The organism is Mesorhizobium sp. M0001, from assembly GCF_040324255.1.
Lineage (GTDB): Bacteria > Pseudomonadota > Alphaproteobacteria > Rhizobiales > Rhizobiaceae > Mesorhizobium.
The window spans coordinates 172574-229416 of the sequence record NZ_JAMYVS010000003.1 but is presented as its reverse complement, the minus strand read 5'-3'; the positions used below and the strand labels follow the sequence as shown (position 1 = coordinate 229416).

Annotated in this window: 53 protein-coding genes (1 of these 53 cut by a window edge); 24 read left to right on the top strand and 29 right to left on the bottom strand. The window is 63.3% G+C overall.

The window, feature by feature from the left end; translation table 11 throughout:
* A protein-coding gene (gene pnp, locus NKK50_RS10935; RefSeq protein ID WP_023745269.1) for a polyribonucleotide nucleotidyltransferase crosses the window boundary here: on the top strand, positions 1-1225 show its 3' portion. 923 nt of this gene lie to the left of the window's left edge; the window shows 1225 of its 2148 coding nt (coding positions 924-2148); its start codon lies beyond the left edge, outside the window; its stop codon occupies positions 1223-1225.
* Positions 1226-1310: 85 nt separating this feature from the next.
* Positions 1311-2324: a class I SAM-dependent methyltransferase gene (locus NKK50_RS10930; protein ID WP_352543370.1), complete on the top strand. Its 1014-nt coding sequence runs from the start codon at positions 1311-1313 to the stop codon at positions 2322-2324.
* A 16-nt stretch (positions 2325-2340) separates the two neighbouring features.
* Here the strand turns inward: NKK50_RS10930 and NKK50_RS10925 are convergent, their stop codons facing one another.
* The 4 genes from NKK50_RS10925 to fabA all read right to left on the bottom strand — a co-directional run bounded on the left by NKK50_RS10925 (position 2341) and on the right by fabA (position 6783).
* On the bottom strand, positions 2341-3894 hold the full coding sequence (locus tag NKK50_RS10925) for a putative bifunctional diguanylate cyclase/phosphodiesterase (RefSeq protein WP_352543369.1): 1554 nt from the start codon (positions 3892-3894) through the stop codon (positions 2341-2343).
* 184 nt (positions 3895-4078) lie between these two features.
* Complete coding sequence (fabI, locus tag NKK50_RS10920; protein WP_352543368.1) at positions 4079-4891, bottom strand: enoyl-ACP reductase FabI; 813 nt, start codon at positions 4889-4891, stop codon at positions 4079-4081.
* Positions 4892-4924: 33 nt separating this feature from the next.
* Positions 4925-6145, bottom strand: a complete 1221-nt coding sequence (gene fabB / locus NKK50_RS10915; RefSeq protein WP_023699465.1) for a beta-ketoacyl-ACP synthase I — start codon at positions 6143-6145, stop codon at positions 4925-4927.
* A 122-nt stretch (positions 6146-6267) separates the two neighbouring features.
* Entirely contained in the window at positions 6268-6783 is a 516-nt protein-coding gene (fabA, locus tag NKK50_RS10910; RefSeq protein ID WP_023703479.1) for a 3-hydroxyacyl-[acyl-carrier-protein] dehydratase FabA, read from the bottom strand.
* A gap of 344 nt (positions 6784-7127) precedes the next feature.
* Between fabA and irrA the strand changes: the two genes are divergently transcribed.
* Together irrA and NKK50_RS10900 are read left to right on the top strand one after the other, a co-directional pair.
* Complete coding sequence (gene irrA, locus NKK50_RS10905) at positions 7128-7559, top strand: iron response transcriptional regulator IrrA (protein ID WP_352543367.1); 432 nt, start codon at positions 7128-7130, stop codon at positions 7557-7559.
* Between the two features lie 10 nt (positions 7560-7569).
* Positions 7570-7929: a DUF4260 domain-containing protein gene (locus NKK50_RS10900; protein ID WP_023703478.1), complete on the top strand. Its 360-nt coding sequence runs from the start codon at positions 7570-7572 to the stop codon at positions 7927-7929.
* A gap of 13 nt (positions 7930-7942) precedes the next feature.
* Here NKK50_RS10900 and NKK50_RS10895 read toward each other — a convergent pair whose 3' ends face one another.
* Positions 7943-8500: an SH3 domain-containing protein gene (locus tag NKK50_RS10895; protein ID WP_023703477.1), complete on the bottom strand. Its 558-nt coding sequence runs from the start codon at positions 8498-8500 to the stop codon at positions 7943-7945.
* A gap of 157 nt (positions 8501-8657) precedes the next feature.
* On the opposite strand from NKK50_RS10895, the gene NKK50_RS10890 reads away from it, so the two are divergent.
* Complete coding sequence (locus NKK50_RS10890) at positions 8658-9659, top strand: 2-hydroxyacid dehydrogenase (protein WP_023703476.1); 1002 nt, start codon at positions 8658-8660, stop codon at positions 9657-9659.
* Positions 9660-9671: 12 nt separating this feature from the next.
* On the opposite strand, the gene NKK50_RS10885 is transcribed toward NKK50_RS10890, so the two are convergent.
* From NKK50_RS10885 to dnaN, 6 genes are read right to left on the bottom strand one after another with little or no spacing between them, the layout of a single operon-like run.
* The gene (locus NKK50_RS10885; RefSeq protein ID WP_352543366.1) at positions 9672-10085 is read right to left on the bottom strand and encodes an aconitase X swivel domain-containing protein; all 414 of its coding nucleotides are present in this window, start codon (positions 10083-10085) and stop codon (positions 9672-9674) included.
* Positions 10082-11335 carry an aconitase X gene (locus NKK50_RS10880; RefSeq protein ID WP_023669572.1) on the bottom strand — a complete coding sequence of 418 codons (1254 nt, stop codon included), beginning with the start codon at positions 11333-11335 and terminating at the stop codon, positions 10082-10084. The genes NKK50_RS10885 and NKK50_RS10880 overlap by 4 nt, the downstream gene beginning before the upstream one ends.
* Positions 11332-11820, bottom strand: a complete 489-nt coding sequence (locus NKK50_RS10875; RefSeq protein WP_023669573.1) for a GNAT family N-acetyltransferase — start codon at positions 11818-11820, stop codon at positions 11332-11334. The genes NKK50_RS10880 and NKK50_RS10875 overlap by 4 nt, the downstream gene beginning before the upstream one ends.
* A gap of 4 nt (positions 11821-11824) precedes the next feature.
* Positions 11825-12580: a molybdopterin-synthase adenylyltransferase MoeB gene (locus NKK50_RS10870; protein ID WP_023740762.1), complete on the bottom strand. Its 756-nt coding sequence runs from the start codon at positions 12578-12580 to the stop codon at positions 11825-11827.
* Positions 12581-12611: 31 nt separating this feature from the next.
* Entirely contained in the window at positions 12612-13757 is a 1146-nt protein-coding gene (recF, locus tag NKK50_RS10865) for a DNA replication/repair protein RecF (RefSeq protein ID WP_023669574.1), read from the bottom strand.
* A 58-nt stretch (positions 13758-13815) separates the two neighbouring features.
* A complete protein-coding gene (gene dnaN / locus NKK50_RS10860) occupies positions 13816-14934 on the bottom strand; it encodes a DNA polymerase III subunit beta (protein WP_023669575.1) in 1119 nt (372 codons plus the stop codon).
* Between dnaN and NKK50_RS10855 the strand changes: the two genes are divergently transcribed.
* The gene (locus NKK50_RS10855) at positions 14933-15208 is read left to right on the top strand and encodes a hypothetical protein (protein ID WP_155922476.1); all 276 of its coding nucleotides are present in this window, start codon (positions 14933-14935) and stop codon (positions 15206-15208) included. The two genes, dnaN and NKK50_RS10855, sit on opposite strands and share 2 nt — an antisense overlap.
* A 27-nt stretch (positions 15209-15235) precedes the next feature.
* Here NKK50_RS10855 and dnaA read toward each other — a convergent pair whose 3' ends face one another.
* From dnaA to NKK50_RS10830, 5 genes are all read right to left on the bottom strand, one after another.
* Positions 15236-16780: a chromosomal replication initiator protein DnaA gene (gene dnaA, locus NKK50_RS10850; RefSeq protein WP_031195619.1), complete on the bottom strand. Its 1545-nt coding sequence runs from the start codon at positions 16778-16780 to the stop codon at positions 15236-15238.
* A gap of 848 nt (positions 16781-17628) precedes the next feature.
* On the bottom strand, positions 17629-17895 hold the full coding sequence (rpsT, locus tag NKK50_RS10845) for a 30S ribosomal protein S20 (RefSeq protein WP_023681995.1): 267 nt from the start codon (positions 17893-17895) through the stop codon (positions 17629-17631).
* Between the two features lie 159 nt (positions 17896-18054).
* Positions 18055-18828: an enoyl-CoA hydratase gene (locus NKK50_RS10840; protein ID WP_352543365.1), complete on the bottom strand. Its 774-nt coding sequence runs from the start codon at positions 18826-18828 to the stop codon at positions 18055-18057.
* Between the two features lie 40 nt (positions 18829-18868).
* On the bottom strand, positions 18869-19759 hold the full coding sequence (mutM, locus tag NKK50_RS10835; RefSeq protein WP_352543364.1) for a bifunctional DNA-formamidopyrimidine glycosylase/DNA-(apurinic or apyrimidinic site) lyase: 891 nt from the start codon (positions 19757-19759) through the stop codon (positions 18869-18871).
* Positions 19752-20990: a phosphopentomutase gene (locus tag NKK50_RS10830; protein WP_023669580.1), complete on the bottom strand. Its 1239-nt coding sequence runs from the start codon at positions 20988-20990 to the stop codon at positions 19752-19754. The genes mutM and NKK50_RS10830 overlap by 8 nt, the downstream gene beginning before the upstream one ends.
* A gap of 175 nt (positions 20991-21165) precedes the next feature.
* Between NKK50_RS10830 and NKK50_RS10825 the strand changes: the two genes are divergently transcribed.
* On the top strand, positions 21166-22119 hold the full coding sequence (locus NKK50_RS10825) for a phosphate/phosphite/phosphonate ABC transporter substrate-binding protein (RefSeq protein WP_023818811.1): 954 nt from the start codon (positions 21166-21168) through the stop codon (positions 22117-22119).
* Between the two features lie 28 nt (positions 22120-22147).
* On the opposite strand, the gene NKK50_RS10820 is transcribed toward NKK50_RS10825, so the two are convergent.
* From NKK50_RS10820 to NKK50_RS10810, 3 genes are all read right to left on the bottom strand, one after another.
* Entirely contained in the window at positions 22148-22783 is a 636-nt protein-coding gene (locus NKK50_RS10820; RefSeq protein WP_023681990.1) for a TadE/TadG family type IV pilus assembly protein, read from the bottom strand.
* Between the two features lie 30 nt (positions 22784-22813).
* The gene (locus NKK50_RS10815; RefSeq protein WP_050587055.1) at positions 22814-23431 is read right to left on the bottom strand and encodes a TadE/TadG family type IV pilus assembly protein; all 618 of its coding nucleotides are present in this window, start codon (positions 23429-23431) and stop codon (positions 22814-22816) included.
* A 153-nt stretch (positions 23432-23584) separates the two neighbouring features.
* Complete coding sequence (locus tag NKK50_RS10810) at positions 23585-24007, bottom strand: pilus assembly protein N-terminal domain-containing protein (RefSeq protein ID WP_023681988.1); 423 nt, start codon at positions 24005-24007, stop codon at positions 23585-23587.
* Positions 24008-24354: 347 nt separating this feature from the next.
* On the opposite strand from NKK50_RS10810, the gene NKK50_RS10805 reads away from it, so the two are divergent.
* The 9 genes from NKK50_RS10805 (at position 24355) to NKK50_RS10765 (ending at position 33464) form a co-directional block, all read left to right on the top strand.
* On the top strand, positions 24355-24525 hold the full coding sequence (locus NKK50_RS10805) for a Flp family type IVb pilin (protein ID WP_023681987.1): 171 nt from the start codon (positions 24355-24357) through the stop codon (positions 24523-24525).
* Between the two features lie 149 nt (positions 24526-24674).
* The gene (locus tag NKK50_RS10800; protein WP_023703464.1) at positions 24675-25193 is read left to right on the top strand and encodes an A24 family peptidase; all 519 of its coding nucleotides are present in this window, start codon (positions 24675-24677) and stop codon (positions 25191-25193) included.
* Between the two features lie 205 nt (positions 25194-25398).
* Positions 25399-26211, top strand: a complete 813-nt coding sequence (gene cpaB / locus NKK50_RS10795) for a Flp pilus assembly protein CpaB (RefSeq protein WP_023681985.1) — start codon at positions 25399-25401, stop codon at positions 26209-26211.
* Positions 26208-27740, top strand: a complete 1533-nt coding sequence (locus NKK50_RS10790) for a type II and III secretion system protein family protein (protein ID WP_023681984.1) — start codon at positions 26208-26210, stop codon at positions 27738-27740. Before cpaB ends, NKK50_RS10790 begins: the two co-directional genes overlap by 4 nt.
* Positions 27741-27754: 14 nt before the next feature.
* Positions 27755-28492 (top strand): CpaD family pilus assembly protein, encoded by a 738-nt coding sequence (locus NKK50_RS10785; protein ID WP_023745283.1) that lies wholly within the window; start codon positions 27755-27757, stop codon positions 28490-28492.
* A gap of 54 nt (positions 28493-28546) precedes the next feature.
* On the top strand, positions 28547-29830 hold the full coding sequence (locus NKK50_RS10780; protein ID WP_023681982.1) for a CpaE/TadZ family protein: 1284 nt from the start codon (positions 28547-28549) through the stop codon (positions 29828-29830).
* A gap of 29 nt (positions 29831-29859) precedes the next feature.
* Positions 29860-31365 (top strand): TadA family conjugal transfer-associated ATPase, encoded by a 1506-nt coding sequence (locus tag NKK50_RS10775; RefSeq protein ID WP_023745284.1) that lies wholly within the window; start codon positions 29860-29862, stop codon positions 31363-31365.
* A gap of 29 nt (positions 31366-31394) precedes the next feature.
* Complete coding sequence (locus NKK50_RS10770) at positions 31395-32408, top strand: type II secretion system F family protein (protein ID WP_023703461.1); 1014 nt, start codon at positions 31395-31397, stop codon at positions 32406-32408.
* 39 nt (positions 32409-32447) lie between these two features.
* A complete protein-coding gene (locus tag NKK50_RS10765) occupies positions 32448-33464 on the top strand; it encodes a type II secretion system F family protein (protein WP_023703460.1) in 1017 nt (338 codons plus the stop codon).
* A gap of 113 nt (positions 33465-33577) precedes the next feature.
* Here the strand turns inward: NKK50_RS10765 and NKK50_RS10760 are convergent, their stop codons facing one another.
* The gene (locus tag NKK50_RS10760; RefSeq protein ID WP_023745285.1) at positions 33578-34399 is read right to left on the bottom strand and encodes a tetratricopeptide repeat protein; all 822 of its coding nucleotides are present in this window, start codon (positions 34397-34399) and stop codon (positions 33578-33580) included.
* A 237-nt stretch (positions 34400-34636) separates the two neighbouring features.
* Between NKK50_RS10760 and NKK50_RS10755 the strand changes: the two genes are divergently transcribed.
* The 3 genes from NKK50_RS10755 (at position 34637) to NKK50_RS10745 (ending at position 37299) form a co-directional block, all read left to right on the top strand.
* Positions 34637-35998, top strand: coding sequence for a leucyl aminopeptidase family protein (locus tag NKK50_RS10755; protein ID WP_023745286.1), 1362 nt, complete (start codon positions 34637-34639; stop codon positions 35996-35998).
* Positions 35999-36059: 61 nt separating this feature from the next.
* Positions 36060-36410: a MarR family winged helix-turn-helix transcriptional regulator gene (locus NKK50_RS10750; RefSeq protein WP_023699486.1), complete on the top strand. Its 351-nt coding sequence runs from the start codon at positions 36060-36062 to the stop codon at positions 36408-36410.
* A 28-nt stretch (positions 36411-36438) separates the two neighbouring features.
* Positions 36439-37299: a C40 family peptidase gene (locus NKK50_RS10745; protein ID WP_023745287.1), complete on the top strand. Its 861-nt coding sequence runs from the start codon at positions 36439-36441 to the stop codon at positions 37297-37299.
* A 141-nt stretch (positions 37300-37440) separates the two neighbouring features.
* On the opposite strand, the gene NKK50_RS10740 is transcribed toward NKK50_RS10745, so the two are convergent.
* Positions 37441-37635 carry a hypothetical protein gene (locus NKK50_RS10740; RefSeq protein ID WP_245260071.1) on the bottom strand — a complete coding sequence of 65 codons (195 nt, stop codon included), beginning with the start codon at positions 37633-37635 and terminating at the stop codon, positions 37441-37443.
* Here NKK50_RS10740 and NKK50_RS10735 point away from each other — a divergent pair.
* Together NKK50_RS10735 and pdeM are read left to right on the top strand one after the other, a co-directional pair.
* Positions 37543-40047 (top strand): ligase-associated DNA damage response DEXH box helicase, encoded by a 2505-nt coding sequence (locus NKK50_RS10735; RefSeq protein WP_245261101.1) that lies wholly within the window; start codon positions 37543-37545, stop codon positions 40045-40047. The genes NKK50_RS10740 and NKK50_RS10735 overlap by 93 nt on opposite strands.
* Positions 40044-40760, top strand: a complete 717-nt coding sequence (gene pdeM / locus NKK50_RS10730; RefSeq protein WP_023703455.1) for a ligase-associated DNA damage response endonuclease PdeM — start codon at positions 40044-40046, stop codon at positions 40758-40760. The genes NKK50_RS10735 and pdeM overlap by 4 nt, the downstream gene beginning before the upstream one ends.
* A 4-nt stretch (positions 40761-40764) precedes the next feature.
* On the opposite strand, the gene NKK50_RS10725 is transcribed toward pdeM, so the two are convergent.
* Complete coding sequence (locus tag NKK50_RS10725; RefSeq protein WP_352543363.1) at positions 40765-41736, bottom strand: quinone oxidoreductase family protein; 972 nt, start codon at positions 41734-41736, stop codon at positions 40765-40767.
* Between the two features lie 94 nt (positions 41737-41830).
* Between NKK50_RS10725 and NKK50_RS10720 the strand changes: the two genes are divergently transcribed.
* Complete coding sequence (locus NKK50_RS10720) at positions 41831-42709, top strand: LysR substrate-binding domain-containing protein (RefSeq protein WP_352543362.1); 879 nt, start codon at positions 41831-41833, stop codon at positions 42707-42709.
* A gap of 12 nt (positions 42710-42721) precedes the next feature.
* Here NKK50_RS10720 and NKK50_RS10715 read toward each other — a convergent pair whose 3' ends face one another.
* The 3 genes from NKK50_RS10715 to NKK50_RS10705 are packed head-to-tail and all read right to left on the bottom strand — an operon-like array spanning position 42722 to position 47321.
* A complete protein-coding gene (locus NKK50_RS10715) occupies positions 42722-43660 on the bottom strand; it encodes a dimethyl sulfoxide reductase anchor subunit family protein (protein WP_023745290.1) in 939 nt (312 codons plus the stop codon).
* Between the two features lie 5 nt (positions 43661-43665).
* Positions 43666-44394 (bottom strand): 4Fe-4S dicluster domain-containing protein, encoded by a 729-nt coding sequence (locus tag NKK50_RS10710; protein ID WP_023699493.1) that lies wholly within the window; start codon positions 44392-44394, stop codon positions 43666-43668.
* Entirely contained in the window at positions 44391-47321 is a 2931-nt protein-coding gene (locus NKK50_RS10705; RefSeq protein ID WP_352543361.1) for a molybdopterin oxidoreductase family protein, read from the bottom strand. The genes NKK50_RS10710 and NKK50_RS10705 overlap by 4 nt, the downstream gene beginning before the upstream one ends.
* Before the next feature lie 278 nt (positions 47322-47599).
* Here NKK50_RS10705 and NKK50_RS10700 point away from each other — a divergent pair, with 278 nt between their 5' ends.
* Positions 47600-48508: a LysR substrate-binding domain-containing protein gene (locus NKK50_RS10700; protein WP_023696707.1), complete on the top strand. Its 909-nt coding sequence runs from the start codon at positions 47600-47602 to the stop codon at positions 48506-48508.
* Here the strand turns inward: NKK50_RS10700 and NKK50_RS10695 are convergent.
* From NKK50_RS10695 to NKK50_RS10680, 4 genes are all read right to left on the bottom strand, one after another.
* Positions 48501-49757 carry an Hsp70 family protein gene (locus tag NKK50_RS10695; protein ID WP_023823733.1) on the bottom strand — a complete coding sequence of 419 codons (1257 nt, stop codon included), beginning with the start codon at positions 49755-49757 and terminating at the stop codon, positions 48501-48503. The two genes, NKK50_RS10700 and NKK50_RS10695, sit on opposite strands and share 8 nt — an antisense overlap.
* A gap of 176 nt (positions 49758-49933) precedes the next feature.
* Positions 49934-50725, bottom strand: a complete 792-nt coding sequence (locus NKK50_RS10690; protein ID WP_352510949.1) for a TIGR02186 family protein — start codon at positions 50723-50725, stop codon at positions 49934-49936.
* Complete coding sequence (locus NKK50_RS10685; protein ID WP_023669608.1) at positions 50725-51648, bottom strand: sulfite exporter TauE/SafE family protein; 924 nt, start codon at positions 51646-51648, stop codon at positions 50725-50727. Before NKK50_RS10685 ends, NKK50_RS10690 begins: the two co-directional genes overlap by 1 nt.
* Positions 51649-51841: 193 nt before the next feature.
* Positions 51842-55813, bottom strand: a complete 3972-nt coding sequence (locus NKK50_RS10680; RefSeq protein WP_352543360.1) for a peptidoglycan-binding protein — start codon at positions 55811-55813, stop codon at positions 51842-51844.
* Between the two features lie 479 nt (positions 55814-56292).
* Between NKK50_RS10680 and NKK50_RS10675 the strand changes: the two genes are divergently transcribed.
* Positions 56293-56751 carry a MerR family transcriptional regulator gene (locus NKK50_RS10675; protein WP_023823731.1) on the top strand — a complete coding sequence of 153 codons (459 nt, stop codon included), beginning with the start codon at positions 56293-56295 and terminating at the stop codon, positions 56749-56751.
* Positions 56752-56843 lie beyond the last annotated feature (92 nt).

The window sequence follows — 56843 nt, the reverse complement described above, 5'->3', positions numbered from 1 at the left end:
CTGGAACATCCTCGACACCGGTTCGCGCATCGATGGCCGTGACCTCAAGACGGTCCGCAAGATCGTCTCGGAAGTCGGCGTCTTGCCGCGCACGCACGGTTCGGCGCTGTTCACCCGCGGCGAGACCCAGGCGCTTGTGGTTGCCACATTGGGCACCGGCGAGGACGAGCAGTATGTCGATTCGCTGACCGGCATGTACAAGGAGAAGTTCCTCCTTCACTACAACTTCCCTCCCTACTCCGTCGGTGAGACCGGCCGCATGGGTTCGCCGGGCCGCCGCGAAATCGGCCACGGCAAGCTCGCCTGGCGCGCCATCCGTCCGATGCTGCCGAGCGCTGACCAGTTCCCCTACACGCTGCGCGTCGTCTCGGAGATCACCGAGTCCAACGGTTCGTCGTCGATGGCCACCGTCTGCGGCACATCGCTGGCACTGATGGATGCCGGCGTTCCGCTGGCCAAGCCGGTTGCTGGTATCGCGATGGGCCTGATCAAGGAAGGCGAGCGCTTCGCGGTTCTGTCCGACATCCTGGGTGACGAAGATCACCTCGGCGACATGGACTTCAAGGTTGCCGGTACCGAAGGCGGCATCACCTCGCTGCAGATGGACATCAAGATTGAGGGCATCACCGAGGAGATCATGAAGATCGCGCTGGACCAGGCCAAGGACGGCCGCCAGCATATCCTCAGCGAGATGGCGCATGCTCTGACCGGCGCCCGCCCCGAACTCGGTGAGTTCGCACCGCGCATCGAGGTCATGCACATCCCGACCGACAAGATCCGCGACGTGATCGGCTCCGGCGGCAAGGTTATCCGTGAGATCGTCGAGAAGACCGGCGCCAAGATCAACATCGAGGACGACGGCACGGTCAAGATCGCTTCGTCGAACGCCAAGGAGATCGAGGCGGCCAAGAAGTGGATCCATACCATCGTCGCCGAGCCGGAAGTCGGCGAAATCTACGAAGGCACGGTCGTCAAGACCGCCGACTTCGGCGCTTTCGTCAACTTCTTCGGTCCGCGTGACGGCCTCGTCCACATCTCGCAGCTTGCCAACGACCGGGTCGCCAAGACCTCGGACGTCGTCAAGGAAGGCGACAAGGTCTGGGTCAAGCTGATGGGCTTCGACGAGCGCGGCAAGGTCCGCCTGTCGATGAAGGTCGTCGACCAGGCCACCGGCAAGGAAATCGCCCGCGACAAGAAGGCCGAAGGCGAAGAAAACGCCGCCTGAGTGGTCTGACAATAGAGTTGAACGGGCGCGGCTTATGTCGCGCCCGTTTTCGTTTAATACCCGTCTACGACATGAGAATCGAAGAATGGCCGCTGAGCCGCTGAAGACACTGTTCCATCCCTTCGAGGCCGAGGGGCTCCCTCTGCCGCAAAAGGGCGAGCGTGTGTTGTTCCTGGGTGCGGAGCCCGGCTTCCGCTTGCCGGAAGGCTTCGAGGCAGAGCTCCATCTTGCACAGGGTTTCCGGCCGCATCTCCGAGCGCTGGAGCGTGCCGGTCACAAGGTAGCGCCGCGCGCGGAAGGCGACGCATTCGATGCAGCGCTCGTGCTTGCCGGCCGCCATCGTGGGCTAAACGAGATGCGTATTGCCGAGGCGATCGAACGCGTCACGCCTGGCGGTCTGATCGTCGTCGCCGGCGGCAAGGACGAAGGCATCGCCAGCCTGCGCAAGCGCATCGACGAGCTTGTTCCGATCGAAGGGCATCTGCCGAAATATCACGGCATCGCCTTCTGGCTTCGCCGTCCGGCCGATCTGGCGCCTGCGGAAAAACTGCGCGTCGCCAATCCCGCCTTGGTCGTAGAGGACCGCTTCCGTACCGCGCCTGGCATGTTCTCCTTCGACCGGATCGACGCCGGCTCGAAACTTCTGGTCGACAACCTGCCCAAAGACCTGCGCGGCAACATTGCTGATTTCTGCGCCGGCTGGGGTTATGTCGCCGCCGAGGTCGCGGCACGTTCATCCGGCATAACGGGGCTCGACCTTTACGAAGCGGATTTCGACGCGCTTGAGGCGGCCAGGGGCAATATCGGCCAGACAGGCTTCGAGCCCGGCTTCTTCTGGACCGATCTGCTGAGCGAGCCGGTCGAGCGGCGCTATGATGCCATCGTCATGAACCCGCCCTTCCATCGCAGCCGGGCGGCCGAGCCGGAAATCGGCGCCGGCATGATCCAGGCGGCGGGCAAGGCGCTGAAGCCGGGCGGGCGGCTGTTCATGGTGGCGAACCGTCAGCTGCCTTACGAACCGGTTCTGAAGGCCGTCTTCTCCAGCCATGCCGAGCTCGCCCGCGACGGCATGTTCAAGGTTTTCTCCGCGCGCCGATAGGACGGTGCCGGTCGCCTCAATGCATGCTGACGATGCGCGCCGGCTCGTGGACGGGAATGGTCGCTCTGATATCGCCGGGCTTGATCTTGAGCGGCGCCGGCCTGCCGAACAGATAGCCCTGCACCATCTCGCAACCAGCTGCTCGCAAAAGCGTCGCCTGGTTCTCGGTCTCGACGCCTTCGGCGATGATGCCGACGCCGAGCGCCCGCGACAGGCCGACGATGGTAGAGACGACGGCGCCCGAATTCGAATCGGTGCCGATGCGGCTGACGAAGGAGCGGTCGATCTTCAGCTTGCCGAAGGCGAAGTCGATCAGGTAGCTGAGATTGGAATAGCCGGTGCCGAAATCGTCGACGGCCACCGAAATGCCCATGTCGGCAAGCTGCTGCAGGATGATGGCGGCGCGGTCGCGGTCCTGCATCATCGCCGTCTCGGTCACTTCGAGCTCCAGCCGCGACGGCTTGATGCCGGTGCTGGCCATCGTATCGCGCACGATGCCGACGAAATCCTTGGTCATGAACTGGACCGGCGAGATGTTGACGGCAACGAAGCAGTCCTCGGGCAAATGACGGGCATCGCTGCAGGCCTTGTTCAGCACCCAATTGCCGATCGGGTGGATCATGCCGGTCTCTTCGGCGATCGGAATGAATTCCATCGGCGGGATCATGCCGCGTTCCGGGTGCTTCCAGCGGATCAGCGCCTCGTAGCCGACGATACGGCCGGTCGGCAGGTCGAACTGCGGCTGGTAATGAAGGTCGAAATCGCCACGGTCGAAGGCGATGTGCAGTTCGGATTCAATCCAGTGGCGGTAGTCGGCGACCTGGCCCATGTCGGAATGGAAGACCGACCAGTTGCCCACGCCGCCGGCGCGGGCATTCTGCAGCGCCAGGTTGGAGCGGCGCAGGATGAGGACCGGATCGACGCCATCCTTTGGCATCGCCACGATGCCGACCGACAGGCCGACCGACTGCAGGTGAGAATCGAGCTGGTACGGCTTCAGCATCTCCTCGATCATGGTTTCGACGGTGCTTTCCATCGAGCTTTGGAGTTGGTGTTCCCAGACAAGGATAGCGAACTCGCCGGCGCCGATGCGCCCCATCACCGCGCCTTCGGGCATGCAGGCCTTCAACCGCTTGGTGAAGCCGCGGATCAGTTCGTCGCCATGGCTGTAGCCGATGGCGTCGTTGATCTGCTTGAAGCGGTCGATGTCGATGTCGATGAGGAACACCGGCTCACCGGTCCTGATCGTCGCGGACGCCGCGTCGGCGATCCTGCCGACCATCGCCGGCCGCGCCAAAAGCCCGGTCAGCTTGTCGAAATGGGTTTCGTTGAAAACGTAGTCCACCGATTCATCGACGCCGGCGAAGAAGGACAAGGCAGCACCGGCGGCGGCCAGCGCGCATAGCGCCGACGCGATGCCGATCATGGTTTCCGCCTGCATGCCGGCAAAGCCGTCCCCGAAACCATGCCGGAGGCCCCAAAGCCCAAGGATGAAACTGCCAAGGCCCGAACTGGCGACGGTGAGCAGCCGGAACACAGGTGTTCGCTTCGGGTTGCTGACAGCAGGCATTGCTCAGTCCCTGTCGCATGATCCCGAAATCAACTCGACTTTCGGGAAATATCACGCGCAAATTCATAAAGGCTAAAGCATCCTTTGCGCCCAGCAAGAACGCGCAGAGCCCAAGCCCATAAGACTTCTAGCGGATATCTCCTTAAAATGAGTTTCCGCCGATGCATCTAATTTTACTGGTGAGTTAATCGCGTACGCTGTCGGTCTGCTTCAACTCATCCAGGGTTGGCATCGACACGATGTGATAGCCGGAATCCACATAATGGATTTCGCCGGTGACGCCTGACGAGAGGTCGGACAAAAGATAGAGCGCCGAGCCGCCGACCTCGTCGATGGTCACCGTGCGGCGCAGCGGCGAGTTGCGCTGCTGGTAGGAGTACATGTGGCGGGCGTCCGAGATTCCGGCGCCGGCCAAAGTACGCACCGGTCCCGCCGATATGCCGTTCACCCGGATGCCGCGCGGGCCATAATCGTTGGCGAGATAGCGCACGCTGGCTTCCAGCCCGGCCTTGGCGACGCCCATGACGTTGTAGTTCGGCATGACGCGGACAGAGCCGGCATAGGTCAGCGTGATCATCGCGCCGCCTTCGCTCATCAGCGGGGCGGCATGGCGGGCGACCTCGGTGAAGGAGTAGCAGGAGATGACCATGGTGCGGACGAAATTGTCGCGGCTGGTGTCGGCGTAGAGCCCTTTGAGCTCGTTCTTGTCGGAAAAGCCGATGGCGTGGACGACGAAGTCGAGCCCGCCCCATTCCTTGCCGAGCGTCTCGAAGGTGTCGGCGACCGATGCGCTGTCCTCGACGTCACAGGGCACCACCAGAGACGCGCCAAGCTTCTCGGCAAGCGGCTTGACGCGGCGCCCGAAGGCGTCGCCCTGATAGGTGAAGGCAAGCTCCGCCCCGTGTTCGGACAATTTCCTGGCGATGCCCCAGGCGATCGAATGATCGTTGGCGACGCCCATGACAAGCCCGCGCTTGCCCTTCATCAGTCCGTCCATGGCCGGCAATCCCCCTACAAAAAAACGCTGGCCTTATGCGGAATAGCGCTGGAAAATCAGCGTTGCGTTGGTGCCACCGAAGCCGAACGAGTTGGACAAAACCGTGTCGATCCTGGCGTCGTCGATGCGCTTGCGCACGATCGGCATGCCCTCGAATTCGGGATCGAGGTTTTCGATATGGGCGCTCTCGCCGATGAAGCCGCCTTGCATCATCAGGATCGAGTAGATCGATTCCTGTACGCCGGCGGCACCCAGCGAATGGCCGGTCAGCGACTTGGTCGAGGTGATGAACGGCATCTTCTCGCCGAACACCTCTCGGATGGCGCCCATTTCCCGGGAATCGCCGACCGGCGTCGAGGTGCCGTGGGTGTTGATGTAGTCGACCGGCGTGGACACCGTCGCCAGAGCCTGGCGCATGCAGCGCACCGCGCCTTCGCCCGACGGCGCCACCATGTCGTAACCGTCCGACGTCGCGCCATAGCCGACGATCTCAGCGTAGATCTTGGCGCCGCGCGCCTTGGCGTGTTCGAGCTCCTCCAGGATGAGGACGCCCGCGCCGCCCGCGATGACGAAGCCATCGCGATTGGCGTCATACGCGCGGGAAGCTGTCGGCGCACGATCGTTATACTTCGACGACATCGCGCCCATGGCATCGAACAGGTCCGACATCGTCCAGTCGAGGTCTTCATGGCCGCCGGCAAACATCACATCCTGCTTGCCCCACTGGATCAGTTCGTAGGCGTTGCCGATGCAATGCGCCGAGGTCGAGCAGGCCGACGAGATCGAATAGTTGACGCCGTGGATCTTGAACCAGGTGGCGAGCGTCGCCGACGCGGTCGACGACATCGCCTTCGGCACCGCGAACGGACCGATGCGCTTGGGGCTGTTGTTCTTGAGCGTGGTCTCGGCCGCCTCGACGATGGTGCGGGTCGAGGGGCCGCCCGAGCCCATGACGATGCCGGTGCGCTCATTGGTGATGTCGCTTTCGCCAAGCCCGGCGTCGGCGATCGCCTGATCCATCGCGACATGGTTCCAGGCCGCGCCCTGGCTCAGGAAGCGCATGGCACGCCGGTCGATCATAGGGGTCGGGTCGAGCGTCGGCGCGCCCCAGACCTGGCAGCGGAAGCCGTGTTCGGCGAAGGAATCGGAGAAGCTGATGCCTGATTTGGCATCGTGGAGCGAGGATTGCACCTCGTTGGCGTTGTTGCCGATCGACGATACGATGCCGAGGCCTGTGACGACGACCCTTCTCATTCGCAACTCCTTCCAGCGGATGATCCCGAAACCTAGTCGGTTTTCACCGGCGATCATACGCAAAATCAAAATGCCGCAGCGGCGTTGCGTCTCGGAAGAACGCGCCGCTGCAGTGGCGCCGGTCAGGCGGCCGATTGCTTGGACAGCCCCACCTTGAGGTCCGTCGCAGTGTATATGGGTTCGCCGTCGGCCTTAAGCCAGCCATCGGCGATACCGAGCACCAGGCGTCCACGCATGACGCGCTTGAAATCGATGCCGTATTCCACCTTCTTGACCGAAGGCGTCACCATCCCCTTGAACTTCACTTCGCCGGTCGACAGCGCCATGCCCTTGCCCGGCTCGCCGAGCCAGCCGAGGTAAAAACCCGTCAATTGCCACATGGCGTCAAGGCCCAGGCACCCCGGCATGATCGGATTGCCGATGAAATGGCAGGCGAAGAACCACAGGTCCGGTTTGATGTCGAATTCGGCACGGATGAAGCCCTTGTCGTGGGCGCCGCCGGTCTCGCTGATCTCGGTGATGCGGTCGAACATCAGCATCGGCGGATAGGGCAGCTGGGCGTTGCCAGGCCCAAACAGCTCGCCGCGGGCGCAGGCAAGCAATTCCTCATAACCGTAGCTGGATTTCGAACCCGCCATATGTCTCGTCCCCATAATGTCCCGGGCGGTGGGGCGCCCTTGTCGTTGGTTTCCTAACACAATCCCTTTCGGTCCGGAAACCGGCGTTTGCGCTTAACCCGCCCGTCTGCCCGGGTCAATGCGCGCTCTCGCATCGGCCCGAAATCGATCTCGATTCCGGAAAGCACGATGCGACGCCAAAAAAGCAATAGAGCGCACTTAGTGCGTCCAACTGGACGCACGTCGCTCTATTGATCGTATTCCGCCAACAGAATATATGTCGGGAGGTATCCAGTTTCGGTTGATGACGTTTTTTCGCCACTCTGGGCGTGTCTTGAGGCAGAACTGTGGGCTTGGACGGATAGATGGATCTGGGCTGCCGGAAGGAAAATGTCGCTGTGGACAAGCGGGTTCGCGAAGCCGGCCTCAGGCCGACACGCCAACGCATTGCGCTGGCCGATCTGCTGTTTGCCAAGGGCGACCGCCACCTTTCGGCCGAGGAACTGCATGAAGAGGCGGTCGCCGCCGGCGTGCCGGTCTCGCTCGCCACCGTCTACAACGCGCTTCACCAGTTCACCCAGGCCGGCCTGCTGCGCATCCTGGCGGTCGAGGGGTCCAAGACCTATTTCGACACCAACACCTCCGATCACCATCATTTTTACATCGAAGGCGAAAACAGGATCTTCGATATAGAAAGCGGTCCGGTGACCGTCTCCAACCTGCCGGAGGCACCCGCAGGTATGGAGATCGCCAATGTCGACATCGTGGTGAGGCTGCGCCCGAAACGCAGCGTTTAAGCCCCAACCCGTGAAACCTGTCGATTTTGCAATCCGGCTCGAATGGGTTGCGGTCGCGGTCGTGGCTATAGTCGCCTATGCCGCGTCAGGCGTTTCCTGGTGGCTGTTCGCCCTGCTTATCCTGGCGCCAGACCTGTCGATGCTGGGCTATCTCGCCGGGGCACGGATCGGCGCTGTCGCTTACAATGCCTTGCACATATTGATCGTCCCGCTGTTGCTGGCGCTCGCCGGATATGTTCTGGCCAATTCGACGGCGACCGCGATTGGTCTGATCTGGATCATCCACATCGCCGTCGACCGCGCGCTCGGCTACGGTCTCAAACTGTCGGCCGGTTTTCGGGACACCCATCTCGGCCGTATCGGCCGTTAGGCCTCCAGCAATCTCAATTCTTGACGTGCTCGCCGGGATAGGCGCCCCACACCTGCGACTGGGCGATCCAGCCGGTGTGGCCGTCGAAGGTCATTTCGCACCACTGGCCATCGCAGGTTTTGATCGTGCCCGTAACGCCCGGCTCGATGATGGCGATGACGCTGGCGTCCTTGTCGGCATCGTCGAGCAGATTGATTCGGCCCCCCTTGGTGCGCTGCCAGGGGGCGACGATCGCGGTCCGGCGGCCCGACAGCAGCGACTGGTTGATCCAACCCTCCGAGCCATCGGCATCGCGCACGCGCCGCCAGGTATCGAATTCCTGGATGATCTCCATAGGCAGGCCGGCCTTTGTGTACATCCAGTCGACGGAATAGTTGGCGCCGGGCCCAACGCGCGAGTTGACGCGAGCCGATTTCAGGCTGACGAAACGCGGCAGCGGCAGGCCGCTCGGCCCGAGCGTGACCGTCTGCACAGGTGCGGCGGCACCTTGCGCCGCGGCTTGCGGGAAATGCAGGAGAGCGCCGAGAAGCGCTGCGCTGAGGATCAGGCGAAGCGACGCGAAACCAGACACTTTCATTCCTTTCGGCGCGTGCCCTTTGGCCCGGGCGCCCCTTTTTCTTTGTCTTCGGCGGCACCGCTTGTTACAGGAGTGGCAGGCACCGCGACCGGTATTCAGTTTCGCCTGTCTTGGTTAAAGAGGTCTCAACGAGATCGGGTTCGAGGAAACAATGGCAGGCAAAAAACGGCCTCTCGTCGTCATCACGCGCAAGCTGCCCGATCCGGTCGAGACCCGCATGCGCGAACTCTTCGACGCCAGGCTGAATGTCGAGGACCGCCCGATGACGCAGCCGGAGCTGGTCGCGGCGATCAAGGAAGCCGATGTGCTGGTGCCGACCATCACCGACCAGATCGATGCGGCGCTGATTGCCCAGGCCGGCGACAATCTCAAGCTGATCGCCAATTTCGGCAATGGCGTCGACAAGATCGATGTGGCGGCGGCGGCCAAGAAAGGCATTACCGTCACCAACACGCCGAACGTGCTGACCGAAGATACGGCCGACATGACCATGGCGCTGATGCTGGCCGGGCCGCGGCGGCTGGCCGAAGGCGCCAATGTGCTCACCAGCGACAAGAAATGGGCCGGTTGGTCGCCGACCTGGATGCTCGGCCGGCGCATCTGGGGCAAGCGCCTCGGTATCGTCGGCATGGGCCGCATCGGCACTGCGGTTGCGAGGCGCGCCAAGGCTTTCGGCCTGTCGATCCACTACCATAACCGCCATCGCGTGCTGCCGGCGGTCGAGGAAGGGCTGGAGGCGACCTATTGGGAAAGCCTCGACCAGATGCTTGCCCGCATGGACATCATCTCGATCAACTGCCCGTCGACGCCGGCGACCTTTCATCTGCTTTCGGCGCGGCGCCTAGCTCTGCTTCAGCCCACCGCCTATGTGGTCAACACCGCGCGCGGCGACATCATCGACGAGGAAGCGCTGGTCAAGCTGATCCAGGACGGCAAGATCGCCGGCGCCGGCCTCGACGTCTACGAGCACGAACCGGCGCTGAACTCGAAACTGCTGAAGCTTGCCGCCAAGAACAAAGTCGTGCTTTTGCCGCATATGGGTTCTGCGACGATCGAGGGCCGCATCGACATGGGCGAGAAGGTGATCATCAACATCCGCGCCTTCTTCGACGGCCACCGGCCGCCGGACCGCGTGCTGCCGCTACGGACTTGAAGCGGGCCGCGTTCAGGATGCGGTTGTGAGGGCGCCATCCGCCGCGACACTCACACGCTTGCCGCGATAGGCCTCAAAAGCGTCGCGCCTGAGCCTGAGCGCTACCGGCGTCGGCCAGCCCATTTCCCTGGCCACAATCAAGCCAAGCAGCAAGATCGCGTCCGGCTCGTGCAGCACGAGTGCCGTCGGCGCATGGCCATTGTGGACGAGTTCCATCAGCACGGCTGACGCTGAGGACGAGCCGATCGTGCCGGGCAGGAACAGCACACGCCCGGAAATGGTCTCGCCATGATGCGGGTGACGGACATCGGCGATGCGGCCGCTCTTCGGATCGACGCCACCCCAGAAGCTGATTGGCGCGGTCAGCACCAAGGCCAGTCCTTCGCCTCCGCTGCCCGGCACCAGTATGTCGGCTGCAGCATTCATGCGGCGATGTCCGTAAACCTGGGCTTACCGGCAACCGCGCTTTCCACGCAGTCGGCCAGCGAGCCGTAAAGCACGGCGTAACCGGTATTGCCCGGCGCGTAGTGCGCGAATTTTCCCGAATTGGTCATCAGCACGCCGCCGGCCAGATCCGGCAGGATCGGCGTCACCACCACGCAGGTGTCGGCGACGATGATGACGCCGCTGGCTTCGAGCATCTTGCGCTTGCCGTTCTGCTCCAGCCTGGTGAGCACGTGGCGGCCGGTGCAGGCGTAAATCGGCACGCTGAGCCGCCGCCCGCCAATCAGCCGCTCAAGTGCATCGAATTCGGCCAAAGACAGATGCGGACTGCCGATCGCCACGGCATCGATGGCGGTCTGCGTGGCTGCGGTGGACAGGCCGGCGCGGGCCTTCATGGCCATCTCCGGCGTTACGCGGATCATCGTTTCCGGCCTGCCGCCCACCAGGATGGTCTCGGCGTCGGGCGCCTCGGGCGTCACGCCGGCAATGTGGAACAGGCCGACGGCGCCCGACGATGCCGCAGCCGCGCCGAAGGCCTTCAGCGCATCCTCGCCGGGATGGCTGAATATGCCGGTGACGACGCCGATCGCATTGCCGACCTCACGGCCGTAGAGGTTGCCCAGCACCGGCCAGGCGATCTCGGAGCCAAGGAACGAGGCGGATAGGCCGGACACATCGAACAACAGCCGTGCCTGCCGGTTCTCGGGGCGATGCAGGCCGTAATCCGGCGCGCGGCCCGATATGGCGCAGGCGATGTCGAGGAAGTCGCCATAGCGGTTGGTGCGTGCCCCCAGAACCGAATTGCAGAACACCACCGCGTTGGATTCACCCCAGGCGACATCGCTGCCAAGCGCCGGCCTGTGGCCGGCCTGATAGGGCGCGCAGGTCCAGCTCTGCTCGCAGCCCAGTTTGCGGTAGGCCTCCATCATTCGTCGCGCCATGCCGCGCGCCGGCTCTTCGAGGCGCACGCGCGAGCAGCCCATCAGGTCGAGCGCGCCGACATTGAGCGTCGAGCGCACCGCGACCCTGGCGCCGCTATCGACCAGCCTTTCGGCAAACAGCGTGCCGGAATCGCCGTGATAGAGCGCGCCGTCTATATGCGTCGAGGCGATCGGGATAAGTCGCGGCGCGCCGAGCAGCGCAGCGCTTTCGGCAACGATGCGCATCGCCATCGCCGCCCCGTCATGGCCGGAGGCGACTGTCTGCTCCTGTGAGCTGAGTGCAAGGCTCACGCCAACTCCTTGCGCAAGGTGATCGAGGTCGGCCGGTCATAGCCGTCATGCGCGGTGCGTTCAGTCTCGCGAAAGCCGAGACCGGCAAAGGTTGCATGATTTACGGTCAGTTCGATTCGCGTCTGCAGTTCGATGGCCGGTTTGTTCCGGCTGCGGGCGAGAAATTCGACAGCCTGCATCAGCCGCCTGCCGATGCCTTGCCCTTGAAGCTCAGGTTCGACGGCGAGCTTGCCGATGTAGAAATCATCGGCTCTCTCCAGCGCGAAAACGCAGCCGGCGATCCTGTCATCCTGCAGGGCCAGCAACACGGTCTCTCGGCCAGCCTTGTCCCTGAGGTTTCCGGCGTTCAGCAGATGTGCCGAGGAGGGCGGGTCGATGACGCCGTCCATCGGTGCAAAGGCGCGCATGATCAGGCTGAGCAGTTCGTCCCAGCGCTCGAAATCGGAGGCAAGCTGCGTAACAAGGACGCTGGTGGACCGATCCATAAGCTCAGTTTCTCTTGTAACGGATCGTGTCGAAGCGCGCCGACAGTGCATCGTAGAGCAGCAGCCGGCCGACCAGTGGTTCGCCGATACCGGTGATCAGCTTGATGGCTTCCATTGCCTGCAAGGTGCCGATGACGCCGGTCAGCGCACCGACGACCCCGGCCACCGCGCAGGACGGCACCAGTCCTTCCGGCGGCGCTTCAGGAAAGAGGTCGCGATATCCAGGGTTCGGTCTGCCGTCGGCGCCGGTCCCGAACGGCATCAACACCGTCACCGAGCCGTCGAAGCGGCCGACGGCGGCATGCACGAGCGGCCGCTTTTCCGCCGCGCAGGCATCCGCCACCACATAGCGCGTCTCGAAATTGTCGGAGCCGTCGACGACCACGTCGTAGCGCGCGACGAGAACGGCAGCATTGTCGGCCGTCAGCCTGAAATCGTGCAATTCCACCGCGACATGGGGATTGATCCGGGCGATCGCTGCTTTGGCGCTCTCGGTCTTCGCCGCGCCGACAGTATCGGTGGCGTGGATCACTTGCCGCTGCAGATTGGACAGCGAGACAATGTCGTCATCAACGATGCCAAGTGTGCCGACGCCCGCGGCAGCGAGATATTCCAGCACCGGTGCGCCGAGGCCGCCGGCGCCGATCACCAGCACCCGTGCGCGCTTCAGCCGCTGCTGGCCGGCGCCGCCGATCTCGGGCAGCACGATGTGGCGGGCATAGCGTTCGAGTTCTTCGTCGGTGAGGGCGGCAGGGGTCATTGCCCGACCATATAGCGGAGCAAAAACCTTGTCAGGTCTCTTCGGTTGGCCCAACCGTGCCGTGGTCGACGGTGAGGAACTGCGCGCGTCCCCTCAGGCTGGAAAACAGCGCGGCGTCGGTTCCGGTCATGAAGGCCTGGCAGTTCAGCTCCTCCAGGATCGAGAACAGCGCGGCGCGCCGGCCGGCATCGAGATGCGCGGCAATCTCGTCGAGCAACAGGATCGGCGTCATCGCCGACATCTCGCCGGTCAGCCTTGCGTGCGACAACACGATGCCGACCAGCAGCGCCTTCTGCTCTCCGGTCGAGCAGAGTTCGGCCGGCATCGCCTTGGGGCGGTGGCGCACCAGTAGATCCGAACGGTGCGGGCCGTCGAGCGTGCGTCCGGCGGCGCGGTCGCGCTCGCGGCCGTCGGCAAGGGCGTCGCGATAGCGTTGCTCGACATCCACAGCGGGTGCTGAGGCGACATGGCTTTCAAGGTCGCCGAAGAGGCTGATGTCGGCTTGCGGAAACGGCCCGCTGGACGGCAACCTGTCGATCATGGCGGCCAGCAGGCGCACCAGCTCGGCGCGCGCCGCGGCAATCGCCACGCCGGTTTCGACCATTTGCATCTCGATGGCGTCGAACCATGCGCCGTCTCGCGAACCTTCCGTAAGCAATCGGTTACGTCCGCGCATCGCCTTCTCATAGTCGAGCGCGCGCTGGCCGTGGCCGGGATCGATCGCAAGCACCAGCCTGTCGAGAAAGCGCCGCCGGTCCGCGGCAGGCCCCGGGAACAGGCCGTCCATGGCCGGCGTCAGCCAGACCACGCGCAGCCATTCCAGCATGGCGTCGGCCGACCGTGCCGGCGCGCCATTGATGCGCACCTTGCGACCGCCCTCGCCGGCCGCTTCACCCCCGGTGATGCCGGTGCCGATCTCGACCTGCCCCTCCGGCCCGTCGAGCCTTGCGTGCAGCGCAAAGCCGCCATCGCCGCCTTCGCGGGCCACGTCGACATAGGGCGCCCGGCGCAGGCCGCGGCCAGGCGTCAGCAGCGAGATGGCTTCCAGGAGATTGGTCTTGCCGGCGCCATTGTCGCCGGAAAACACCACCGCGCCGGGTGAAAAGCCGATCGACAACGCCGCATAATTGCGGAAATTCGTAAGTGTGAGCTTACTTATGTGATTTTGTTCCGGCAACCGCTATCCGCCTGTAGAAGTCGCCGCAATCACTATGCTGCAGTGTGCCGCAGTGCGGCTACACCCGCATCGGCATCAGCACGTAGAGCGCGGTCTCATCGGCCATGTCGTGGATCAGCGTCGGCGAGCCGGCATCGGCCAGCATGAACTTGGCTTCCGTGCCGGTGAGTTGAGCAGCGACGTCGAGCAGATATTTGGCGTTGAAGCCAATCTCGATCGGGTCGGACGAATAGTCGGCCGCCAGTTCCTCGGTGGCGCTGCCCGAATCCGGATTGTTGACGGCAAGCGTCACCTGGCCTTCGGTGATCGAAAGCTTCACCGCGCGGCCGCGCTCGGAGGAAATGGTCGAGACGCGATCGACGGCGGCGGCGAAGCTCTGGCGGTCGATGATCAGCTTCTTGTCGTTGCCGGTCGGAATGACGCGCTGGTAGTCCGGGAAAGTGCCGTCGATCAGCTTCGAGGTCAGAACCACGCTGCCGATGGTGAAGCGGATCTTGGTGTCGGACAATTCGGTGGTCACCGCGACATCGGGATCGTCGACCAGCTTCTGCAATTCGCTGACCGTCTTGCGCGGAATGATGATGCCCGGCATGCCTTCGGACCCGGCCGGAGCGTCGATCTCGGCGCGCGCCAGGCGGTGACCGTCGGTCGCCACCGAACGCAGCTTCAGCTTGCCGCCAGTTTCATGCGTGTGCAGGTAGATGCCGTTGAGATAGTAGCGCGTCTCTTCGGTGGAGATGGCGAACTGGGTCTTTTCGATCAGGCCTCTCAGGGCGACGGAATCGAGCCGGAAGATGTGTGAGAAGGACCCCGCCGAAAGCTCCGGGAAATCGGACTGCGGCAGGCACTGCAGGCGAAAGCTCGAGCGGCCCGACGTCACCGTCATGGCGTTGCCGTCCTCATCGGTCTTCAGCATCACTTCGGCGCCGTCGGCCAGCTTGCGCACGATGTCGTAGAGGAGGTGCGCCGGAACCGTCGTCGCCCCGCCGCGCTCGACCTTTGCCGGCGTCGCTTCGGTCACTTCGAGGTCGAGGTCGGTGGCTTTCATTTCAAGGCTGGCGCCCTCGGCGCTGAGCAGCACGTTCGACAGGATCGGTATGGTATTGCGCCGCTCGACCACGCGATGAACGTGGTTGAGCGACTTCAGGAGATTGGACCGTTCCAGGATAACACGCATGACGAAACAGGCTCGCTTGAATGAATGGACGGGTCACCAGTGGGCGGCGCCCCGCGAAAGGTCTGAACAGGCTCAGAATCTATGCAAACTGACAGGAAAAAGCCAGCAAACGCAAGTCCGGGCCACCGGTTCGCGCCGGTTAAGCGGGCTTTCTGGGGATAAAGCGGACGTTGGCCGGCAACCGATGCATGTCGCCGAAAACTGCGCAGCGGTTTTGGGACAACGACATGCATCAAAACAAGAAAATTTAAAGCGCGACGACCGAATACTCTAACCCGGCGCGCTCCGTTTGCCGCGCCGATCAGGCTTGGTCGTTGATCAGCCTGCGCAACAGTTCCAGTTCCTGCGCCAGCGTGTTGTCGACGCCGGAAAGGTCCTCGATCTTGCGCACCGCATGCAGCACCGTGGTGTGGTCGCGCCCGCCGAACCGCCGGCCGATCTCCGGCAGCGAGCGCGGCGTCAATACCTTCGACAGGTACATGGCGACCTGCCTGGGCTTCACGATGGTGCGCGTGCGCCGGTTGGACAGCAACTCGGTCTTCGACACATTGTAGTGGCGCGCCACGATGCGCTGGATGTCCTCGATGCGCACCCGCTTCGGCTCGCCAGAGCGATAGATGTGCCCCAGGATCTCGTCGATGCGGTCGATGGTGATCGCCGGCTCGAACGACTGACGAAACAGCAGTTGGTTGAACGCGCCTTCCAGCTCACGCCCGCTGCCGGTGACGGTACGGGCGACATGGTTGAGGATCTCCTCCGAAATATTGAGCGACGCATCGTCGACCTTGGCCGTGGCAAGCCGCAGCTTGAGCATGCCGATGCGCATGGCGAAGTCCGGCGCCGACATTTCCAGCGCGACACCGCCATTGAGGCGCGAGCGCACCCGCGGTTCCAGCGATTCCAGTTCCGACGGCGGCCTGTCGGCGGCAACCACCACTTGCTTGGCGCTGTCGAGCAGCATGTTGATGAGATGGCAGAATTCGTGCTGGATCGACTTGCCCTGCAGGAACTGCATGTCGTCGATGATCAAGAGGTCGATGTCGCGCAGCTGTTCCTTCAGCGTCAGCGCATTGTTGTCGCGGATCGCGGTGGCGAAGCGCCACATGAAATATTCGGCCGTCAGATAGACGACGCGCGATTTCGGGTTCTGTTTCAGGGATTCGGCCGCAATCGCCTGCAAAAGGTGCGTCTTGCCGAGCCCGACGGTCGCATGAAGGAACAGCGGGTTGAAGCGCACCGCGCTCGACTGCGATTCCGCCACGGCTTTGGCTGCGGCGAAAGCCACCCGGTTCGACGGGCCTTCGATGAAGGAGCCGAACGTGTAGCGCGGGTCGAGCGGCGACCCCAGCACATTGTGCCGGAATTCGCTCTCGATCGGCGTGCCGGGACGAGGGGCGGGCGCCCGCTCCACCCTGCCGGGGCCGACCGTGCCGGCCGCCAATGCGGTCTGCGTATGCTTGGTCATCTTGCGCGCCGGCACGGCCTCGGGTTCGACGCCATTGCGGGCAGGACGGGTCGCGGTGCGCACGACCATCTCGATCTTGAGGATTTCGGGATCCTCGTGCTTCCACAGATCGGCGATGAGATCGAGATAATGGCCATTGATCCACGAGCGCAGGAAGGCCGTGGGCACCGAGATGCGTACAATGCCCCGGGAAGCCTCAGCCACCTTCATACGGCCGAACCAGCTCGAATAGACCTCGGTTCCCAGGCGCGCCTTCAACTGGGCCTTGACCCGGTCGAACTTCTGTTCCGCGTCGCTGGAAGCCGCCATATCGTGCGCTCCGACCAATGTTCCGGGAAATGGCAGGTCGCCCGTAAGCTCCCGCTCGATGCCGCTCTGCATGATTGTGCGTCCCTTTTTCCTTTGTACCTTTTTCCCGCCGGGAGTGCGCCTCCTGCACCCATGTTTCCGGCGACCGTATCTTCGCTACAACACCACCGCCGCCGCCGGCGGATGACGTTGCCTCGTCAAAAAGGGATCGGTCCCGGCTGCTTAAAGCCAGTCCGTCTGACATGTTCGGGCAAAGCGGTGCTGCCCGGCGAAAACGCCGGTGCGCCATCAAGCTGCCATGTACAATTACGCCAGTCCCCTATCGTATCGAAAAGGCAAGCCATACCCGTTCGCGGAATTGATCCACGTCATGAATTCTGCCACTGTTAAGCTGGCCGATTCAGGCTGGGTTAAGGGCTAATGGCCCGTCCCTTTCGATAGATCGACATTACCGAAATCGCTGTGGATAGGGCAAGGCCACCTCTAACGGATTTTTAAGGAATCTGGTTAGTGAACAACGGTTCGGGCTCCGTGCTGGAAGCGCATATTTTGACAAAGCCATTGGGATTCAAACCCTTTTGCCGCGAATATGAAAATGGCTGTGCGGTTTGAAATTTTCTGAAATAATTCGCTTGACACCAACTTGCTGCCTGTCGCCCACAGGCGATGTGAACAAGCTGTGGATCACTTCCAGCAAGCCACTGAAAAATATCAGCAATTTGTGACAGCCAAATTTATTGGCGTGGGCCGTTTGGCGGATTGGAATATCAGTGGGAGTGTATGTGCCGGCAAAGCATTCCGGACTCTGGAATGCGGCTCGGGCATGCTTTGCGGCCGTTCTTTTTAAGTGCTTGCCGGCAAACGAAAAAACCCGGCGCGATTGGCCGGGTTTGAAAGAACGACAGTTCAGGAACGGTCAATCAGGCCGACAGCACCTTGAGGCGGTGAGCCAGACGCGACACCTTGCGCGATGCCGTATTCTTATGGATCACGCCCTTGGTCGCGGCGCGCATCAATTCCGGCTCTGCGGTCTTGAAGGCTTCCAGCGCGGCTGCCTTGTCGCCGGCAGCCAGTGCCTCTTCGACCTGGCGGACATATGTACGCACGCGCGAGCGGCGGTTCTTGTTGATCGCTGCGCGGCGGGCGATCTTGCGCGTTGCCTTTTTGGCCGAGGAGGTATTGGCCATGATGCCTCTCTTCTGATCTGGTGGGCGCATGCGGGATGCCGCAGGGCGCAAAAAACAAACGGGCAGCCAACGGCCGCCTCGGTTGGAGCGGCTTATAGTTCAGCTTTTCCGGCGCGTCAACGCCGCTTTGGCTTCTTTTTGGTCCTCGCCGCCGCCACTCTAGCGATTGGTGAAATTCGGCTTCCGCTTCTCGGCAAAGGCGGCCATCCCTTCCTTCTGGTCGTCGAGCGCAAACAGCGAGTGGAACAGCCGGCGTTCGAAGCGCAGTCCCTCCGCCAGCGTCGTCTCGTAGGCGCGGTTGACTGCCTCCTTGGCCATCATCACCGATGGCAGTGAAAACTCTGATATCCTGGCCGCGGCCTTCATCGCCTCCTCGATCAACTCGCCGGCCGGCACGACGCGCGAGGCCAGGCCGCTGCGCTCGGCTTCGGCGGCATCCATCATCCGACCGGTCAGGCACATGTCCATGGCCTTCGACTTGCCGACAAAGCGGGTCAGCCGTTGCGACCCGCCCATGCCGGGAATGACGCCGAGCGTGATTTCGGGCTGGCCGAATTTCGCCGTGTCGGCGGCAATGATGAAATCGCACATCATCGCCAGTTCGCAGCCGCCGCCCAGTGCATAGCCGGCGACCGCCGCGATCATCGGCTTGCGCGCACGGGTAAACTCTTCCCAGCCGACGAAGAAATCCTGCACATAGGCCTCCGCGTAGGTGACGGCCTGCATTTCCTTGATGTCGGCGCCCGCCGCAAAAGCCTTCTCGGAACCGGTGATGACCATGGCGCCGATGCCGGGATCGGCGTCGAACCCCTTTGCCGCCGTCAGCAAATCCGCCAGCACCTGCTCGTTCAGCGCGTTGAGCGCCTTGGGCCGGTTCAACGTGATCAGGCCGACCTTGCCGCGCGTCTCGACGATGATGGTTTCATAGCTCATGGGCTGGCCTCCTGGTTGCGGCACTGAAGGACCGTCTAGCTTACCGCTGGCAGGTCCGGCAATAAAAGGTCGAGCGGCCGCTTTGCACGATGCGCTCGATGTGGCCGCGACAGCCGGGCGTCGGACAGGGCTCACCTTCGCGATCGTAGACCGCGAAGGAATGCTGGAAATAGCCCAGCGACCCGTCTGTGTGCACATAGTCGCGCAGCGATGACCCGCCGGCGGCGATCGCATCGGCGATCACCGAACGGATTGCCTCGGCCAGTCGTTCGCTCTGTTCCTTGGCCTTCTTGCTGGTCCCGGCGATGGTGCCTGCCTCGCGCAATGGCGAAAGGCCGGCGCGCCACAGCGCTTCCGACACATAGATATTGCCGAGCCCGGCAATCAGCTTCTGGTCGAGCAGCGCCGCCTTCAACGGCGATCTGCGGCCCTTCAGCAGAGAGGCGAGCAAGGCGCCTTCCAGCGCATTGCCGGTCGGCTCGACGCCCAGTCCCGCCAGCATCGGATGCGCCTCGGCCAAGCCTTCCGCAAACAGCATGAAACCGAAGCGACGCGGGTCGTTGAAGACCACGCGAGACTGGACGCCGACAGGCGACACGACATGGAACACCACATGGTCGTGCTTGGCATTCTTCGAGCGCTCTTGATGGAACGTGCCGGGCGTCTCTTTGTCATCAGCGGCCTCGATGCGGAACGAGCCCGACATGCCGAGATGGCAGATCAGCACCGGGCCATCGTCCAGGTGTATGGTGAGATATTTGGCGCGGCGGCCAAGCGCGATGACGGTCTTGCCGGTCAGCCGCTGCGCAAATCTCGCCGGAAACGGAAATCGGAGATCGGGCCGGCGCGCCTCGACGCGCACGATCCGCGCGCATTCCAGAACCGGCTGCAGGCCGCGCCGGACGGTTTCGACCTCGGGCAGTTCAGGCATGGCCGCCTATCGCCGCATGGAAGGAAGCGCCGTGGCGGCCGCGCGCCAGCTTGAGGTGTTCGGCGACCGTCTCGCCGATATCGGCGAAGGTGGTCCTGAGCCCGATGTCGCCGCCCGTGAGACCTGGTGCGGTGCCGATGACCGGGATGCGTTCGCGCGTGTGGTCGGTGCCACGCCATGTCGGATCGTTGCCATGGTCGGCGGTGAGGATGAGCAGATCGCCCGGCTTCAGCTTTGCCAGTGCCTCGGGCAGCCGGCGGTCGAAGGCTTCGAGCGCTGCAGCATAGCCGGCGACGTCGCGGCGATGGCCGAACTCGGTGTCGAAGTCGACGAAATTGGCGAACACCAGGTCGCCGTCGCCGGCATCGTCCATCGCGCCCAGCGCCTTGTCGAACATCGCCATGTTGCCGGGCGCCTTGCGTACTTCCGAGATACCGCGGTGGGCGAAGATGTCGCCGATCTTGCCGACCGCGATCACCCGGCTGCCGCGCCCGGTCAAGCGGTCGAGCAGCGTCGGCTCAGGCGGCGGCACGGCGTAGTCATGGCGGTTGTAGGTGCGCTCGAAGGTGGCCGATGTTTCGCCCAGGAAAGGCCGTGCGATCACCCGTCCGATCTTCAGCGGATCGACCAGCCGGCGTACCGTCTTGCAGAACTCGTAGAGCCGCTCCAGGCCGAAATGAACTTCGTGCGCTGCTATCTGCAGGACGGAATCGACGGAGGTGTAGCAGATCGGCTGGCCAGTGCGGATATGCTCCTCGCCGAAGCGCTCGATGATCTCCGTGCCGGGCGCATGGCAGTTGCCGAGAATGCCCGGCACCTTGCCCTCGCGGATCATCGCTTCGGTCAGTTCGGCAGGGAAGGCGGGCACCTTATCGGGGAAATAGCCCCAGTCGAACCGCACGGGCAGCCCGGCGATTTCCCAGTGACCCGACGGCGTATCCTTGCCGCTCGAAATCTCCTGCGCGGCGCCGTGGAAAGCGGAGGCTGAAACAGCGGCTTTGCTGTCGAATTGGAAGCCGGTTGCGGTTTCTGCTGCGCGGCCGAGACCGAGCGAAACCATGGTGGGCACCTTCAGCGGTCCCTCGCGCAGGCCCTCGCGATCGGCGCGGGCTTCCGCGCAGGCCAGCGCGATATGTCCGAATGTGTTCGAGCCGGCGTCGCCATAGGGTTCGGCATCGGCGGCGCCGCCAATGCCGAAAGAATCGAGAACGAAGAGGAAAGCGCGTGCCATCGGTGCCGTCATTGCCAGTCTGGTTGACCAGACATAAGGTCCCGTCGCGGCATTGGCAAATCGTAAACCAGGCGGCAACGGCCTGACGCGATGGTCGCGAAGTCGGGCAGGCGCGCTGTACGCATCCTTGAGACATGCGATGCGCTTCAAGGAACGGCGTGCGGGGCATGGATCGATGAGACGGGCTGACCTGGGTTGGAGTGCACTGGCGACCACTGTAGCGCTGCTGGCCTCGCATCTCGCCGCGCACGCCGACTGGCGCGACCAGATCGGCACGTTTCGGATCGGCATCGTTGCCGAGCCGGGCGCCGGCAACACGGTTCCGGGTCTGGCCATGCTGACTGACGCCTACGGCAGGGCGCTCGGCATGAAGGTGGAATTCGTCGTCGCGCATGACTATGCGGCGCTGATAGAGGCACAGGCCAATGGCCGGATTCAGTACGCGGTCTATTCGGCGACCGCCTACGCCACCGCCTCGGAGCGCTGCGGCTGCGTCGAACCTCTTGTGGCGCCGGTCGATGCCGACGGTGCCACGGGCATCCGCTCCGTGCTTTTGACGCGCGACGGCAGGCTTTCCGATCTCGCGGCCCTGGAAACGCACCGCATCGCCATGGCGCCTTCCGACAATGTCGGCGGTTCGCTTCTACCGCTCGCCGGGCTGGCGGCCGACGGCATCAAGATCAGCCAGGATGCGCCATTCCTCGCTCATGCCGGCTCGGCTGCCGCCGCAGAAGCGATGCTGGTCGATGGCCAGGCCGATGCCTTGTTCGGCTGGGAGCGGGCCACGGCGGAAAACCGGACGGCGATTGCTGGCGATCAGCCGGCTGATCCGGACGGCACGGCGGCGCGACTGGAGGCGGCGGGCATTCCAGAAGCCGCGCTCCAGATCATCTGGACCTCCGGCGTGCTCAGATACGGCCCTCACGCCGTCCGCAGCGATCTCGACCCCGAAGCCAAACGCCGACTGACCGTCTTCCTCACCAATCTCAGATCGCAGTCGCCGGAAGTCTACGATTTCGTGGAATCGAAACATTCGGGAGGGTTCACGCTCGCCGCTGCGAGTGACTATGCGATGGCCGATTCCATCGTGCGCCTGGTGTCGGGCAGCACCGACAGCGGCGCGCAATAAAGCCGGGGTCGGATGGGCCAGAGCTGCTTCAGCAATCGCTGCAGGGGATCGACGTGGTCCGGCGCGGCCTGAGATAGTAGGTTTCGCTCATCGTTATCTTGCCTTCGTTGAAGGCCGAGATAAATCCGAGCGGCTTTTCGGAGCCTTCCGACCAGGAGATGATCGGTTGGTATGCTAGAGTGGTTTTGACACGAATGAGGAAAGTCCCCGCAACATTGAGCGTCGCCGGAACGGTGGTGGAAGTTGTCGGGTTGGAGTCGCGGCCAGTCTTCCCATCCAGCACGCTCCAGGACCACGCCACCTTTGCTTGCGGTATCGGATTGTTCGGGTCGGTTCTGATGTCGATTGCCGTAATGGAGATATTGGCGACCGAGCGGTTGTAAGGCTGAAGGCTGGAGTTGCCGATCTTCATGATGTCGGTGAGATCTGCGTTGACCACCGACGTTTGCTGCGTGACGAGGTCGGCAACCATGGAGCTGATGCGGCTGACCTTCTTGCTGGCCTCGATGGCTTGCGAGGCCTCCATCGTAATGAAATACATGATCAGCAAGACAGGCACGATGAGGGCAAACTCGACGGCCGCTATGCCGCGCCGATCGGAAAAAAACCGCGCCGCTCTCTTCCAGCTAACCGACATCCCCGGATGTGCCCCCGCACGAAACATGCACTTTTCCTTTTGCTTACACGTGCAATTTCAGTTGTCGAATGGCTCGTTTTGCCACGTTGTCGTCGCGTAATGCAGAGTCTTGCCGCCATCCATATTCGACATGTATTGAGCCATGAAATCGGTCATGACCGGCCAAGGGTAAAAGACCCGCAGCATGTTCTTTGATTCTGCCGGACCTATTGTAGGGGTCCCGAAAGCCGGGTCCTTGCCTGTATCCGGATCCTTGCCCGTCAGCGTGATGGTCGAGCCGGAAATCGTGAAACCCGCACTGGCTGCCCCGGCAAAGGTCTTGAACGGGCGCAGATCCACCAGCAAACCGGGGCAACCCTTCGCGACAATGATCTCGAGTCTGGCGCAGACCAAGCCCTTCAGCTTCTCTTCCGTCACATCGGCTTGCCTCAACTGGCCAGTACGCAACTGACGGGCGATATCATCGGTGATGTTGGCCATCACCTCCTGTCCGGCAAATGAAACGCAGCTCTCGAGGATGGCGAAGACGAGAGCCGCAAACGGTAGCGCAAGCATCGCGAATTCTATCGCCGTGCTGCCGCGCCGATCACGAAGGAAACGACGGGCAAACGTCACGCGCCCTGCCTTGGCCTTGCAGATCTCGCGTTCTGAATCCTCGTCCAAAACGTCGCCCATATCCCGTTCCTGCGATCCTGATGCGGTACCGTCAGCACCACTATCAAGAACCCATTTAGCTCCGGTTTGAATGACCGTTAAATTCGACCAGGCGACATTAACCGGCCGCTAACCGACGCGGCTTTCCCGAGACAATCGAGCCAACTGAGGCGCTTACTGCCCAGCGCTCATCTCGGCTTCGGAGGACTTTTCCGAGTCGCTCTTGTACGAGCTTTCGCAATAGGGCGTGCAGGACATGGTCTGTACCGAGGCGCGCCTGTAGATACGCACGGACGACGCGTCCTGGCGCACCACGGTCACCTGCTCGTCGACGATCGGGCTGCCATCGTGGTCGAGGACAACCAGATTGGTGACGCCGAACCCCTTGCCAGTCAGTACGATCGTCGATGCATCCTGGACGGAGGCGTCGGCAATCGCCGGATTGCCGACGACTATGGTGTCGGCGGGGCGTGTCAGTTTGACGATCTTGGCCTGATTCATCGTCACTTCGATGCCGGCTCCGGCCTTGGCCGGCAGCACAAAAGCCGGGACGGCGAGAAGCGCGACAAGCAGGAATGACGATTTCATGGCAGTCATCAAGGCGCTCCACAGCGGCAAAACTTGTTCAAAGAAACATGAAGGAGATTGGTGAACCAACGGTTAAACCCTTGACCGGCGCCGGGGTATTCGCACCAATCCTGCTGCCAGCTGATATAACAATGCATCCTGCCGATAGCCGTGAAATTACAGCTCTTCACGGGCAGGCGAGCTACTGTCCAGCGTTTAGTTTACGGTTAACCACGCAAGCTGTTCGAAGCGGGAAAGGAATCGGTAAGGCTGTTTATTAAGCCGATTGAAAGAGCTTCTCCGTAGATTGGCAGCATCCGATCAACCACCACAGAAGTTGACGGAAGTGCTGTAACACGTGGAGTAGGAGCTCTCGAATGTCTAATCTCATCGCACGTTTCGCGAAGGACGAATCCGGCGCGACCGCTATCGAATACGGTCTGATCGCCGCTCTCATCGCGCTTGCCATCATTTTTGGCGCTGGTCAGCTCGGCAACGCCCTGAACAACAAGTTCATCGCCATCGCCGGTAAGGTGAGTGGTTCGTAATACACTGGTTGCCTTAGAGATAGGGGCCGCCTGACTGGCGGCCCTTATTTCATCGCGTCGGGTGGTTTTGAGTAACCCAGTCTCATCGATCGTTAATCATATATGTCTAGGCTGAGGCTGGATACAGTTGGCAACAGGGTGTCGCGCCCATGCTCGAAGCGTTGATCTTCGTCATCTTTCCTTTTTGCATGCTCTTCGCCGCGATCTCCGACATGCTGTCGATGACGATCGCCAACCGCGTACCGGTGCTGCTGCTGGCGGTGTTTGCGCTGGTTGCGCCGCTGACGGCCATGGACTGGGCAACCTATGGCTGGCATTTCGCCGCCGGCGGCCTGGTGCTGGCCGTGACGTTCGGTCTGTTTGCACTCGGCGGCATGGGTGGCGGCGACGCCAAGCTGCTCGCCGGCACCGCCGTCTGGATGGGGTTCAACATTCACCTTGTCGAGTATCTCGTGATATCGACGTTCATCGGCGGACTGCTGACGCTCGCCATCCTTCTCTACCGGAAATCGCCGCTGGCGATTTACACCAGCCACAATCTATTCCTGCGCCATTTCGCCGACGACACGACTGGCGTTCCCTACGGCATTGCACTCGGCATTGGCGGGCTGCTGACCTATCCGGATTCACCCCTGATGGTTTGGGCACTGGCAAAGCTGGCGAACTGAAACAGCAAGCAACCTTTGCCGCTCCGACATCGGTCTGAAAAGAGGCCGCTGTTCGCCCTTTCTGTCGTCGGAGCACGGGTCCGTCCAATTTATGTAAACCTTAAATTAATCACGATCGTAAGCATTGCATTAACCTTGTTTTGACGATTGCCGCTGCAAAGTCCGGCCTGGCTAGGTGGTTGCCTAAAGGCGAGGGTTCGGACAGATGCCAGCATCCCGACTGATTATTCTGGGCGTGGCGGTGGCTGCGGCGGGTGGTGCAGGTTATGTTGCCAAGAATATGGTGGCGGTCCCGCCCCAGCAGGTCGTCGCCGATGCCCCGCAGGCGCCGGCCATTGCCTTGCAGGATGTGCTCGTGCTTTCCGGCGACGTGCCGATGGGCAGCCCACTTGAGAACAATCTCAGCTGGGAGTCCTGGCCGTCCGATGGCATCAATGCGAATTTCATCACCCGTGCCGCCGAACCCGAAGCGCGGGAGAAACTGAAGGGCTCCGTCGCCCGCATGGCGATGTACACCGGTGAGCCGCTGCGGCGCTCCAAGCTGATCGGCGAGGGGCAAAGCTTCATGTCTTCGATCCTGCCCACCGGCATGCGTGCCGTCGCCACCGCGATCTCGGCTGACACGTCGGCAGGCGGGTTCATCCTGCCCAACGATTTTGTCGACGTCATCATGACCCGCAGATCCGACACCGGCAACGGCGGCAGCGGATTCACCACCGAGACCATCCTCAAGAACATCCGCGTCCTGGCGATCGATCAGACCATCCAGGAGGACGAGGAAGGCAAGAAGACCAGGGTCGGACAGACGGCGACGCTGGAGCTGACGCCGCAGCAGGCCGAGATCATAACCGTCGCCCAGCAGATGGCCGATCGCCTGACGCTGGCGCTGCGCTCGATCACCGACAACAAGGAAAAGGGTACCGATGAAGCCGACTACCTCGTTTCCGGCAGTGGGCGGCGCGGAACGGTGCGGTTGATCAAATCGGGCGAAGTTTCCGAAGTAGGGGCAAGGAAATGAGGTTAGTCGCTAAACTGCCGGTCACCATGGCTGCAGCCGTCGGCCTGCTTTTCCTCGGAGCCCATGCAAGTGGCCTCGGCGACGCCAAGGCCGCCGGAAAGAGCGTCGGGGTCACGGCCTCGACCGCCACGCAACGTGTCAAGCTCGGCCTCAACAAATCGGTCGTCATCGATCTGCCGAGCGACGCCTACGACATCCTTGTCGCCAATCCCGCGGTCGCCGATGCGGTGACCCGCACCGCAAGGCGCATCTATCTGTTCGGCAAGTCGGTGGGCGAAACCAACATCTTCGTCTTCGGTCCCAATGGCGAGCAGATTGCCAGCCTGGATCTGGCCGTCGAACGCGACGTCGCCGGATTGGAAGACTACCTCAAGCGCTTCCTTCCGAATGCCGAGATCAAGGTCGAATTGCTGAACGACAACGTCGTCCTGACCGGGACGGTGGATACGCCGCTCGATGCCAAGCGCGCCGTCGATCTGGCAACCATCTTCGTGTCCGGCGGTGAAGCGACGACGGGCCAGTATTCGCAGACCGCGGCCGGCGGTAATGCCAATGGCGGCGTCGACATCAACAACCCGGATGCCGAACGCCGGGTCTCGAAGATCGTCAACCTGCTACAGATCATCGGCGACGACCAAGTGACGCTGAAGGTGACCGTGGCCGAAGTCAGCCGCTCGGTGATGAAGCAGCTCGGCGTCAACATGGTTGGCAGCGGCAGCATGGACGGCATCGCCTACGGTGCGCTGAGTTCGCCCAACTACGGTTTGGGAAAGCCGCTTTCGCAGAATTCAGGCTTTAACTTGGGCGGCAGTGGCCTCAAAGCCTACATCAATGCCATGGAGCAAAGCGGCGTCATGAAGACGCTTGCAGAACCGACCCTCACCGCGGTTTCGGGCGAGAAGGCAACGTTCAGGGTCGGCGGCGAATTCAATCTCATCACGGCACGTACGAACAACGTTTCGACCGACAACCAGACCGGCCAGGTCACCTACACCAACGAAAAGCTGGAATACGGCATAGGCCTCGAGTTCCAGCCCGTTGTGCTGTCGGCGGGTCGGATCAGCCTCAAGGTCAGAACATCGGTTTCGGAGCCGACCTCGGAAGGTGCTACCACCCTGGAAGGCGGCGGCAGCTTGCCCGGCCTGACGCTTCTGTCGATCCGCAAGAGACTTGCCGACACCACCGTCGAATTGCCGTCGGGCGGTTCGATGATGATTGCCGGCCTCGTTCGCGACGACGTCCGCCAGGCTGTATCGGGCTTGCCCGGCCTGACCAAGATCCCGGTGCTCGGCACGCTATTCCGCAGCCGCGATTTCGTCCGCAATGAAACTGAACTGGTCATCATCATCACGCCTTATCTGGCTCGGCCGGTGGCGCGCAACGACCTGGCTAAGCCGGACGACAATTTCAATGCCGCCGGCGATGGTCCGGCCATGTTCCTTGGCCGCGTCAACCGCGTCTACGGCACCATGCAGACCGACAAGCCCAACGGCCGCTACCACGGCGTTGTCGGCTTCATCTACAAGTAAGCGGGGAAGCGGACATGTCTCAGTCAGCATCAAAGGTACTGGCGATTGCCGCAAAGGCATGGTCTGGCCGTGGCCGGATCCGCCGATCGGCAATGCCGATCCTGGCGGTCGCGATCGCCGCCTCGCTTGCCGGTTGCGCTAAGCGCGACAGCATCACGGTTGGGGCGATTCCCGATGATTATCGCACCACGCATCCGATCGTAATTGCTGAGAAGAACCAGAAGCTCGACCTCCCGGTCGGCGCCGGCGATCGCGGCATGACCGGCTCGCAGCGCGACACGCTTCTGGGCTTCCTCGACGGTTACGACAAGAGCGCTGCCCCGGCGCTGACGATCGCAACCCCGATCGGCTCGGCTAATGAGGTCGCGGCGACTGCCGCGGCGCGCGATTTCGCAAGGCTGGCGGTTGCCAGCGGCATCAAGCTAAACCGGATCGTGGTGACCTCCTACCAGTCGGTTTCCCCGGAAGCGTCGGCGCCTATCCGCGTTTCCTATATTTCGGTGAGAGCCCAGACCGACAAATGCGGGCGCTGGCCCGAAGACATCCTCGAAACCTCCGAAAACAAGCACTACGCCGATTACGGCTGCTCGTCTCAAAACAACCTCGCCGCGCAACTCGCCAATCCGACCGATCTGCTCGGGCCAAGAAAGTCGTCCGACATCGACGCCGAGAACCGCGGCGCGGTGATCGACGTCTACCGCGGCAGAGGTATTTCGGACGAGTTCCTCGGCAATTCGGAAGTGACGTACTAGGAGCGCCGGTCCCGCGTAGAGACCGGAAGAGAAGTCACGGAAAAGAGCATGACAATGAGCAATCTTGCCTACGATACGCCCGTAGACGGCGGCGACAGCTCGCAATTGGATATTGCCGCGATGCAGGCGCTGCGGCCGGTTCCGCGTATTTCCATCCAGGCATTTTGCGAGACGGAAGGTGTCGCGCATCCGGTGGAGCGGGCCGGCGAGGATCGCCGCATGGCCAAGGCGCATCTGAAAGTGCATATGGGCGGCATCGCCACGGCGATCGAATTCTACCAATCCGCGCCGACGCCGAACCTCATCCTTCTGGAGTCGCGCAGCGAACCGAAGCAGTTGCTGGAGCAGCTTGCCCAGCTTTCAGAATATTGCGATCCCTCCTCTAAAGTCGTGGTGATCGGCCACTACAACGATGTCGGTCTTTACCGCGAACTCATCCGCTTCGGTATTTCCGAATACGTCATCGCGCCCGTGTCGATGGCCGATATTGTCTCGGTGGTTTCGTCGATCTTCGTCGATCCGGAAGCCGAGCCGATCGGCCGCTCGATCGCCTTCGTCGGCGCCAAGGGTGGCGTCGGCTCCTCGACCATCGCCCACAATGTGGCGTGGGCGATGTCATCGCTGTTCAAGTCGGAAGTGGTCGTCGCCGATCTCGACCTGGCTTTCGGGACGGCCAACATAAACTTCGACCAGGACCCTGCGCAAGGCATCGCCGAGGCCGTGTTTTCGCCCGAACGCGTCGACGAGGTTTATCTCGACCGTCTGCTTGCCCAGTGCGCCGAACATCTGTCGCTGCTCGCCGCGCCCTCCACCCTCGAACGTGTCTATGATTTCGATCCCGATGCCTTCACGCAACTCATCGATACCGCCCAGCGCAGCGTGCCGCTGCTGGTGCTCGACGTCCCCCATATCTGGACGGGCTGGACCAAGAACACACTGATCAAGGCCGACGAGATCGTCATCACTGCGACGCCGGAATTGGCCAATCTGCGCAACACCAAGAATCTGGTCGATATGCTGACGCGTCTTCGCCCGAACGATCCGCCGCCGAAACTGATCATCAATCAGGCCGGCGTGCCGAAACGGCCCGAGATTTCCGCTTCCGACTTCGCCGAGCCGCTCAGCCTCACGCCGATGTCGGTCATCGCCTTCGACCCGTTGTTGTTTGGAAATGCCGCGAACAACGGCCGCATGCTGGGCGAGATGGATCCCAAGAGCCCGGTCGTCGGCATGATCAACGAAATCGCGCACGTGCTGACCGGTCGCAGCGAAATCAAGGCCAGGAAGAAGGCAGGCCTTGGCGGCCTCCTCGGCAAGCTCTCGCGTAACAAGAAATGACGCTTCTCAAGCGAAATTGGTAGTCGATCATGTTTGGAAAAAGAGGCTCCGACGACGGCGGCCGGTTCACCCCGGAGTTCCGTCAGCCAGCGTCAGCGGCGCCGGCTGCTGCAACGCCTGCGGAGATGGGGGTACTTGCCCGACCCCCGGCAGCGCCGCCGCCGGGAGCGCTGGCAACGCCGCCAACTCGCCGTGCCGTTGAGGCGCCGTCGATGGCGCCGGAGCCGCCAAAAAAGATCCAGCGCGAAAAAAGCGAAACCTACTACGACACCAAGAGCCAGGTCTTCTCCGCGCTCATCGACACCATTGACCTGTCGCAACTTGCGAAACTCGATCCCGAGAGCGCGCGCGAGGAAATCCGCGATATCGTCAACGACATCATCGCCATCAAAAATTTCGCAATGTCGATCGCCGAGCAGGAAGAGTTGCTCGACGACATCTGCAACGATGTGCTAGGCTACGGGCCGCTGGAACCGCTGCTCGCCCGCGACGATATCGCCGACATCATGGTCAACGGCTCCAAGAACGTCTACATCGAAGTCAACGGCAAGGTCGAACAGACCGGCATCCGCTTCCGCGACAATCAGCAGCTGCTCAACATCTGCCAGCGCATCGTCAGCCAAGTTGGCCGCCGCGTCGACGAATCGAGCCCGATCTGTGACGCCCGTCTTCCTGACGGGTCTCGCGTCAACGTGATCGCGCCGCCGCTCTCCATCGACGGCACCGCGCTCACCATCCGCAAGTTCAAGAAGGACAAGCTGACGCTCGATCAGCTGGTCAAGTTCGGCGCCATCTCGCCGCAGGGCGCCGAGATACTCAAGATTATCGGCCGCGTCCGCTGCAACATCGTCATCTCCGGCGGTACCGGCTCCGGCAAGACGACGCTGCTCAACTGCTTGACCAACTATATCGACCGCGAGGAACGCGTCATCACCTGCGAGGACTCGGCCGAACTGCAACTGCAGCAGCCGCACGTGGTACGTCTCGAAACCCGCCCGCCCAATCTCGAGGGCGAAGGCGAGGTGACCATGCGCGACCTGGTCAAGAACTGCTTGCGCATGCGGCCCGAACGCATCATCGTCGGCGAAGTGCGCGGACCGGAGGTTTTCGACCTGCTGCAGGCGATGAACACCGGCCATGACGGGTCGATGGGAACGATCCACTCCAACAGCCCGCGCGAATGCCTGAACCGTATCGAATCGATGATCGCCATGGGCGGCTATTCGCTGCCGCAGAAGACCGTGCGTGAAATCGTCGTCGGCTCCGTCGATGTCATCATCCAGGCAGCACGCCTTCGCGACGGCTCGCGCCGCATCACCCACATCACCGAGGTGATCGGCATGGAAGGTGACGTCATCATCACGCAGGACATCGTGCTCTACAACATCAAGGGCGAGGACTCGAACGGAAGGCTGCTTGGCGAGCATGTGTCGACCGGCATCGGCCGTCCGCATTTCTGGGATCGCGCCCGCTACTATGGCGAGGAACAGCGCCTCGCCAATGCTCTGGAATCGATGGAGAAACGCGCTGACTAACGCATATCGAGGCGTGGGGACTGAGGTCGATGTTCGGAATTGATACCACCGTACTGGCGTTCATCGTGCTCGCCGGCTTCAGCGCCGGTGCGGTCGCCTATGCCTTCCTGTTCACCAAGATGAGCAACGAGAAGCAGGCCGGCAAGCGGCTCGAGACGATCAAGGCCGCCGAGACCGATCGTTCGGTCGTCAAGGCTTCGCGCGACCGTGTCGCGGAGGCGGTCAAGCGGCGTAAATCTGTCCAGGACACGCTGAAACAGCTCGACGAAAAGCAGAAAACCAACGAACTCGCCGTCAAGAAGCCGCCGTTGAAGGCCCAGATTCGTCAGGCCGGCATGCAGGTCTCGATCGAGCGTTTCTATATCTACTCCGTCATTTGCGGCATCGCGCTGACGGTGCTCGCCTATCTCGCCGGCGCGCCGCTACTTGTCCTGCCGGGTACGCTTCTGGCCGGCGCGCTCGGCCTGCCGCGCTGGTTCGTCTCGTTTCGCCGCGCGCGCCGGGTCAAGGCGTTCCTCAACGAATTTCCCAACTCCCTCGACATCATCGTGCGCGCCGTCAAATCCGGCCTGCCGCTCAACGACGCCATTCGCCTGATCGCCAATGAATCGCCGGAGCCGGTCAAGACCGAGTTCCGCCGGATCGTCGATTCGCAGCAGGTTGGCATGTCCATCCCCGACGCCACCTTGCGCATGGCTGAGACCATGCCGTGCAGCGAGGCAAGTTTCTTCGGAATCGTTATCCAGATCCAGTCACAGGCCGGCGGTAATCTCTCCGAGGCGCTAGGCAACCTTTCGCGCGTGCTTCGCGATCGCAAGAAAATGAAGGCCAAGGTCCAGGCGCTGTCCATGGAAGCGAAGGCGTCGGCCGTCATCATCGGCGCGCTGCCTATTGTCGTCGCCCTTCTCGTCTATCTGTCGAGCCCGAACTACATCATGCCGCTGTTCACCACCAGCACCGGCAATCTGATCCTTGGCTGTTCCGGCGTGTGGATGTCGATCGGCATTCTGGTGATGCGCAAGATGATGAACTTTGAAGTTTAGGCCCACCTTGGAAAGCTCGAACGAAAAGACTGAAAACGGATGACCGACCAAGTCGTAAAATCGCTGACCGATCCTGCCTTCCTGATCGCATTGCTGGTCGGCGTTGCGGTGTTCGCGACCGTCTTCACGTTACTGCCGGCGCTTGGCGGCAATCAGCTCAAGGCGCGCATGAAATCGGTGGCGCTGGAGCGTGACGAATTGCGCGCCAAGCAGCGCTCGCGGCTTGCCAACGAAGCCGATCGCCGCCGCAAGGGGCTGCGGGAAGAGCAGTCGATCGGCATGCGCAACATCGTCGACAGGCTGGACCTGCGGCGTGCGTTGGCCGATGAAGGCACGTTGCAGAAGCTCAAGGTGGCGGGCTTTCGTGGCCAAAACCCGCTGACGCGCTTCCTGTTTTTCCGCCTGATCCTGCCGTTTGTGGGTTTCGCGCTGGCAGCGATCTATCTGTTCGTGCTCGGCGGACTGCCTGACCGGCCGGCCTTCGCGAAACTGTTCGTCTGCATTCTCGTCGCCTACGCCGGCTTCTACGCGCCGATCCTTTACGTCAACAATCGTGCCGCCAAGCGCAAGCAGTCGATCCAGGCGGCGTGGCCGGATGCGCTCGACCTGATGCTGATCTGCGTCGAGTCGGGCATGTCGGTCGAGGCTGCCTTGCGCAAGGTCTCCGAGGAGATCGGTTCGCAATCGGTGGCGCTGGCGGAGGAATTCGTGCTGACCAATGCCGAACTCTCTTACCTGCAGGAACGCAAGCAGGCTTATGAAAACCTGTCGGCTCGTACCGGCCTGGAATCGGTGAAGTCAGTGTCCCAGGCACTGGTCCAGGCGGAACGCTACGGCACACCCGTGGCGCACGCATTGCGCGTGCTGGCCGCGGAAAGCCGCGACATGCGCATGAATGCAGCCGAGAAGAAGGCCGCCGCCCTGCCGCCGAAGCTTACCGTGCCGATGATCCTGTTCTTCCTGCCGGTTTTGTTCGCCATCATTCTGGGCCCAGCCGGCATTCAGGTCAGCCAGCGCGGCATCTTCGGCGACCAGCACAATTCCTCAAGCCAGTAGGCCTCGTTGCAGCCATACAAAGAGCCGCACTGCCAATGCAGTGCGGCTCTTGGTTTTCAGCGTTGATGCGTGGACGGATTTTGCGCTGTGCGGAGCCGGCGCCCATGCGGCGCTCAGTTGGTCGCCGCCTTTGCCTTGTCCTGATCCTTGAGCTGGCTCCAGGCGTTCTGCTGGGCAAGCATCTCGCGAAGATAGGCTACATTGGCTTGCGCCTGTTCCGGCGAAAGCTCCTGCGAGGCGATCTTCTCGGCCTCGTCGAAGCGGCCCTGCAGTCCCACGACCAGCGCAAGGTTCTGGCGCACCCGGCTGTCGGCATTCGGTTGCTGGGCTGCCGAGCGCATATAGGTCTCGGCGGTGCGCAGATCGCCTTCCAGCACATAGGACATGCCGAGATTGGAAAGGATCGAGGGTTCGTTCGGCTTGAGGTCCAGCGCCTTGCGGTAGTTCTGGCGCGCTTCATCCTTCTGGCCAAGCTGGTCGAGAATGGCGGCCTCGGCCGACATCAGCCGCCAGTCCGGATATTCCGGCGTCTGCGCCCGGCGCACGGCGTCGAGCGCCGGCTCGAACTGGCCGTTGGCGGCCAGCGCCTTGCCGTAGGCGGCAAGCACGTCGCGATCCTTGGGGTAGGCGATCGCCAGCTTGCGCATCACGGCAAGCGACTGGTCGGCATCGCCGTCCATCTGGAGCGCCGCCGCAAAATTTGTCGCCAGCCGCTTGTCGTTGGGGTTCTTTGCGTAGGATTCGCCGAGCCGCCCGGTCGCCCCGTGCAACTCGCCGGCCGACATGGTTTCCAGCGGTTTGCCGCTGGTGCGCCCGATCGAGCCGGTCGTGAGCTTGCTGGTTCCGCACCCCGCAGCACCGGCCGCCAGCGCCATCAGCAGCGCTGTGGTGACCAACCGTTTGCCCGTGACGTTCATCCTTCGGCTGGTGGGCATCGGCACGGGGCTCTCCATTCTGGGCGTGGCCATTCACGTGGCCATCTTCATCCCTGCAGAAATATTCTGTTAACCCTAACGGACAGTTAAAAAGCGAGCCGTCGGATCGGTAAACGGCCCGCCGGAAGCCACTGACCTGGCACGTCCCATGCCCGGCTCTGTGCATAGATGTTGAAATCATTCGACGTCCCTGTCACTTGACTGAGGACGATCTGCAAGCCTCCCGGAGACCATCGAATGCCCGTCGAACTCGTCGAGACACTAAACACTGCCTTGCCGATCCATCTGGTCGCGAGGGATGGACTGGAGGCCTTGGGGCTTTCGCCTTCCACGATCGCATGGGCGGCCGCCAACGGCTTTTCCGGCGAAGCCGGCAGGACGCTCGCCGTCCCGGGCGACAACGGTTCCCTTGCTGGCGCCTTGTTCGGCGTCGGTGACGGCGAGGGCGCGCTGGCCGTCGGCATGCTGGCGAGAGCCTTGCCGGAAGGCGACTGGCATTTTGCCGCCGCTCCCGCCGAGCCGGAACTCGCGGTCATAGCCTTGGTGCTCGGTGGTTACGTCTTCACTCGCTACGGCAAGAAATCAGGCAAGGCGCTGCGTTTCGCGCTGCCGCTCGGCGTAGATCCAGGACGTGTCCGGGGCATCGCCGACGGCGTCTTCCTGGCGCGCGACCTGGTCAACACGCCGACCAGCGACATGGGACCGGACGAGTTGGAGAAGGCGGTTCGGACCCTGGCGGCCACTCACAAGGCCGAGGTGTCGGTGATCAAGGGCGATGATCTCCTGAAGCAGAATTTCCCGATGATCCATGCGGTCGGCCGCGCCTCGGTCGGCGCGCCGCGCCTGATCGACATGGTCTGGGGACCCGAAGGCGCGCCGAAGGTGACGCTGGTCGGCAAGGGTGTCTGTTTCGACACTGGCGGCCTCGACATCAAGCCGTCCTCGGGCATGCTCTTGATGAAGAAGGATATGGGCGGCGCCGCCAATGTGCTGGGCCTGGCCTCGATGATCATGGCTGCCGGGCTGAAGGTGCGGCTGCGCGTCCTGATCCCGGCGGTCGAGAATTCGATTGCCGGCAACGCCTTCCGGCCTGGAGATGTACTGACCAGCCGCAAGGGCATTACCGTCGAGATCGGCAACACCGACGCCGAAGGGCGGTTGGTGCTGGCCGATGCGCTGGCGCTGGCCGATGACGAGGAGCCGGAACTGCTGATCGACATGGCGACGCTGACCGGGGCAGCGCGTGTCGCGCTCGGGCCCGATCTGCCGCCTTTCTACACTGGCGACGAAACGCTGGCGTCCGAACTGGCTGCGGCCTCCGTGGCCGTCGAGGATCCGTTGTGGCGCATGCCGTTGTGGCGACCCTATGACGGCAGGCTGGCGTCGAAGATCGCCGACATCAACAACGTAACCACGGACGGTTTCGCCGGCTCGGTCACCGCGGCGCTGTTCCTCAAGCGCTTTGTCGAACGGACAACGGGCTGGGCGCACTTCGACATCTTCGCCTGGAACCCGTCCGATCGCCCCTACGGACCCGCCGGCGGAGAGGCGCAAGGCATCCGTGCACTGGAGCGGGTCATTTCGAGGCGCTATGCCTGACGCCTGAGACGGCCACCAAAACTGAAACGGAACCGAAACAATTTGCCGTCATGCTCGGGCGATGTCGATTTCGATGCGTCCGAGCCAGGCGATGCGGCTGTGGCAGCAGGTGATGCTGTCGCAGGTGCGCGCCGGCGCGCCAGATCTCACCATGCGCCAGACGGCGATCCTGTTCACCATCTATCTCGACCCGCCGCCGCACACGGTGCGCGGCCTGGCAGCCCGCCTCAATGTCACCAAGCCGGTTATCACCCGCGCGCTCGACACTATGGGTGCGCTGAAACTGGTGTCGCGCCATCGCGACGAGCTCGACAAGCGCAATGTGCTGATCCGGCGCACGGTCGAAGGCGCGCTCTTTGTCGAGCGCTTCGGGGATGGTATCGTTGCCAAGGCTCATGAACTGCCCATCTGATCAATCCATGAACTAGACGAGTACCGATTTGCCTGCCAGGGACGCCCGCCTCCACGCCTTCCGTTCCGACCTCGCCGATGCCAGGCTGAAAGGGGAGGTGTCGGCCGATCGCTTCGTCACCGGCCGTCCGGCCCGGATCACAGCCTCGGTGGCTGACGTGCGCAAGGCACCGCGCCCGGATGCCGGCGTCAACACGCAAATTCTGTTCGGCGACGATGTGCTTGTCTTCGAGGAAGCCGAGGGATGGGCCTGGGTCCAGGCCGAACGCGACGGCTATGTCGGCTACGTCGGCGCCACCATGCTGGGCGCACCCGAGCATGCGCCAACCCACATCGTCACGGCGCCGCGCACCTTCCTCTATCCTGGCCCGGATCTGCGCTTCCCGATCAGCGGCCAATTGTCAATGGGCTCGACGGTGACGGTAACCGGCGCTGCCGAAACGCGCGGCACGCACTATGCGCTGTTGCCTTCCGGCGAGGCGCTGATCGCCGGCCATGTGCGCCCCGTCAGCGATATCGCCGCCGACTATGTCTCGGTCGCCGAGATGTTTATCGGCACGCCCTATCTCTGGGGCGGCACCTCCGGCTTCGGCATCGACTGTTCTGGCCTCGTGCAACTGGCCATGCGCATGGCCGGCCGCAATGTGCTTCGAGATTCCGACATGCAGGCGGCAGGCCTCGGCGAGCCGCTCGATCCGGGATCCGATTATGCCGGGCTAAAACGCGGTGACCTCGTGTTCTGGAAGGGGCATGTCGCCGTTATGACCGACGCCGAGACCATGATCCACGCCAACGGCCACACCATGCTGGTCTCGCGCGAAGGGCTGAAGTATGCGGTTGATCGGATTGGGTATCTCTATGGCGGGCCGACTGGGTTTCGGCGGCCTTAGCGCCTCTTCCTTCGCCCCGTTCACGGGGAGAAGGTGCCCGAACGGCGGATGAGGGGCGGCGCCAGCGATTGAAAGCTCGCGCTGTCCCTCACGTGCCTGCCGGCATCCTCTCCCCGTACGGGGTGAGGGCAACTCACCCGATCACCTTTTGTTCCGATTTTCCTTGGCGATCGCGCGCCGTCGCGCTACCTCTTTCGCGTGACCGAGCAGCCGCGCCTTGCCAAACAAAATGCCGCCGTCCTTCTGCCCGAGCCATTCATCAGATGGTTTGGCGAAAAAGGCTGGTCGCCGCGCGCTCACCAGATCGAGCTGCTGGCGAAGGCTCAAGCCGGGCAATCGGTGCTCTTGATCGCACCGACCGGCGCCGGCAAGACACTGGCCGGCTTCTTGCCATCGTTGACCGAACTGGCCAACCGCCCCAGACGCAAAGCTGGTATGGCACGGCGCGGCATCCATACGCTCTACATCTCGCCGCTGAAGGCGCTGGCCGTCGACATCGAGCGCAATCTCGGCAAGCCCGTGGAGGAGATCGGCCTGCCCGTCACCATCGAGACGCGCACCGGCGACACGCCTTCCCACAAGCGGCAGCGCCAGAAACTGGCGCCGCCCGACATCCTTTTGACCACGCCCGAGCAATTGGCGCTGCTGATCGCGGCCGGCGATGCCGGGCGCTTCTTCGAGGATCTGCGCTATGTCGTCCTCGATGAGTTGCATTCGCTGGTGACATCGAAACGCGGCCATCTGCTGGCGCTCGGGCTGGCGCGGCTGCGCAGCATCGTGCCCGGCCTGCAGACGATCGGTCTGTCGGCAACGGTGGCCGAGCCCGACGAGTTGCGGCGCTGGCTGGTGAGCCAGAATCCGCCCAAAGGCCTGGCAAGTCCCGATATGTCTGAGCTCATCGTCGTAACCGGCGGCGCGAAGCCCGAAATCTCGATCCTCGATTCGGAAGAGCGCGTGCCATGGGCCGGCCATTCGGCGCGCTATGCGACGCCGGAAATCTACCGCGAGATCAAGCGCCACAAGACCACCCTGCTGTTCGTCAACACCCGCAGCCAGGCCGAGCTGCTGTTTCAGGAATTGTGGCGGGTCAACGAGGATACCTTGCCGATCGCGCTGCATCACGGCTCGCTCGATGTCGCCCAGCGCCGACGCGTCGAGAAGGCGATGGGGGAAAACGCGCTCCGTGCCATCGTCGCCACCTCGACGCTCGACCTTGGCATCGATTGGGGCGATGTCGATCTGGTCGTCCATGTCGGCGCGCCCAAGGGCGCCAGCCGGCTGGCGCAGCGCATCGGCCGCGCCAATCACCGCATGGACGAGCCGTCGAAGGCGATCCTGATCCCGGCCAATCGTTTCGAGGTGCTGGAGTGCCGGGCAGCGCTGGACGCCAACTATCTGGGCGCCCAGGATACGCCGCCGCTGGTCAATGGCGGGCTCGATGTGCTGGCCCAGCATGTGCTGGGCTGCGCCTGCGGAGCGCCGTTTCGCGCCGACGATCTCTACGAGGAAGTGCTGACAGCAGCGCCCTATGCCAGCCTCGACCGGCCGACATTCGACCGCGTCATTGATTTCGTCGCCACCGGCGGCTACGCACTGAAGAACTACGAGCGCTACGCCCGCATCCGCCTCAACAAGGACGGCATGTGGCGGGTCTCCAATCCCCGCGTCGCGCAGCAATATCGGCTGAACGTCGGCACCATCATCGAGGTGCCGGCGCTCAATGTGCGTTACGTCAAGGCCGGCAGCAAAGGCTCGGCTTCGCACGGCGGCCGGGCTCTGGGCAAGATCGAGGAGGCCTTCCTCGAAACGCTGACGCATGGCGACACCTTCATGTTTGCCGGCAAAGTGCTGCGCTTCGAAGGCATCCGCGAGAACGAATGCTTCGTCTCGAATGCGCCGGGAAGCGACGCCAAGGTTCCTTATTATGGCGGCGGCAAATTTCCGCTTTCGACTTACCTCGCCGAGCAGGTGCGCGCCATGCTGGACGACCCGCAGCGCTGGAAGAAGCTGCCCGAGCAGGTATCGGACTGGCTGCGGTTCCAGGCCGACAAATCGGTATTGCCCAAACGCGACGACCTCTTGATCGAGACCTTTCCGCGCGGCAACCGTCACTATCTCGTCGCTTATCCTTTCGAGGGCAGGCTGGCGCACCAGACGCTCGGCATGCTGCTCACCCGCCGGCTGGACAGGGCCGGCGCCAGGCCGCTTGGCTTCGTCGCCACCGACTACGCATTGGCCATCTGGTCGCTGGGCGATATGGGCGCGATGTTCAAATCGCGGAAACCTTCGCTTGGCGCTCTGTTCGACCAGGACATGCTGGGCGACGACCTCGAGGCTTGGCTGGCCGACAGCTGGCTGCTCAAGCGCACCTTCCGCAACTGCGCGCTGATTTCAGGCCTGATCGAGAAGCGCCACCCGGGACAGGAGAAAAGCGGCCGTCAGGTCACCGTCTCGACCGATCTGATCTATGACGTGCTGCGCAGCCATGAGCCCGACCACATCCTGCTGCAGGCGACGCGCGCCGACGCGGCGACCGGTCTGCTCGATGTCAGCAGACTTGCCGACATGCTCTCGCGTATCCAGGGTCGAATCGTGCATAAGGCACTCGAACAGATATCGCCGCTGGCCGTGCCGATCATGCTCGAAATCGGCAAGATGCCGGTGAATGGCGAGGCCGACGAAACGCTGCTGATGGATGCCGCGACTTTGGTCGAGGAAGCCATGGGTCCTGGGATGGTTGAGGAATGAATTTTTCGCTGGCGCGGGCATCGCTGATCGCCGAGGCCGACTTTGTCGGCATCGCGGGCGAGCGCGCGATCTGTGATTCGCGCGGCGTGCTCTATTTCCCCGATCTGAGGCTGCTCGCGGTCTCCGACCTGCATCTGGAAAAGGGCTCGTCCTTCGCCAGGCGCGGCGCACTGATCCCGCCCTACGATACCGGCGCCACTCTGCTCCGGCTGCAGGCGGTAATCGCGGACTACCAGCCGGCCATCGTCATCAGCCTGGGCGACTCCTTCCACGACGGCGGCGGCGCCGAGCGCATGCATCAAACCTTCCGCGATCGGCTGGAAGCATTGATGGCCGGCCGCGACTGGTTCTGGGTCGCCGGCAACCATGACCCGGAAGCGCCGGCGGATTTGCCCGGCGAGACGGTGCGCGAACTCGCCATCGGCTCGCTGCTGTTCCGCCACGAGCCGTCGAAGATAAGAACCGAGGGCGAAGTTGCCGGCCATCTTCACCCTTGCGCCCGCATCGTCCAGCAGGGCCGCTCGGTGCGGCGGCGCTGCTTTGCCGGCGATGGCGGCCGCATGATCATGCCGGCCTTCGGCGCTTATACCGGCTCGCTCAACGTGCTCGACCGCGCCTATGCCGGCCTGTTCCGCCGCGAGACGTTGATAGCTTATATGATGGGCGCCGCGCGCATCTTCGCCATTTCCGGTTCGATGCTGCGGCCGGGCTGAGTTTCTACGGTATAAGCACGGTTGCGCCTGTCGTCTGCCGTGCTTCGAGCCGGCGGTGCGCCTCCGCCACTTCGGCAAGCGGCATGCTTGTGTGCACCGGGATTTTCACTGCGCCGCTGAGGACGACGCTGAACAGATCCTCGCTCATGGCGACGACGTCCTCACGCCTGGCGAGATGATGGAACAGCAACTGCCAGGTGGCGAACAGCGAACCCTTTTGCATCAAAAGCATGATGTCGAAGGGCGGGATCGACCCCGACGCTGTGCCGTAGCTGACGAAGGTGCCGAACGGCTGCAGGCAGTCGAGCGAGGCGGGGAAGGTCGCGTTGCCGACGCCGTCATAGACGGCGTGGCAGCCTTCGCCGTTGGTGACCTCTTTCACCCGTGCGGCGAAATTCTCTTTGCTGTAGTCGATGACATGGTCGCAGCCATTGGCGCGCGCAAGTTCGGCCTTTTCGGGTGAACCGACCGTGCCGATGACGGTCGCGCCGAGATGTTTGGCCCATTGCGTCAGGATGAGGCCGACGCCGCCCGCCGCGGCATGCACCAGGATTGTATGGCCCGCCTCGACGCGAAACGTGCGACGCAGCAGATATTGCGCCGTCAGCCCCTTCAGCATCATGGCCGCGCCCGTCTCGAAATCGATGGCGTCGGGCAGATGCACGACGAAATGCGCCGGCACGATGCGTTCTTCGGCATAGGCGCCGAGGGTCTCGACATAGGCGACTCGGTCGCCAGGCGCGAAGCCGCTGACGCCTTCACCGACGGCGACGATTTCGCCTGCGCCTTCATTGCCGGGAATGAATGGCAGAGCGGGCGGCGCGTATTCGCCGGTGCGAAAATAGATGTCGACGAAGTTGAGACCGACCGCCCCGTTGCGCACGCGCACCTCGCCCGGTCCGGGCTGGCCGATGTCGACATCTTCGTAGGCGAGCACATCTGGCCCGCCATGGCGGTGAACACGGATCGCTTTCATGGTTTTCTCTCCTGCGCTGTTCTCTTGAGTGTGAGATAGCGCGTGGCGAGATATCATTGTAGACTGATACCTATGACATCAGAGTTCAAACAAAATGATATCTGAACAGATCGGCCTCGACCTTCTCCGCACCTATGTCGCGGTCTGCCGGCAAGGTAGCCTGAGCAGGGTCGCCGCGCAGACCGGCAAGACCCAATCGGCGATGAGCATGCAGATGCGTCGGCTCGAGGGCCTGCTCCAGCGGCATCTGTTCCAGCGCACCGGCCGCGGCGTTGTGCCGACTGCGGAAGGCGAGCTCTTTCTGGGATACGCGACCCGCATCCTCGCTCTCGGCGATGAAGCGGTGGCGCGTCTGCAGCAGGCTAGCATTGGCGGCGGCGTGCGTATTGGTCTTGCCGAAGAGGTCACCACGGCCGCGCTTTCGGCCGCGCTTGGGCGGCTGCATCGCACCTATCCCGACATCAGCCTCGACGCGATGGTCGAGCACAGCGTCGCGCTGGGACGGCTGTGGAGCGAGGATGCGCTGGATGTCATGATTGCCCCGACATCCGTCGTCGCGGCCGATGCCGTGACGACATGGAACGTCGAACTGCAGTGGGTCTGCGCCCAGGACTATGTGCTGGACCATGACCGGCCACTCGATCTCGCCGCCTTCGGCGCAACCTGCCCTTGGCGCAGGCGGATGATCGAGGCGCTGATTGCCGCCGGTCGGGAGCACCGGATCGTCCTGTCGTGCCAGAGCGTCACCGGCCTTCAGGCCGTGATCGAGAACGGACTGGGCGTTGGACTGCTTCCGCCCGAATCCGTGCGTACCGCTTCGATGCGGGTGCTGAAGACGTCAGCCGGCCTGCCCGAGCCGCTCACGGTCCAATACGGCCTTTACGCGCACGACCGCAGGACAGCTGTAATCGATGCCGCGATCGAAATCCTGCTTAAGGATTTGCCGGCGGCGCCACGAGCACGGGCCGCCTGACGGCGGGACGCTCTACCGGCCGTAATAGAGGGTGACGGTGTGCTTGGCCTCGGCGAAGAACAGCCAGCGCTCGACCAGCATGCCGGCGAACTGGACGATTGCCGCAAGCACCGACAGCACCGCTGCGAATGGCCAGGGCAAAGCGAATAAGACAGAAAGCAGCAGCAGGGCAGGCAAGGCGAAAGCCAGCAACTGCGTGATCAGCCGCAGCTTTGCGCCATGTTTGCGCGCGATCCGAAAACCCATTTCCTTGAGCAGGTAGTTCTCCTCGGTGTGCGGCCATTCCAGCGAGCGCACTGTGCCGCCAGTGAGCCCTGTCGCCGCGTTGGCGGTGGTCGCGATCTCCAGCGCGTCATTGTATCGCCACGTCGCCAGCTTCCAGCCCCAGCCGAGCAAGGTCAGCAGCAGGGCGGCTACCGCAACGGCGGTCGGGCTGATGGCGAAAGCCTGCAGCAGCGCGTTCAACAGCACGCTGCCGGTCATCGCCGAAAAGATGAGATAGCCCGGCAGCGTATACGGGCTATGCCACTGCGCGATCGGCTTCAGCGAGGCATAGATCATGCCGGTGGTGCAGACGGTGACGATTGCGCCGATAGTTGCGAGAAACCCGGCGATGGCCATCCAGCCTCCGGTGTGGCCGAAGAACACCCAGCCGATGCCGAACAACCCGGCCGGAATGAAGGTTGCCACCGAAGCCACGCCTTCGCGCGACAGCCACGAACTGCGCCATTGCGAGAAGGCGCGCCATGCGCGTTCGGGGCGGCCGAGATGGACGGTCGAAGACAAAAGGCCGGCAGCAATCAGCCCAAGCGCCAGCCCCATTCCGATAAGGCCAAGCCAGAAATCGGCCGGGATGAAGCCCAGCCCGCCCAGCACGCCAAGCAGCGCCAGCAGTCCGTAGCCCGCTCCTGTAGCAGTGGTGAAGAAAACGACCGAGGCGGCAGGATGCATGGATATCAGTTCGAAAGCATGCGGTCGACCCAGCCGAGGAAACCGCCTTCGGCCCTGACCGGGTCGAGCCTTGCCGCCGGCACCGATGCGGCACGCCGGGCGCGCGGCGGCAGGTACTTGTTGGTCGGCTTGTAGCCCATCTCCGGCATCAGGTCGACGCCGCCACGCTCCGCCACCAATTGCGAGACAGCCGAGGTGGGATCGCCGAGATCGCCGAAATGCCGGGCGCTGGTCGGGCAGGCGGCTACGCAGGCCGGCACGCGGTCTTCCTCGGCCAGATTGTCATTGTAGATGCGGTCGACGCACAGCGTGCATTTCTTCATCACGCCAACATCGGGGTCGAATTCGCGCGCGCCATAGGGACAGGCCCAGCTGCACAGTTTGCAGCCGATGCATTTGCTTTCGTCGATCAGCACGATGCCGTCCGACGCCCGCTTGTAGGAGGCGCCGGTGGGGCAGACGGTGACGCAGGCAGGCGTTTCACAGTGCAGGCAGGAGCGGGGGAAGTTGACCGTGCGACCGCCCGCTTCGGTCGTGTGCTCGTAGCTGTGCACGCGGTTGAACCAGACGCCGTCGACATCGCCGCCATAGGGGTTGATGTCGGTCAGCGGCGCCATGTGGCCGCCGGTGTTCCACTCCTTGCAGGCGGTGACGCAGGCCTGGCAGCCGACGCAGGTGTCGAGGTCGATGACTAGGCCAAGCTTCTTGTCTGTATGGGCGGGAAGGCAGGTCATTCCACGGCTTCCCTATGGACGCGGAACTCGGCGCCGAAGCGAAGGATGTCGGGCGAAGGCTCGACATTTGGCGGCTGGCTGAAACGCTCGAATTGCGGTTCGGTGAAGCCGGCTTCCTCATCAGAGCATTTGACAATGCGTACCCTGAGGTCGAACCACGCCGCCTGGCCGGTCACCGGATCGGAATTCGAATAGCGTTTGCCTTTCGCGTCAGCCGATGTCTGGTCGCCGATGATGTGGTTGAGCAGGAAGCCGCGACTGCTCTCGGCGGCGTTGTCCTTCAGCCCCCAGGCGCCGCGCCTTTTGCCGATGGCGTTCCATGTCCAGACCGTATCCGCATTGACCCCGTCGACCAGCTTGATCTGTCCCTTCACCCGGCCGTTGATGCTTTCGATCCACACCCAGTCGTCGTCGGCCAGGTCGAGAACTGCCGCGGTCTGGTGGTGCACGAACAGGCGGTTCTGGCTGGTGATTTGCCGCAGCCACGCATTCTGCGAGCCCCAGGAATGATACATGTGCATAGGCCGCTGCGTCAGCGCATGCAGCGGGTATTTCTGCGGATCGACCGCGGCCTCTTCGAACGGCGTAAACCAGAACGGCAGCGGATCCATATAGGTCTCGATGCGCTGGCGTTCGCTCTCGGTCGGCTGGACGCGACCATGACCGCGCGCGGCGAGGCGAAAGCGCTGCATCGGTTCGCAATAGAGCTGGAACACGATCGGCTCGGCCTTGGGGATGAACCCCATCTGCTCTGCGAAGTCGAGATAGGAGCGGTTGGCCATCTTGTAATAGCGCTGGTCCTCAGCAAAATCCTGGTGCCAGAAGCCGCCATTGCCGATGTAGCGCTGCAACTGGTCGGGATTGACTTCGCCCTTGCCGACGGAAGTGCCGTCCTTGCCGCGCCAGCCGGCCAGCGGGCCGATGCCCGGCGTGCGTTCGTGATTGACGATGTAGTCGGCATAGTCGGCATATCTGGCCGAGCCATCGTCCTCGACGAAGCCGGGCAGGCCAAGCCGAGCGCCAAGTTCGATCAGCACCGATTGGAACGGCCTGACATCTCGGTCCGATTCGACCACCGGATGGCGGATCGCGTCGCCCGGCCCGTCGGCATGGCTGATCGGCCGGTCGAGCAGGCTGATGCAGTCGTGACGTTCGAGATAGGTGGTGTCGGGCAGCACCAGGTCGGCGAACGGCACCGTCTCGGAATAATAGGCGTCGGAATAGATGATGAAGGGGATCTTGTAGTTACCCGCTTCGTCATGGTCGGTGAGCATGGCAATGGTCTCGACGGTGTTCATCGAGGAATTCCACGCCATGTTCGACATGTACATCATCAGCGTGTCGATTGGGTACGGGTCACCGGCCCACGCATTGCGGATGACCGTATGCATCAGCCCATGCGCGGCGAGCGGCGCATCCCAGGAATAAGCCTTGTCGATGCGCAAAGGCGTGCCGGCCTCGTCGACCAGGAGATCGTCCGGCCCGCAGACGAAGCCGAGCGGCATGCCGTCGAGCGGCGTCATCGGCCTGACCACCTTGCCGGCCGGCTTCGGTCCCGGGGGCGCCGAGCGCGGGTAGGGGGGCTTGAAACGGAAGCCGCCGGGCACGTCCACCGTGCCGAGCAGCACCTGCAGCAGGTGGATGGCACGGCAGGAGTGAAAGCCGTTGGAGTGGGCCGAGATGCCGCGCATGGCATGCATCGACACCGGCCGTCCCTTGATCGTCTCGTGCCGCCGTCCGGCCCAGTCGGTCCACGCAACCGGCAGTTCGATCGTCTGTTCGAAGGCGACGTGGGCGAGTTCGGCGGCGATCCGGCGGATGGTGTCGGCCGGAATGCCGCATCGTGCCGCGACCGCATCGGGTGCGTAGCTGTCGTCCATGTAGCGGTCGGCGATGAGCTGGAACACCGGCACACAGCGGCGACCGGCGAACGTGAAGCTGCCCGTCAGCGCCGGCTTCGCATCCGCATCGGCTGCGTTGACGGTTGTCTTCGCCACTCTGTCCCACGCGAGAAGATTGTTGTCGCTGTCGCGCAGGAACAGCCCGTCATCGGCCGCGCCCGGCTCCTGGATGACCAGCACATGGGCGTTGGTGTAGCGCAGCAGATAATCGAGATCGATGCGGCCTGCCTTGAGCAGTTCGTGGATGAGGGCGAAGACGAAGAGGCCGTCGGTGCCGGGCCGGATCCCGATCCAGTCGTCGGCAATCGCGTTGTAGCCCGTGCGGCACGGGTTGATCGACACCACCTTGGCGCCGCGCGCCTTGAGTTTACCCAAGCCGATCTTGATTGGGTTGGAATCATGGTCCTCGGCGACGCCGAACAGCATGAAGTATTTCGTATTGTCCCAGTCCGGCTCGCCGAACTCCCAGAACGAGCCGCCGATCGTGTAGAGCCCGCCGGCCGCCATGTTGACCGAGCAGAAGCCGCCATGGGCGGCGAAGTTCGGCGTGCCGAACTGGCTCGCCCACCAGCCGGTCAGCGACTGCGACTGGTCGCGCCCGGTGAAGAAGGCGAGCTTTTTCGGATCGGTCCGGCGGATATGCGATAGCCGCCCGGTCGCAATCGAAAACGCTTCCTCCCACTCGATCTCGCGGAATTCGCCCGAGCCGCGCAGGCCGCTGCGCAACAGCGGCTTCTTCAGCCGCGCCGGGCTGTAGTGCTGCATGATGCCGGAGCTGCCCTTGCCGCAGATCACGCCGCGGTTAACCGGATGGGCCTTGTTGCCGTTGATGTAGCGCACCTTGCCGTCCTTGATGTGGACGTCGATGCCGCACCGGCAGGCGCACATATAACAGGTGGTCTTGGCGATGCTGTCGGAGATAGCGGGCGAGGTGTCGACGCCGTCGCCTTCATCAGGCGCGCGTGTATCGCCAAGCGGCCGTTGCGACGGTGCGGAATTGGCTCCGCGCGGCGCAGCTGGGTTCATGATGCCGGCGTGCTTTTGCTACCTGCGAATTTGGCCCGCGTCTTCGGTCCGGGGCCACGCATATAGTGTTCTTCAGGATGATATCGATCGCCGGCCAGCCGCCGCCTGAGGCCACGGGTCCAATGCGCAAACAGGGATCTGAACCGCCCGATCATTTTGTTGGCCGCGATTTGTTGGCGAATTCTTTCTAACTTCGACTGAAAAAGTAGAATAAAGCTATCGATCCGTCTAATCAGTTGTTCTTGTAAATTCGATCGGAATTGGTTCTTAATGCACACATGACGCTGGACCAGTTGCGCATTTTCGTTGCCGTTGCCGAACGCGGCCATATGACCAAGGCGGCGGAGCTTTTGGGCATCTCCCAGTCGGCGGCGTCGGCGGCCATCCGCGCTTTGGAAGAGCAGCATGGCGTTCATCTGTTCAACCGTGTCGGCCGCAACATCGAGCTGGCTCAGACCGGCCACCGTTTCCTGCCCGAGGCCAAGGCGGTGCTGGAACGCGCCGCCGCCGCCCGAAATGTGCTGGAGCATGTCTCGCAGACGGTCGCCGGCAGCCTGTCGATCGCCGCCAGCCTGACCATCGCCAGCTACTGGCTGCCGCGCAGGCTGGCCTCTTTCCATGAAGCCTACCCGGCGGTGCGCTTAAGCGTCAGCATCGGCAACACCAGGCAGGTCGAGGCCAATGTGCTCGACGGCACCGCCGATCTCGGTCTGGTCGAGGGGCGCACCGAGTCAGACATCCTCCGCCGCACCAAGGTCGACGTCGACAGGTTGATGCTGGTCGTCGCCGCCTCGCATCCGGAAATCGCCGAGATCGCGCCGGGCCGCCCGGATATCAGAGGGCTGCGCTGGATCATCCGTGAGGGTGGTTCGGGCACGCGCGAGGTGCTGGAGGACCTGGCCCGCCGCGAGGGGATATCGCTTGGCGACCTGCAGATATTTCTGGTGCTGCCGAGCAACGAGGCGGTTCGCCAGGCGGTCGAGGCCGGCGCCGGCGCCACCATCATCTCGGACCTCGTCGTCGGACGCGCCGTCGCCGAGGGCAGTCTCCGGTCGGTGCCGCTCGAGCTGCCGAAGCGCGACTTCGCCATGATCACCCATCGTGACCGCCAGGCAAGCCTGGCCCAGATGGCGCTCAAGGCGCATCTCGGCGCTGAGGGCGGGAACCGCATCGTGAGCTCTAGCTAAACTTCCGCTGTGCATCCAGCGCCAGGCCAAGGCCGACCGAACCGAACATGTCGCCCTCGATAACGGCGGCTTGCGGCACCAGCGACAGGATTTCGCGCCGTGCCAGCGGGATGGCGGTCGAGCCGCCGGTGAGGAACACGGCGGTGATGTCGGACGCTTTCACGCCAGCATCGGCAATCGTCTGCCGCACCGTCGCGGACACCCGCTCGATGTCGGCGGCAATCGTCTCTTCCAGGCCGTCTCGCGTGATCTCGGCGGCAAAACCCGCGCCGGGCAGTGCCACCGTCACATCAGCCGAAGCCTGATCTGTCAGCGCGATCTTGGCTCGTTCGACCAGGCCGGCCAGCGCATGGCCGTAACGGTGCTCGACAATATGGATGAAGCGGTCGACAAGGTCGGCGCGGACGGCCTCGAAGCGGATCTGCCTCAGATGCGTCATCGCCTTGGCGGTGTAAACGAGGTTGATGCGTTGCCACGTCGCGAGATCAATGAAATAGCTCGCCGGCAGGTTGCGCTTGCCGTCTTTTGTGGGCGAGAGATAGCCGAGCTTGGGCATGACATGGGCGATGCTGAGCAGCCGGTCGAAATCGGTGCCGCCAATATGAATGCCTCGGTTGGCGAGGATGTCGTCCTTGCGGTCGCGTGAGCGGGCGCGTTGCGGCGAAACGCGCACGATCGAGAAGTCGGACGTGCCGCCGCCCATGTCGACGATCAACGCCAGTTCCTCGCGCTTCACGTCCTGCTCATAGTCGAGTGCTGCCGCAATCGGTTCGAACTGGAAGGCGATGTGCTTGAAGCCTTGCGCGCGCGCCGCTTTTTCAAGCTCGCTTTGCGCCTTGGCATCGGCTTCCACATCGTCGTCGACAAATTGCACCGGCCGGCCGAGCACAACGTTCTCCACCGGAGCGCCGGCATCTTCCTCAAGCCGCTTCTTCAAATGGCCGACGAACATGCCGACAATGTCGATGAAACCGATCTGCCGGGCCTTGATCCGCGTCTTCTCATGCGCCAGCGAACTGCCGAGCACGCTCTTCAGCGACCGCATCAGCCGGCCTTCGATGGCATCGGTGTAGTCGGCAATGGCGCGGCGGCCGAAATAGGTGTGACCGTCCTCGAAGTTGAAGAAAACCGCGCTTGGCAATGTCGGCTGTTCGCCTTCCAGCGCCACCAGCCGTGCCTGGCCGTTGCGGATCACGCCCACCGTAGAATTGGACGTGCCGAAATCGATGCCGCCAAATGCCTGGTGCATTGCAGCCTCCTGTCATTGGGTCGTCGCTGTGGCAGGCGTCCGCAAGGCGCGCGCCGTCCAGAGGCCTGACCGTTCTGCCGAATGATTGTGCGTGTAACCCGAGGGTTGGGAGGCGGCGGTCTATCGCAAGACTGAGAAAAGGGGAACCCCCTTTCCCCGGAAATGGGTCGTGCGCGTCAATCCCTGCGGAAGATCAGCCTGCCCAGCCAGCCGGTGATCATGGCCAGCGACACGGAGAAGACGCCGTAGAGGAAGGAGTAATCATGCGCGACGCGGAAGATCGACTGTTCGAAACCCGATTTGCGGATTTCGAGCTGGGCCGAGCTTTCCTTGAGGAACAGGCCGCTCTTGAACAGGAACGCGCGGGCTTTATGCGTTCCAACCGGGACGTTGGGCGCCAGCCGCACCGTGGCGCGAAACAGGTTCTGCGACAGGAACTGCACGCCGCCGACATTCTCGCTATAGAGGCCGGTCGCCGCCTTGCGCTCGCGCAGCGCCACGGTGAATTCCTCGATCGTCGCCGGACTGTCGGTTACCTCGGCCGGCTGCATGTAAAGGTTGGAGGCGCCGAGCGACAGCTGCTTGTAGCTGTTGGGTTCGGTGATGTCCTGCAGCGGCCGCGTCGTGGCGACGGAGTAGGATACCGGCACGTTCTCGAAGGTCTCCGATTCCAGGTTGACCCAGACGCCGAGCACGCGGTCCTTGCGGCGCACCACCACCGGCCGCGGCGGGCCTTCGAGCACGACGATGACGTCGTAGCGCCCCTGTCGCGCGACCAGCGGGTCGGGGTTTTCCAGCGAACCGAAAATGGTCAGGTCGGCGCCGGAAAAACCGGCGGTGATCGACACGGCGTCGGTGGAGAGACCGATCTGGATGCCTTCCGGCAAGGGGTTCGGCGATTGCGCTGCGGCCGGCAGAGCGACGGCGATAAGCAAAGCGGCGGCCGAAAAAATCCCCCACTGCGGCATCAGTTCAGGCCCGCGGCGGTCAGCGAATAGAGGTTTGGCGGCGTGACGAAGAGATCGATGGCAAGCCGGATGGCAACCGCCAGCACCAGCAGCGCCAGCAGTGCCCTGAGCTGTTCGCCGCGCAGCTTCTGTCCTGCCTTGGCGCCATATTGCGCGCCGGCAACGCCGCCCGCCATCAGCAGGAAGGCAAGCATGACGTCGACCGTCTGGTTGGTGGTGGCGTGGACAAGCGTGGTGTAGGCCGAGGTGAAAATGATCTGGAACAGCGAGGTGCCGATGACGACGTTGGTCGGCACTTTCAAGAGATAGATCAGCGCCGGCACCATGATGAAGCCGCCGCCGACACCCATGATCGACGACAGGAAGCCGATGCCGGCGCCGAGCCCCAGCACCGGAATGACGCTGACGAACAGCTTCGAGGCCCTGAAGCGCATCTTCAGCGGCAGCCGGTGGATCCAGTTGTGCTGGCCGGATTTCTTCAAGACCGGCGCCGCACCGCTGCGCGTGGCGCGCAGCGCATTGACGCTCTCGACCAGCATCAGCCCGCCGACGGTGCCGAGCAGCACGACGTAGAGCAGCGAAATGAACAAATCGAGCTGGCCGAGCCGGCGCAGGAAGGCAAAGACAAAGATACCACCGGTCGAGCCGACGATGCCGCCGGCCAGCAGCACCCCGCCGAGCTTGAAGTCGAGCGTGCCGCGCTTCATGTGCGACAGCGCGCCGGAGAAGGAGGAGGCGATAACCTGGTTGGCGCCAGTGGCAACGGCGATTGCCGGCGGGATGTTGTAGAAGATCAAGAGCGGCGTGATCAGAAAGCCGCCACCGACCCCGAACATGCCCGACAGGAAACCCACCGCCGCGCCCATTGCCAGCAGCACGAAGACGTTGACGGAAATTTCCGCGATCGGGAGATAGATGCCCACCCGTCAGTCTCGATCAGTTTGCCTGTCGGCGATTGCAGCCATTCCAGGGCATTGTCGCACCGAAAAGCCAATTCTTTCTTGCACCGCCGGGGCAGTGGGATCAAACCCCGCCGCCCTACCGAAACAAAAAACATCTCAAGCAGTTAGCAGGCAAATGTATGGCAAGGGCGTCGCGTTAGCGACGCATCTGCCGTTATTTGTGCGCCAGCAGCGCCTTCACCAGCTTTTCGTCGATTTCGCCGGTCGCCTGCATCTTGTTGTCAGTCTGGAAAGCCATGATTGCGGTCTTGGTCTTGCCGCCCATCACGCCATCGGCGCCGCCGGCATCGTAGCCGTTCTTGTTGAGGATGAGCTGGATGTTCTTGACCGCCTTCTTCATGTCGACGCTGGCGGTGGTCTGCGGCGTGCCTTCCTGCCAGGATTCAGGAATGTCGGCCGAGTTGGACGCCGGGTCGAGCGGCTTCGGCTTCCACAGTTCCGTGGCGGCGCGCGCCCGCTCCAGCTGTTCGGGGCGCAGCGCAGTGGCGACTTCGTCGCGCTTTGCAGCCGCATCCTTGTCGCCGGTCTTGGCGACGAGCGCGAACCATTTGTAGGATTCCTCCAGGCTCTGCTTCATGCCGACGCCCTTTGCCGCCAGGATGCCGAGATTGAACTGGCTGTCCTTGACGCCGACATCGGCCGCCGCCTGAAACCAGTGCGCGGCCGATTCATTGTCGGTCACGCCGTCGGCGGCCATGGCAAACAGAACGGCCAGATTGTGCATGGCGCTGGCATTACCCTGCGCGGCGGCGAGCTGGTAGAAGGTCTTTGCCTTCTTGACGTCGCGCGTGACGCCGATGCCCTTCTCGTAGAAATTGCCGATGCGGTATTCCGCCGGTGCGAAGCCGAGCTCGGCCGACTTTTCGTACCATTTGGCCGCTGCCGCCATGTCTTCCTTGACGCCGCGCGATTCAGCATAGCGCGAACCGAGTTCGAACAGCGCCTTGGCGTCACCGCCGGCAGCCGCGTCGCGCAAGGCTTGCGGGCCGGCATCGGCCGGAACGTCTATCTTGGCCACGACAGGTGTTGCCGCGGCATCAGCCGGCGGAACGGCGCCGGTAGTATCCGAGGCCGTCGTATCCGAGGCCGAGGGCGCCATGACGGCGGCCGCAGGCTGCGCGTCGGCAGCCGCCGGTCCCGCAGTGGCGGTGGTCGGCAGCATTGCATTTGGCGCGGGGGCCGGATCGGCCAGAGCCATCGGCGCTGGCGCGGGCTCCACCGCCGGCACTTCGGGCCCGGCGACCGAGGCCGCATTCATTGGCGCATCGTTGCCGCCTGCTGGCTCTGAGGGCTCCGCCTGCCTGACGATCCGGGCCGGCGCGTCCTGCATGGTCACCTGCGCATCTGCCTTGGGTTGGCTGGCAGCGTTGACCGAGGCAGTCTCGACCGGCTGCGAGGCGACGATCGGCGCTGTATCGTTGCTTGCGACCTCGACCGGGTCGGCGAAGAAGGCCTTGCCCAACTGGAGGCCGGCAAGCGCCAGCATGATCGCGACCGCTCCCATCAGGATCGGCTTGCGCCGCGCCTTGAGCAGGTCGCCGATACGAAGCGCCTTGACCGGGCCCTTCATGGTAGACTGGCGTTTCAACGCGTCGGCCTCGGCGGCCGCGGCCTGCGCCGCGCGCCTGGCCGCGGCAATGAAGTCGGATTTCGACGCATCGCCGGAGTTTTGGCGCACCGGCGGGCCGCGCTCGTCGCGCACGCGCTTCATGATGGCGTTGAGGTCGGGCGCGCCGGAGCCCGGCTCCAACGGTCGGTTGGCGAGCTTCGGATCGAGCGGCTCGTCGAGATCGACGCTCGGCATGTCGACATTAGGCCCCGAGCCGGCAAGCGGCGGCATGTCAGCCGGCTTCTTGCCCCTGAAGGCGCGCGCCAATCCACCGAACAGCGACTTCTTGGCCGTGCCTTCGCCTTTCTCGGCAATCCTGTCGGAACCGAGCGCTGCCTGGGCAGCGGCCGCGGCAGCCTCGGCTGGCGAGCGCCGCACTGGTTCGCTGCCCATGACCGGGTCGCTGCGCATATCCGGCTCGCTGCGCATGATGGCGGCGGCGCGGCCGTCCAGGTCGGCCATGTCTCCGGTCAGCGGCAGCGGCTGGTCGATATCCATCGACGGCGCGTCCTGCACCGAAATCTTGGAGGCGCGTGCAGCGCGGGCCTGCCGCGCCGGCTCGGCCTGGGCATCCAGAAGCTCGCTCACCGCATCGGCCGGTTCGCTGGTCTCCAGCGAGCCCAGACGATCGACGATCTTGAGCAACGTGTCGTGGATAGCCTCGAATGTCCGTGAATTGCGCTCGTCCGAACGGCGCGTCAGCGCTTCCAGCGTCTTCAGATCCTGGGCAAGGCCGGTAACGGCCGCGGTGTTGGCGTTGGAATCTGCCAGCGAGCGCACGGCGCTCTCGGCCGCTTCCCGTGCCGCGCCCATGATGGATTCGCGGGTTCCAGCCAGCGACTTCTCGATTTCGTTGAGGCGCGGGCTGATGTCCTCGAATTCCGGCAGCGGCGTGCCGGGCTTCGACAGATGCGCCGATAGGCTGGAGACCTGCGCCTCGAGGCTGCGGATCAGTGCCGGATCGATGCCGGCGACCTGCGCGGCCGACGATTCCAGCCGGCTTGAAATGTCTTCGAGCCGGCTTTCCAGGCCGCGGATCGCCGCCTCGTTGGCAGGATCGGGAATGCGCGTCTCCATGCGTTGGGCGAGCGCGGTGAAGCGTGCGTCGATGGCGTCCATGATGCCGGCGCTGTCAGCCTGCGGCTGGCGCTGGTCCAGCCGGTCGGCAACCTCGTCCAGCCGCCGCTCGAGATCGCGAAACAGCATGTTGCCCTGTTCGATGGCGTCGCCCTGCCGGCGTTCCATCATGCCCGACAGCACGTCGAAGCGCTGTTCCAGACCCTGGAAGATATAGTCGGCGTCGGGCATGGCCGGGGCGTGGTCGATCTTGTCGGCGATCATCGCGATCTGCTTGCCGAGGCGCTCCATCGCCTGTTCCGGCAGATTGGCGCGGCCGGCAAGCTCGTCGACCCTGTTCGACAGCGTGCTGAGACGGTCGAGAACCTCGCCGCTCGGACGAACCTGCACGACTTCCTCAATCTGCTGCGCCAGCGAGGCGATCCGCTTCTCGATGCGTTCAAAGGGTTCGGGGTCGAAGGAATTGGCCTGTGCGGCGACGGTCGAGGCGACGATGGCGCGCGAAATCTCGTCGAGCCGTTCGTCGATCAGGCCAAGCGTGTCGCCGCCGCGGTTGCTCTGCTGGCTGACGAAATGATCGACGGCGCCGGCAAGCGTGCGGACCTTTTCTTCCATCGAGCGCAGCGACAGCGATTCCGGCAGATTGTGGACCGCATTGCTGATCTGTTCGAGCCGGTCGGTCAGGGCCGAAAATCCGGGGCCGTCGGCGCGGTTGCGCTGGTCGGCGTCGACACGGTCCTCGAACGCGCTCCAGCGGCGGTCGAAATCGTCCCAGCGGCGGTCGACCTTCAGCACGCTTTCCTCGCGCGCCAATGTGTCGAGCGCCGTCTTTACCTGCTCGAGCTCGAGCCGCAGCATGTTGACGCTTCGGTCGTCGCTCTTCTCGGCCAGCGTCTGGATGGCGCCGGACAGCCGCTCGAATTCGACGCCGAGTTCGGCGCTGCCCTTGCCGGGCAAGCCGCCTGCCTGACCACCCGATTGGTTGCTCGCCTGGAAGGCCCGTTCGATGTCCTTGCGCAACGCGGCGAATTCGCGCTGCAGGCCGGCCGTCATCTGATGGCGCAGTTCCTCGCGCAGGCCACGCAATTCGCCGGCGATCTTGCCGACCACGGCGACGCTGTCTTCCTGGCCGCGCACGCGGTCGATGTCGCGCGCGATCGCCTGATAGTTCTGGTCGAAGCCGGCCGTCACAGGGCTTTTCGGCCGCGGCGTGGGCTGCGGGTCCTCGTACCAGCGCGGCGGGGCGTAGGGCTGGGCGCTTGCGTAGCGCGGCTCTGCCGGCGGCCGGCGCGGATCGAAGCGCTCGGCGGCGTCCTCGCGCTTGCGCTCCAGCCGCTGCTCCAGCGTTTCCAGCGAGCGGTTCAATTCATCAAGTGTGGTGTTCGGCCTGCGCGGCCTGCCGGCGTTGAGTGTATCGAGATAGGACCGCTTGCTGTTCATCGATGCGTCCGTTTTTCAGAATGGCCGGCTTGCTGCCAGTTTCCCAAGTCCTTGTCGGGAACGAAGGCGGCCGCGCGGCACTGCTGCGGCGGAAGACGAGCTTCCCGGGCCAGGCCCGCTCTCCGAAAAACCGTGAAAAATTCGCTACAGGATAAACACGGGTGACCGACATCCGCACATTTCACCCATCGTGGTAAACAAGGTGTTAACCAAGCTTAAGAAGTTACGGCATTGCTGAAATACAGGCGGTGCCCGTTCGGACCCGGCGCCGGGGGTGCGGCATAAGGTTTCGCAATCCCAGAACGCCCTTGCGTCATGCGGCGGCTATCGATATAGAATTGACGTAAACGTAAGAGGGGCGCCGTTCGTGCCTTTTGCGATGAATTAGTTGAAACCACGACTGGAAGCATGCCCCCGCTTCCACTCAGGCGTTGCAAGGTCCGAGACCGCGATGCCACGACAGGGGAAAGCCAGTGACTATGAAACTTGTTTCGCCCGGCGAAGCCGCGGCCAACACCAACAATATGTCTGCCGAAGCCAGTGAGGAGCTCGTGCGCATCGGCGAGATGGCCAAGAAACACGGCGTGACGCTGCGCACGCTGCGTTTCTATGAAGACAAGGGCCTGCTCAATCCAAAGCGCGATGGGGCGACGCGGCTATACACGCGTCGCGACAAGGCGCGGCTGAAGCTGATCCTGCTCGGCCGCAAGGTCGGGTTCTCGCTACGCGACGTCAAGCAGATGATGGATCTCTACGATCCGACGGGATCCAACACCAAGCAGCTGCGGCTGGCTCTCGACAAGTCGGAGAAGCAGCTTGCCCGCCTGCAGAAGCAGCGCGCGCTGATCGACGACGCCATCAACGAGTTGAGCGGCTCGATGTCGGCCGTGCGCCAGATGCTGTCCGAGCGTTCGGCCCCGGCCAGCGCCGCCAGCTGATTTCGCTCCGCAGCTCCCGGCGAAAGCTTTGAACGGAAGAGCCGCGCGGCCCGCCCGCGTGGCTCTTTTTGTTTGACCACCCTAGCTTTGCG

Coding starts and splice junctions, on each gene's coding strand:
- NKK50_RS10930 (WP_352543370.1), top strand. CDS start 1,311: ATGGCCGCTGAGCCGCTGAAGACACTGTTCCATCCCTTCGAGGCCGAG.
- NKK50_RS10925 (WP_352543369.1), bottom strand. CDS start 3,894: ATGCCTGCTGTCAGCAACCCGAAGCGAACACCTGTGTTCCGGCTGCTC.
- fabI (WP_352543368.1), bottom strand. CDS start 4,891: ATGGACGGACTGATGAAGGGCAAGCGCGGGCTTGTCATGGGCGTCGCC.
- fabB (WP_023699465.1), bottom strand. CDS start 6,145: ATGAGAAGGGTCGTCGTCACAGGCCTCGGCATCGTATCGTCGATCGGC.
- fabA (WP_023703479.1), bottom strand. CDS start 6,783: ATGGCGGGTTCGAAATCCAGCTACGGTTATGAGGAATTGCTTGCCTGC.
- irrA (WP_352543367.1), top strand. CDS start 7,128: ATGGATCTGGGCTGCCGGAAGGAAAATGTCGCTGTGGACAAGCGGGTT.
- NKK50_RS10890 (WP_023703476.1), top strand. CDS start 8,658: ATGGCAGGCAAAAAACGGCCTCTCGTCGTCATCACGCGCAAGCTGCCC.
- NKK50_RS10885 (WP_352543366.1), bottom strand. CDS start 10,085: ATGAATGCTGCAGCCGACATACTGGTGCCGGGCAGCGGAGGCGAAGGA.
- NKK50_RS10875 (WP_023669573.1), bottom strand. CDS start 11,820: ATGGATCGGTCCACCAGCGTCCTTGTTACGCAGCTTGCCTCCGATTTC.
- NKK50_RS10870 (WP_023740762.1), bottom strand. CDS start 12,580: ATGACCCCTGCCGCCCTCACCGACGAAGAACTCGAACGCTATGCCCGC.
- NKK50_RS10855 (WP_155922476.1), top strand. CDS start 14,933: ATGACGAAACAGGCTCGCTTGAATGAATGGACGGGTCACCAGTGGGCG.
- dnaN (WP_023669575.1), bottom strand. CDS start 14,934: ATGCGTGTTATCCTGGAACGGTCCAATCTCCTGAAGTCGCTCAACCAC.
- dnaA (WP_031195619.1), bottom strand. CDS start 16,780: ATGCAGAGCGGCATCGAGCGGGAGCTTACGGGCGACCTGCCATTTCCC.
- rpsT (WP_023681995.1), bottom strand. CDS start 17,895: ATGGCCAATACCTCCTCGGCCAAAAAGGCAACGCGCAAGATCGCCCGC.
- NKK50_RS10840 (WP_352543365.1), bottom strand. CDS start 18,828: ATGAGCTATGAAACCATCATCGTCGAGACGCGCGGCAAGGTCGGCCTG.
- mutM (WP_352543364.1), bottom strand. CDS start 19,759: ATGCCTGAACTGCCCGAGGTCGAAACCGTCCGGCGCGGCCTGCAGCCG.
- NKK50_RS10830 (WP_023669580.1), bottom strand. CDS start 20,990: ATGGCACGCGCTTTCCTCTTCGTTCTCGATTCTTTCGGCATTGGCGGC.
- NKK50_RS10825 (WP_023818811.1), top strand. CDS start 21,166: ATGAGACGGGCTGACCTGGGTTGGAGTGCACTGGCGACCACTGTAGCG.
- NKK50_RS10820 (WP_023681990.1), bottom strand. CDS start 22,783: ATGTTTCGTGCGGGGGCACATCCGGGGATGTCGGTTAGCTGGAAGAGA.
- NKK50_RS10815 (WP_050587055.1), bottom strand. CDS start 23,431: ATGGGCGACGTTTTGGACGAGGATTCAGAACGCGAGATCTGCAAGGCC.
- NKK50_RS10810 (WP_023681988.1), bottom strand. CDS start 24,007: ATGACTGCCATGAAATCGTCATTCCTGCTTGTCGCGCTTCTCGCCGTC.
- NKK50_RS10805 (WP_023681987.1), top strand. CDS start 24,355: ATGTCTAATCTCATCGCACGTTTCGCGAAGGACGAATCCGGCGCGACC.
- NKK50_RS10800 (WP_023703464.1), top strand. CDS start 24,675: ATGCTCGAAGCGTTGATCTTCGTCATCTTTCCTTTTTGCATGCTCTTC.
- cpaB (WP_023681985.1), top strand. CDS start 25,399: ATGCCAGCATCCCGACTGATTATTCTGGGCGTGGCGGTGGCTGCGGCG.
- NKK50_RS10790 (WP_023681984.1), top strand. CDS start 26,208: ATGAGGTTAGTCGCTAAACTGCCGGTCACCATGGCTGCAGCCGTCGGC.
- NKK50_RS10785 (WP_023745283.1), top strand. CDS start 27,755: ATGTCTCAGTCAGCATCAAAGGTACTGGCGATTGCCGCAAAGGCATGG.
- NKK50_RS10780 (WP_023681982.1), top strand. CDS start 28,547: ATGAGCAATCTTGCCTACGATACGCCCGTAGACGGCGGCGACAGCTCG.
- NKK50_RS10775 (WP_023745284.1), top strand. CDS start 29,860: ATGTTTGGAAAAAGAGGCTCCGACGACGGCGGCCGGTTCACCCCGGAG.
- NKK50_RS10770 (WP_023703461.1), top strand. CDS start 31,395: ATGTTCGGAATTGATACCACCGTACTGGCGTTCATCGTGCTCGCCGGC.
- NKK50_RS10765 (WP_023703460.1), top strand. CDS start 32,448: ATGACCGACCAAGTCGTAAAATCGCTGACCGATCCTGCCTTCCTGATC.
- NKK50_RS10760 (WP_023745285.1), bottom strand. CDS start 34,399: ATGCCCACCAGCCGAAGGATGAACGTCACGGGCAAACGGTTGGTCACC.
- NKK50_RS10755 (WP_023745286.1), top strand. CDS start 34,637: ATGCCCGTCGAACTCGTCGAGACACTAAACACTGCCTTGCCGATCCAT.
- NKK50_RS10750 (WP_023699486.1), top strand. CDS start 36,060: ATGTCGATTTCGATGCGTCCGAGCCAGGCGATGCGGCTGTGGCAGCAG.
- pdeM (WP_023703455.1), top strand. CDS start 40,044: ATGAATTTTTCGCTGGCGCGGGCATCGCTGATCGCCGAGGCCGACTTT.
- NKK50_RS10725 (WP_352543363.1), bottom strand. CDS start 41,736: ATGAAAGCGATCCGTGTTCACCGCCATGGCGGGCCAGATGTGCTCGCC.
- NKK50_RS10720 (WP_352543362.1), top strand. CDS start 41,831: ATGATATCTGAACAGATCGGCCTCGACCTTCTCCGCACCTATGTCGCG.
- NKK50_RS10715 (WP_023745290.1), bottom strand. CDS start 43,660: ATGCATCCTGCCGCCTCGGTCGTTTTCTTCACCACTGCTACAGGAGCG.
- NKK50_RS10710 (WP_023699493.1), bottom strand. CDS start 44,394: ATGACCTGCCTTCCCGCCCATACAGACAAGAAGCTTGGCCTAGTCATC.
- NKK50_RS10705 (WP_352543361.1), bottom strand. CDS start 47,321: ATGAACCCAGCTGCGCCGCGCGGAGCCAATTCCGCACCGTCGCAACGG.
- NKK50_RS10700 (WP_023696707.1), top strand. CDS start 47,600: ATGACGCTGGACCAGTTGCGCATTTTCGTTGCCGTTGCCGAACGCGGC.
- NKK50_RS10695 (WP_023823733.1), bottom strand. CDS start 49,757: ATGCACCAGGCATTTGGCGGCATCGATTTCGGCACGTCCAATTCTACG.
- NKK50_RS10690 (WP_352510949.1), bottom strand. CDS start 50,725: ATGCCGCAGTGGGGGATTTTTTCGGCCGCCGCTTTGCTTATCGCCGTC.
- NKK50_RS10680 (WP_352543360.1), bottom strand. CDS start 55,813: ATGAACAGCAAGCGGTCCTATCTCGATACACTCAACGCCGGCAGGCCG.
- NKK50_RS10675 (WP_023823731.1), top strand. CDS start 56,293: ATGAAACTTGTTTCGCCCGGCGAAGCCGCGGCCAACACCAACAATATG.